This is a genomic window from Pedobacter africanus (assembly GCF_040548825.1).
Taxonomy (GTDB): Bacteria; Bacteroidota; Bacteroidia; order Sphingobacteriales; family Sphingobacteriaceae; genus Pedobacter; species Pedobacter africanus_A.
Genome location: NZ_JBEPSL010000001.1, coordinates 288,358 through 346,028, shown reverse-complemented (window position 1 = coordinate 346,028; position 57,671 = coordinate 288,358). Strand labels below are relative to the sequence as shown.

At 44.3% G+C, this 57,671-nt stretch carries 35 protein-coding genes (2 of these 35 only partly in view); 4 read left to right on the top strand and 31 right to left on the bottom strand.

Annotated elements, in window-relative coordinates:
- The 3 genes in view from ABIE26_RS01355 to ABIE26_RS01345 are tightly spaced (at most 29 nt apart) and all read right to left on the bottom strand, a layout consistent with a single transcriptional unit that may run on beyond the window.
- Window positions 1-782 carry the 5' portion of a glycoside hydrolase family 2 TIM barrel-domain containing protein gene (locus ABIE26_RS01355; RefSeq protein ID WP_310140935.1) on the bottom strand. 2,146 nt of this gene lie to the left of the window's left edge, so only the first 782 of its 2,928 coding nucleotides appear in the window; the start codon lies at window positions 780-782; its stop codon lies off the left edge, out of view.
- A gap of 29 nt (window positions 783-811) precedes the next feature.
- Entirely contained in the window at window positions 812-3,841 is a 3,030-nt protein-coding gene (locus tag ABIE26_RS01350; protein WP_310140938.1) for a discoidin domain-containing protein, read from the bottom strand.
- Between the two features lie 13 nt (window positions 3,842-3,854).
- Window positions 3,855-6,458 (bottom strand): glycoside hydrolase family 2 TIM barrel-domain containing protein, encoded by a 2,604-nt coding sequence (locus ABIE26_RS01345; protein ID WP_310140942.1) that lies wholly within the window; start codon window positions 6,456-6,458, stop codon window positions 3,855-3,857.
- Window positions 6,459-6,686: 228 nt separating this feature from the next.
- Between ABIE26_RS01345 and ABIE26_RS01340 the strand changes: the two genes are divergently transcribed.
- Window positions 6,687-8,078 (top strand): sialate O-acetylesterase, encoded by a 1,392-nt coding sequence (locus ABIE26_RS01340; protein ID WP_310140945.1) that lies wholly within the window; start codon window positions 6,687-6,689, stop codon window positions 8,076-8,078.
- Between the two features lie 57 nt (window positions 8,079-8,135).
- The gene (locus ABIE26_RS01335; protein ID WP_310140947.1) at window positions 8,136-8,948 is read left to right on the top strand and encodes an SDR family oxidoreductase; all 813 of its coding nucleotides are present in this window, start codon (window positions 8,136-8,138) and stop codon (window positions 8,946-8,948) included.
- 56 nt (window positions 8,949-9,004) lie between these two features.
- Here ABIE26_RS01335 and ABIE26_RS01330 read toward each other — a convergent pair whose 3' ends face one another.
- From ABIE26_RS01330 to ABIE26_RS01305, 6 genes are all read right to left on the bottom strand, one after another.
- Window positions 9,005-10,375, bottom strand: coding sequence for a Gfo/Idh/MocA family protein (locus ABIE26_RS01330; protein ID WP_310140950.1), 1,371 nt, complete (start codon window positions 10,373-10,375; stop codon window positions 9,005-9,007).
- A 137-nt stretch (window positions 10,376-10,512) separates the two neighbouring features.
- A complete protein-coding gene (locus tag ABIE26_RS01325; RefSeq protein ID WP_310140952.1) occupies window positions 10,513-11,475 on the bottom strand; it encodes a DUF5017 domain-containing protein in 963 nt (320 codons plus the stop codon).
- Between the two features lie 22 nt (window positions 11,476-11,497).
- On the bottom strand, window positions 11,498-13,339 hold the full coding sequence (locus ABIE26_RS01320) for a RagB/SusD family nutrient uptake outer membrane protein (protein ID WP_310140954.1): 1,842 nt from the start codon (window positions 13,337-13,339) through the stop codon (window positions 11,498-11,500).
- A gap of 22 nt (window positions 13,340-13,361) precedes the next feature.
- Window positions 13,362-16,787, bottom strand: a complete 3,426-nt coding sequence (locus ABIE26_RS01315) for a SusC/RagA family TonB-linked outer membrane protein (protein WP_310140956.1) — start codon at window positions 16,785-16,787, stop codon at window positions 13,362-13,364.
- Window positions 16,788-16,984: 197 nt separating this feature from the next.
- On the bottom strand, window positions 16,985-17,983 hold the full coding sequence (locus ABIE26_RS01310) for a FecR family protein (RefSeq protein ID WP_310140958.1): 999 nt from the start codon (window positions 17,981-17,983) through the stop codon (window positions 16,985-16,987).
- Between the two features lie 80 nt (window positions 17,984-18,063).
- Window positions 18,064-18,618, bottom strand: coding sequence for an RNA polymerase sigma-70 factor (locus ABIE26_RS01305; RefSeq protein ID WP_310140959.1), 555 nt, complete (start codon window positions 18,616-18,618; stop codon window positions 18,064-18,066).
- Between the two features lie 263 nt (window positions 18,619-18,881).
- Here ABIE26_RS01305 and ABIE26_RS01300 point away from each other — a divergent pair, with 263 nt between their 5' ends.
- Window positions 18,882-19,454 carry a hypothetical protein gene (locus ABIE26_RS01300; protein ID WP_310140961.1) on the top strand — a complete coding sequence of 191 codons (573 nt, stop codon included), beginning with the start codon at window positions 18,882-18,884 and terminating at the stop codon, window positions 19,452-19,454.
- Between the two features lie 120 nt (window positions 19,455-19,574).
- On the opposite strand, the gene ABIE26_RS01295 is transcribed toward ABIE26_RS01300, so the two are convergent.
- The 16 genes from ABIE26_RS01295 to ABIE26_RS01220 all read right to left on the bottom strand — a co-directional run bounded on the left by ABIE26_RS01295 (window position 19,575) and on the right by ABIE26_RS01220 (window position 48,272).
- On the bottom strand, window positions 19,575-21,782 hold the full coding sequence (locus ABIE26_RS01295) for a Gldg family protein (RefSeq protein WP_310140962.1): 2,208 nt from the start codon (window positions 21,780-21,782) through the stop codon (window positions 19,575-19,577).
- Between the two features lie 2 nt (window positions 21,783-21,784).
- Window positions 21,785-22,723, bottom strand: a complete 939-nt coding sequence (locus tag ABIE26_RS01290; RefSeq protein ID WP_310140963.1) for an ABC transporter ATP-binding protein — start codon at window positions 22,721-22,723, stop codon at window positions 21,785-21,787.
- Between the two features lie 24 nt (window positions 22,724-22,747).
- Window positions 22,748-24,181: a RagB/SusD family nutrient uptake outer membrane protein gene (locus ABIE26_RS01285; RefSeq protein ID WP_310140965.1), complete on the bottom strand. Its 1,434-nt coding sequence runs from the start codon at window positions 24,179-24,181 to the stop codon at window positions 22,748-22,750.
- 10 nt (window positions 24,182-24,191) lie between these two features.
- The gene (locus tag ABIE26_RS01280) at window positions 24,192-27,677 is read right to left on the bottom strand and encodes a SusC/RagA family TonB-linked outer membrane protein (RefSeq protein ID WP_310140966.1); all 3,486 of its coding nucleotides are present in this window, start codon (window positions 27,675-27,677) and stop codon (window positions 24,192-24,194) included.
- A gap of 119 nt (window positions 27,678-27,796) precedes the next feature.
- Entirely contained in the window at window positions 27,797-28,945 is a 1,149-nt protein-coding gene (locus tag ABIE26_RS01275) for a FecR family protein (RefSeq protein ID WP_310140967.1), read from the bottom strand.
- Between the two features lie 64 nt (window positions 28,946-29,009).
- On the bottom strand, window positions 29,010-29,588 hold the full coding sequence (locus ABIE26_RS01270; protein ID WP_310140968.1) for an RNA polymerase sigma factor: 579 nt from the start codon (window positions 29,586-29,588) through the stop codon (window positions 29,010-29,012).
- Window positions 29,589-29,881: 293 nt separating this feature from the next.
- Window positions 29,882-30,556 (bottom strand): type 1 glutamine amidotransferase domain-containing protein, encoded by a 675-nt coding sequence (locus ABIE26_RS01265; RefSeq protein ID WP_310140969.1) that lies wholly within the window; start codon window positions 30,554-30,556, stop codon window positions 29,882-29,884.
- A 194-nt stretch (window positions 30,557-30,750) separates the two neighbouring features.
- A complete protein-coding gene (locus ABIE26_RS01260) occupies window positions 30,751-31,317 on the bottom strand; it encodes a Crp/Fnr family transcriptional regulator (protein WP_310140971.1) in 567 nt (188 codons plus the stop codon).
- A 181-nt stretch (window positions 31,318-31,498) separates the two neighbouring features.
- Window positions 31,499-32,194 (bottom strand): response regulator transcription factor, encoded by a 696-nt coding sequence (locus ABIE26_RS01255; RefSeq protein WP_310140973.1) that lies wholly within the window; start codon window positions 32,192-32,194, stop codon window positions 31,499-31,501.
- Window positions 32,191-33,816, bottom strand: coding sequence for a sensor histidine kinase (locus ABIE26_RS01250; RefSeq protein WP_310140974.1), 1,626 nt, complete (start codon window positions 33,814-33,816; stop codon window positions 32,191-32,193). The genes ABIE26_RS01255 and ABIE26_RS01250 overlap by 4 nt, the downstream gene beginning before the upstream one ends.
- A gap of 1 nt (window position 33,817) precedes the next feature.
- Window positions 33,818-35,284, bottom strand: a complete 1,467-nt coding sequence (locus ABIE26_RS01245; RefSeq protein ID WP_310140977.1) for a TlpA family protein disulfide reductase — start codon at window positions 35,282-35,284, stop codon at window positions 33,818-33,820.
- A gap of 314 nt (window positions 35,285-35,598) precedes the next feature.
- Window positions 35,599-37,602 carry a glycosyl hydrolase family 28-related protein gene (locus ABIE26_RS01240; protein ID WP_310140979.1) on the bottom strand — a complete coding sequence of 668 codons (2,004 nt, stop codon included), beginning with the start codon at window positions 37,600-37,602 and terminating at the stop codon, window positions 35,599-35,601.
- A gap of 26 nt (window positions 37,603-37,628) precedes the next feature.
- Window positions 37,629-39,050: a RagB/SusD family nutrient uptake outer membrane protein gene (locus ABIE26_RS01235; protein WP_310140980.1), complete on the bottom strand. Its 1,422-nt coding sequence runs from the start codon at window positions 39,048-39,050 to the stop codon at window positions 37,629-37,631.
- A gap of 37 nt (window positions 39,051-39,087) precedes the next feature.
- Window positions 39,088-42,126: a SusC/RagA family TonB-linked outer membrane protein gene (locus ABIE26_RS01230; protein WP_310140982.1), complete on the bottom strand. Its 3,039-nt coding sequence runs from the start codon at window positions 42,124-42,126 to the stop codon at window positions 39,088-39,090.
- Between the two features lie 203 nt (window positions 42,127-42,329).
- The gene (locus ABIE26_RS01225) at window positions 42,330-45,932 is read right to left on the bottom strand and encodes a glycoside hydrolase family 3 C-terminal domain-containing protein (RefSeq protein WP_310140983.1); all 3,603 of its coding nucleotides are present in this window, start codon (window positions 45,930-45,932) and stop codon (window positions 42,330-42,332) included.
- A gap of 18 nt (window positions 45,933-45,950) precedes the next feature.
- The gene (locus ABIE26_RS01220; protein WP_310140984.1) at window positions 45,951-48,272 is read right to left on the bottom strand and encodes a GH92 family glycosyl hydrolase; all 2,322 of its coding nucleotides are present in this window, start codon (window positions 48,270-48,272) and stop codon (window positions 45,951-45,953) included.
- Between the two features lie 134 nt (window positions 48,273-48,406).
- On the opposite strand from ABIE26_RS01220, the gene ABIE26_RS01215 reads away from it, so the two are divergent.
- A complete protein-coding gene (locus ABIE26_RS01215; protein ID WP_310140986.1) occupies window positions 48,407-49,660 on the top strand; it encodes a hypothetical protein in 1,254 nt (417 codons plus the stop codon).
- Window positions 49,661-49,722: 62 nt separating this feature from the next.
- Here the strand turns inward: ABIE26_RS01215 and ABIE26_RS01210 are convergent, their stop codons facing one another.
- The 6 genes from ABIE26_RS01210 to ABIE26_RS01185 all read right to left on the bottom strand — a co-directional run.
- Window positions 49,723-49,854 carry a response regulator transcription factor gene (locus tag ABIE26_RS01210; RefSeq protein WP_409035662.1) on the bottom strand — a complete coding sequence of 44 codons (132 nt, stop codon included), beginning with the start codon at window positions 49,852-49,854 and terminating at the stop codon, window positions 49,723-49,725.
- 212 nt (window positions 49,855-50,066) lie between these two features.
- Window positions 50,067-50,264 carry a helix-turn-helix domain-containing protein gene (locus tag ABIE26_RS01205; protein WP_310140987.1) on the bottom strand — a complete coding sequence of 66 codons (198 nt, stop codon included), beginning with the start codon at window positions 50,262-50,264 and terminating at the stop codon, window positions 50,067-50,069.
- Window positions 50,265-50,389: 125 nt separating this feature from the next.
- Entirely contained in the window at window positions 50,390-51,670 is a 1,281-nt protein-coding gene (locus ABIE26_RS01200; protein WP_310140989.1) for a TlpA family protein disulfide reductase, read from the bottom strand.
- Between the two features lie 36 nt (window positions 51,671-51,706).
- Entirely contained in the window at window positions 51,707-53,056 is a 1,350-nt protein-coding gene (locus ABIE26_RS01195; RefSeq protein ID WP_310140991.1) for a RagB/SusD family nutrient uptake outer membrane protein, read from the bottom strand.
- Window positions 53,057-53,066: 10 nt separating this feature from the next.
- Complete coding sequence (locus tag ABIE26_RS01190; protein ID WP_310140993.1) at window positions 53,067-56,573, bottom strand: SusC/RagA family TonB-linked outer membrane protein; 3,507 nt, start codon at window positions 56,571-56,573, stop codon at window positions 53,067-53,069.
- 247 nt (window positions 56,574-56,820) lie between these two features.
- On the bottom strand, window positions 56,821-57,671 hold the 3' portion of the coding sequence (locus ABIE26_RS01185) for a FecR family protein (RefSeq protein WP_310140994.1). The gene runs 268 nt beyond the window's last position; only the last 851 of its 1,119 coding nucleotides appear in the window; its start codon lies beyond the right edge, outside the window; it ends in the stop codon at window positions 56,821-56,823.

The window sequence follows — 57,671 nt, the reverse complement described above, 5'->3', positions numbered from 1 at the left end:
TTGGTCATGGCATAAATCATCAGGCTGGGGTGATGTGCAATGGCCCCCAGCTTTTCATTTTCATACCAGGCCACACCTTTATCGTGATCCTTTGGAAACCCGCCGTCGGTTTCATCGCCAACTTTTTCCTGTTCTGTTACCTTTTCACCGCTAGCTACCTTACCACTGTAATTGCCTCCAAACACCATCATTCCCAGTTCATCGCACACATCAAACCAGGCTTCTTCATCGGGGATACGGATAATGTTTACATTGACGCTTTTCATATACCTCACATAATCCAAGGCAAATGCCCGGCTTTTTTCCAGTGCATCCGGAATTCCCCTTCCCGGTGGATTGATGGCAATGCCCCTTAAGAACAAAGGCTTCCCATTGAGATAAAGGTTACCTTTCCGGCGCTCAAAACTCCTGAACCCCGCCCGTTCCTTTAACTCGCTTTTTAAAACCCTGCCACTGTATTGCTGCAAGGTGATCTCATATAAAAAGGGGTTGTTGGGCGTCCATAAAACCGGTTTCAGGTTCCGGACTGTAAAGGCCAGGTGATTGTTACCTTCGTTTACAGCAGTTGTAGCAGTAACCGGCCCCTGCCAAAGTATCTGGCCCCCGGCGGGGGAACGGATCAAAAGTTTAAAAGTATGGCCAGGTGCGGTTTTAAAAGCTTTGTTTACTACAACCCTCACATAATCGGTACCCGTAAAGGGTGTTAGCTGATAAGCAGACTCCGCAAAAGCAAAACTGGTCCAGATGACGGATAAAAAACTAAATAACAGGGCTCTTTTCATTTTGGTTCTATTTGGTTATTTGATTACAATTATTTTAATGCCTCCTGCCAGATTTCCAGCAGCGGTTTGTTCGTTCCTTCCATAGCACTGATCAGCACTTTTCTACCTTTATCTTCATCGTCGCCCAGCTGCCTGGTTTCCCTGACCAGCACAAGGGTAAGCCCTTCCTTTACATACTTTCGGGCCATTTCTGTGATATCCAGCTGATGATATTTGTCTTTCGTGTCAAAAGCCAGCTCACCTGCCACAAAAGCTTTAGCACCCACATCATGGATCAGGGCCTCCTGCTTATCGAGCAGCGGGGCATTCAGCCAATTCAACTGCTCGGTGTCCCAGCCCGTCCCTGGGATACCGTACACATGCAGCCGGAAAGGCCGGATGCCCTGTTCGGCTTTGCCTCTGAACCCCACCAGCACTTTTTTTGCCCTGGTCATATCTTTCCCCGAAAGGTCAAAATAAACGTAGGCCACCTGATTGTTGTCCGGTACTCCGGCAGCCAGCTGAACTGTAAGCTGTTTTTCCTTACCATAGTTGAGCGCTGCGTATTTGCCCCCCCTTACACCCGCATCTGCCACGGGGGAAAAAGTATTTCTCGTCAACCGGACGGATGGTATACTCAGAAGTACTACACTTTGAGGAGCCAGTTTAAAATTAAAGCTTCCGCCCGCCGGCAAGCTGATCACATCGGTTACTTCGCCATAACAAAGCGCATTAACAGTTTCGGCAGTTACAGGTGTACCTGCAGGCAGTTGCAACGCAGAGAGGTCTATAGACAAGTTATAACTGAAATCACCACGCTGTACCAGCCACATATAGTAATTGCCGGTCTGTTCGTCAAAACTGGTGTAGGTATCCAGGTCGGCATCATCAACCGAGGCTTTGGTTTTCAGTAAATTACGTTCTTCTTTAAAACCTTTGGCAAATAAGCGCACCACTTCGCCGGTGCGCTGGATGCCGGACACATTAAAATCAGCTTTGGCTGATGGCCCATCGCCTTTGGCAAATACTTTGATTTCCCTTACTTTTAAAGGCCCCTTATCATTACTTACAAAACGGATTTTACCGGTACGCACCGGTTCTTTAAACATACTGAAGATCTGTGCATATCTGCTGTCCTTTTCTTCAGCACCTTTAATGTCCAGCCATTGTCCGTTATGTAAATATTGCAGTTTAAAGTTTTTAATGCGGTCGGGCGCAGTGTATACTCCCCCTGCAGAGCCGGTATATACCAGGGCACTGCCCACTTCCATGATACCGCCCAGATCAATCTCTATCCATTTTTCACCATCGACAGCTGAAACCCAGGCAGAGGCATCCGACTTGTCCCCATCTGTAATCAGCCCAGCAGCACTTGCAGATACACTTGTTTTCACCATCTTCTGTAAAGCCAGGTTTTTATAGGCGTCCTCTACAATACGTTTACCCTGCCAGATGTAATGATGACCAGATTTTATGCCCCTTGGATAAGGACCGCTTGCGGTATTGGCAAATTTAAAGGCCCACATCCCATACCCTCCATTCTTCATGTTATTGGAATAAATACCTGCCCATTCTGTAAACAGCGAGGGATCGTCCATGGTTTCTTCCTTATCAATCAGGTAAGCATTCATCCAGCGGCCAATTTCGGTGTAAACGATGGGGAGCGACTGCCCTGCAGGATGATGTTCGGTTATGATTTTGCGGATATTGCTGATGCGGGAAGCGTACCCAACTGCCGGGGAATTATAGGAATGGGTAGAAAAGATCTCCATCAGGTCTTTGTTTGTCTGTTTGCCTTGGTAATCGGTACGGATTGCCCCAGCTACCGCTGCCCACCAATCGGTATTTTGCCCGGCTGTTACCGGGCCTACAAATTTTGCCTGCAGTGTTTTACCATATTTCTTGTTCACATCGGCAATGGCACAGTGTATGGCATCCGATGTGATCTGCATCCCCAGGATCCAGTCATCCAGTTTCATTGGCCCCGAATTTCTATGGTTAGGCTCATTCTGCATGGCGAACATGCATACATCACCGGTCTTGGCCGAGTGGTACGCAAGTGCATAATAGCGCTGCCACTGTTTCCATTTATTTTCCCAGTTGTCCTTAAAATCTGTACTGCCCACCTGCAGGACTACGCCTATGCCCAGGCGTTTCAATTCCTTCAAAGCATAATTGTAAACCATGGCATTGGTTGAAGAAGAATCCGGCAAGTCGTACAAAATGTTCAATTCATCCCATTTCAGGTAGCTGTTCTGCTCAGGGTTTGCCCGGAGTTCATTCTTGCGCTTATCAAACTCTCCGACTGAAATTACCTGCGGATCAACCTGCACCAGTTTTTCAGGTACAAACGCGTTTAACGAGGCCCACAAACGCACGCTGTTTACATTGGCATATTCCATCCAGCCGGAAACATTGCTGCCCGGCATATAATATCCCTGGTTGTAACCTACAAACTTCATAGTCTTACCCGAAACCTGTTTTTCTACTTTAATGACAGCACTTTGCGTACCGCTGATGCGTTGTTGTTTTTTAGTTTCAGGGACTGTTGTGGGCGGGGCGGGCATGTTCGGCGCTGCAATACCAAAAGCCTCTATTTCCATAATGCTGATGGGTTCTCCATCATCACATACCAGTCGGATCTTAAAGGTAGTCACTACAGGAGAAAACGTCATGCTTACATTGGTCTGCCGGTTTTCATGGATTTCAGACCTGGGAAAATCTGTCCAGTTGGCATCATCCCAGTATTGCATTTTAAAATTCTTCACCGACCAGAAACCTGCAGCCTGGCTCATTTCATCAGGCTTCTTTTCCCCGTCCATGATCCCGCTATGTATCCGAAGCTCGCTGATGTTGTAATATTTATTGAAATTGATCTCTACCGTATGAGGTGCCTTTACAGCAGCAGCGCGCCAGACAGAATGCCGCGATATTTTGCCGTCTACTATATTGGAAGCCGGATATCCCTGGGCTTCAGAAGATACAGTAACTTCTTTATTCAGGGCAATATTTTGCTGCTGGGCCATCAAACTGCCACCCGCAAAAACACACATCGCCAATAAAAGTGTTTTAATATTCATTTCTTAATGTCGCTTATAATACCGCTTTCAATTTAATTCCACTTAAAACCGCTTTTCCCCTTATCGCTTTAAATGCTACCTGCACCCCCGCACCATTAGCACTGATCCTGTATTTCTTCTTTACGGCTACCCCAAAGCCATAACCGGCCATCAGGTCCAGATGTTCCAACAACCGTTCGCCATTTACGTTCACATCAAATACCCGCTCACCGGCCTGTATTTTATCGGGTTCAATAAAACAAAGCTCCAGGTCATATGTACCATCGGGCACATCAAAGCGGTAACCTTTAATATCGTCCTGATAGGTATAAAAAAGCGGGTTGTCGTTCGTATTTTTCTTTACTGTTTTGATATTGAGCATGGCCGGGCTTCCGCCGGTACAGCCAAAACCGCCTGAACGATAAGGCCGGTCTTCGAGCCAGATATGGTCTGAATTATCCAGGTACTGGGTATTGGAACCCACATTTACGGCCAGCTGCGTAAAAGGACGGGGCATTCTCTCCAGCTCTGCTGTGTAGACTTTATAATTCAGTACCAGATGATCGTTGAACAGCCCCGCTGCTGATTTACCTGTGGCACTGATTTCATTTAAGCCCTCCTTTAAATTTACTTTCCATACCATTTTTTTAATATGATCAGGTTTTTTCGTTCCGACAACTACACCGTTTACCCTAAGGGTAACCTCTCCAAGGTTGGAATAAACTTCAATGGTAGACGGGTTTCCTGCAAGGCCTGCCCGATGTGTCCAGTCACGTGAGGCAATATAAACCATGGGTTCGGCATTCCAGTTGGCCTTATAAAGGTAATAGGAATCTTTTGGTTTTCTGTCCCATGTCACCATCCCTTTCTGGTTCATATTGTTGCTTACCCCCCCTACATTAGGCTGCGAAAAGTCGAACTGGTTCCATATGGCCGTTCCGGCAAGGTAAGGCATCTGCCCAATCTGACTCAGATACGATTCATGGTACATGCGCTGGTATTGCCCTGTAAAATCAAAGCGCTGCGGATGCTCAGTATTTACCCGGTTGTCGGCCTCCGCACCATATTCACTGATAAAAAGTACCTGTTTAGGGTTCTGATGATGTTTTTCGTCTATAATGGATTTAAATTCCGCTGCCTTACCGCTGTACCAGCCATTGTAAATATTATAGCTCGCCAGCTGGGGAATATCAGAAAGTCCGTATTTGTCATAATCATCGCCCATGTGCATGGCCATGGTACTGTACCTGTAAGGATCTTCTGCTCTTACGGTGCTGTCCAGCTGCTTCGCATAGCGTTTCACCTTGCTCACATACTCAGCATTCTCCTGTACCTGTATACGCTCTGCCTTTTCGCTCCAGAGCAAGACCTCGTTCATGGAGCCCCAGATGATTACCGATGGGTGGTTGTAATTCTGTCTGATCATCTCCCGGATCATTATTTTTGAATTTTTCAGAAATTCGGGTACGGGGTTCATATAATTTACAAGGGGGATTTCTTCCCAGATCAGCAGGCCCAGCCTATCCGCCAGTTTCAATACTTCAGGTGCCTGCGGATAATGAGCCAGCCTGAGAAAATTACAGCCCATATCCTTGATCAGCTTCAGATCGCGGTAATGGTCTTCTGCCGAAAGCGCATCGCCATGATCTTTCATGTCCTGATGCCTGTTGGTGCCCTTCAGCACCAGTTTTTTACCATTAAGGCTAAACCCTTTATTCGCATCAAAGCTGTACCAGCGAAAGCCCAATGGATTGTTCAGTTCATCAATGATCTGTCCGTTTTCCAGGAGCTGGCTTTTTACGGTATATAAATAAGGCTTATCTGGCGACCACAGTTCAGGTTTTCTTATTTCCGGCAGATCCAATGCAAATACCATTTCCCTGCCAGCTGCAACGGTATAACTTTTATGTATGCGGGAAATTTCCTTTCCCCGTGCATCGTAGATCAGGTGCAGCATTTCAAGCTTTCTTTCTACTTCGTCGTCATTGTTCACCGTGCCCCTGATGTTCACCAGGGCCGCAGTACTGTCAACCCGGGGTGTGCTGATAAATATGCCTGAAGAACCATGGTCAAGTAATTTATAATGGAGCTTATTGGTGCTGATCAGCCAGGCATCACGATAAATGCCACCATAAGACGCATAACCAATAGACAAGGGCGGTATAAAATTGTCCTGCGCATTGTTGAGCTGAACGGCGATCAGGTTTTCTGCGGGGCTATCGCCCAGCTTCACCAGATGGGTAATATCCAAAGTAAAAGCGGTATATCCTCCTTTATGCTGACCGGCAAATACCCCGTTTACATACACATCGGCCACCTGGTAGGCACCTTCAAAATTGAGGTAGATCTTTTTATTCCTGAACCGCTGATCGAGCAAAAGTCTTTTCCTATACCAGCTGATGTCCCTTCGTGAAGTCTCATCATCGTCGAAGGGGTCTTTTGCGTTCCAGGTATGCGGAATATTTACCGATTGCCATTTGGAATCATCTGACTTTGGCCTTTGTGCAAAGTCAGCACCCTGGGGCAGGTATTTCCAGCTGTCATTTATAGACCATTGCAGCCTGGGCTGCTGCTGTGCGGATACAGACAGGTAAGTACTGCTCAGTAAAAAAAAGGATAACAAAAGCCTTCGGATCATGCGCTTCTTTAATAGATTTGGAACTGGGTTATTTGGTTGCTGCAAGGTATAGTGTTAAATCACTAATTATACAGGCTAAATGAAACATAAGTACCGTACTAAATGATCAATCCGGAGATTTTTGTATGGAACGGTGGGCATGAAGCATGTCCCCTGTACATATGACTTAAATGTCATGCATCTTAAAATACACTACAGACTATCTTAGCTTTAAATCAATTTGCCCTTATGCGTATACCCATTTTAGTTCTTCTTGTTTTGTGTGCCGGCCTGAAGGCAGTAGCTAAAGTTCAGCTACCTTCCATTTTTACCGACAATATGGTATTGCAGCAGCAATCGGCCGTAGCTATCTGGGGCCATGCAAACCCCAATGCCACTATGCACATCATCACGGGCTGGGACAAGAAAAACTATACCCTTCATGTTCCGGCCAGCGGGAAATGGACCTTAAAAATACAGACGCCAAAAGCCGGAGGCCCTTATACCCTAACCTTTAATGATGGCAGCCTGCTCAACCTCCGAAACATACTCATTGGTGAAGTCTGGTTCTGCTCTGGCCAGTCCAATATGGAAATGGCATTAAAAGGCAATTCATCACCGGTATTGAATGCCGGCGAAATCATTTTGGCGGCGGATAACCCCAGTTTGCGCCTCTACCGGGTTGGCAGGGCTGCCAATATTGCTCCGGCAGCAGACCTCAAAGGCCGTTGGGTGGAATCTACCTCAGAAACTGCCCGCGATTTCAGTGCCCTCGCTTTTCAATATGGTCAGTTCCTTCAAAAGAAATTAAAGGTTCCCATAGGTATTATTTTATCTTCCGCCGGCGGCACCATGATAGAGGCCTGGATGAGCAGGAATAGCCTGAACGATTTTCCAGAAGTTAAAATACCTGAACGCTTAGATCCCGCACAAGCCGTTCATAAGGAGCCAACGGTACTGTACAATGGCATGATTGCCCCCGTTGCAGGCTATGGGATTAAAGGCTTTTTATGGCTGCAGGGCGAATCTAACCGTCATGAACCGGAATTGTATGAAAAGCTGTTCCCGGCAATGGTGGCCGACTGGCGTAAGATCTGGAAACTAGGCGAAATTCCATTTTACTATGTGCAGATTGCCCCTTATGGAGGTACAGATAAAACCCGCAATGGCCCGGGACTGCGCGAAGCCCAGCTCAAAGCCTCAAAAATAATCCCGAACTGCGGTATGGTATGTACGCTGGATATCGGCATGGAAACCGATATCCATTTTATGGATAAGACTACACCGGCCCTGCGCGCAGCCTATTGGGCATTGGGTAAAACTTACGGCATAAAAGGCATTAATTACCATTCGCCCGAACTTAAAACCATGCAGATTGAAGGCAATGCAGCAATCCTGAACTTTGACTATGCTCCTTACCTCACCTCTTACAGGAAACCACTGACCCTGTTTGAAATTGCGGGTCAAGACAGGAAATTTTATCCGGCAAAAGCAATCATTAAGGCAAACCAGATTACACTAAGCAGTAATGACGTACCTCAACCGATAGCGGTACGGTATGCCTACAAAGAATGGGTAAAAGCCGAATTGTTTAACAACGACGGCTTACCGGCATCTTCATTCCGGACAGACAACTGGTAATGCTGCTATAAGAATATTAACTTGTAATCTTAAACATTAATATACACCAAATCAGACATGGATCCTTTCAGTTTAAAAGATAAAGTAATTGTAGTTACCGGAGGTACGGGCATATTAGGCGAAGCCTTTATTGAGGCCATTACCGCTGCCGGCGGTACGGCAGGCATCCTTGGGCGAAATATGGAGACAGCCCATAAGCGTGCCGAAAAAGTAATTGAGCGGGGTGGTAACGCCATTGCATTAATAGCAGATGTGATGAACGAAACAGAGCTGCTAGCGGCAAAGGACAAGGTATGGGATGCTTATGGCCGGATAGATGGTCTTGTGAATGCAGCAGGGGGCAATATGCCCGGAGGGGTGCTCCAGCCTGGCGCCGACATCTTTAAACTCAGCATGGCTGGTATGCGGGAGGTCGCAGATCTGAACCTTTGGGGTACCCTTAACCCTACACAGATCTTTGGCGAGGCCATTGCAAAAACAGGGAAGGGCAGCATTGTCAATATCTCTTCAATGGCAGCTGACCATGCCATCACCAGGGTACTGGGTTATAGCATGGCTAAGGCGGCAATAGACAATTATACCAAATGGTTTGCCACCGAACTGGCTATCCGTTATGGAGATGCCATCCGGATGAATGCTATTGCTCCCGGCTTTTTTATTACAGAACAGAACAGGGCCTTACTTACTCAACCAGACGGTTCTTACACGGAACGCGGCAATCTGGTGATCAAAAAAACACCTTTCAGCAGGTTCGGCAACCCCGATGAGCTTAAAGGCGCCCTGGTGTGGTTATTGAGTGAAGAATCCAGGTTCGTTTCAGGAACTATCATTAAGGTTGATGGTGGATTTTCAGCATTCAGCGGCGTTTAGTTATGAACAGAAAAACAGCGGTATACACAAGCTTCTTACTGGCCGGAACAGAATTGTTAAAGACCCATCGATGAGGGTTTGTTTAAAGCCCAATGTCCCTTTGTAAAATCAGGAATATCGATTGAATTGGAACGATTATCCACGGAATTTTCACTTAAAGGCTTAATGGCGCTCCAGCTGGCGGCATCATATACATCAATATCCAGGGGCAGGCCTTTGCGCAGACAATCTATTAAACGCCAGTCCATCATAAAATCCATACCGCCATGGCCACCTACTTTTTTGGCCAGCTCACCTATTTGTTTTACTATCGCCGGCTGATACTGTTGTTCCAATGCCTTCATTTCCTGGGGCGACAACCAGTTCAGATGGCTGGTAGCTATACGTGCAGGCAACGGGTATTTCTGAGCGATAGCTTTGGTTCCACTGATGAGGTGCAGCCTGGAATAAGGGCGTGGCGTACTTACATCGTGCTGGATCATGATGGTTTTGCCCTTGTTGGTTCTAACGGTGGTTACATTCATATTGCCCCTGAAACCCTTCCTGGTAAATTGCTGGTAAAAGCTATCCTTAGCGGCCAGATCCCGGGCCATTGCGCCCATCATAAAATCATTACCCGATACAGATACCAGGTAGTCCATTTTATCGCCCCTATTGATGTTCATTGCCTGAGCTACCGGGCCTAAGCCATGCGTAGGATAAAGATTGCCGCTAATGTAGTTTTCTTTCAGGCGCCACATGTCCTGGTATTTCTCTTTAGAAAAATTCTCTTCCAGCAGGTCGTGCAGGTAAGCGCCTTCGGCATGTACAATCTCGCCAAAGAAACCCTGCCGGGCCATATTTAATGTAAGCAACTCAAAAAAATCGTAACAGCAATTCTCCAGCATCATACAATGCTTCCTTGTTTTTTCAGAAGTTTCTACCAGCTGCCAGCATTCCTCAATGGTTTCTGCAGCAGGAACTTCAACTGCCGCATGCTTATCGTGCTCCATAGCAAATACTGCCATTGGGGTATGCAATTTCCAGGGTGTGGCAATGTAAACCAGGTCAATATCGTTGCGTTCGCACATTTTTTTCCACGCATTTTCAGCACCACTATAAAGATCTGGCCGATGTATGGTATTTGCTATGGCTTGTTTGGCGGCCTCAGCCTTTTCCGGACGCAGGTCGCAGATCGCTTTAATTTCTACCCCTTCAATTTTACTGATACGTTTTACGGCCGCGGCACCCCGGTTGCCTACCCCTATGAAGCCTATGCGAACGGTTTGCAGTGCCGGTGCGGCATAGCCACACATGTTAAACTTTTGCATTTGCCTTGGCTCCAATACAGTGCCGGAGTCTTTTGCCAGGTTTCTGGTACTACAGCCGGCCAGTAGTCCGGCCCCTGCAAGTCCCGTTAGTTTTAAAAATTCTCTTCTGTTGTTCATTTGTGTGTATTTGTTAAATAACAAGGAGGCGTCTGACAATTCAGACGCGCTCCCTCCGGCAACCTGTTACTGCTGAAACGGCACCTGCCCCTAACCACAAAGGACATCCCGGCACCTATAACGGTTGCCAATAAAAATTAATCAGTTATCGTAATATCCAGCGATCTTACCACTTCTTTTCTATCCTTTAAACTTGCATTGGCGGCCACAAAATATACTTTGTAATTGCCTGCGTTGGCAAAGGTGTAGGCATAGTTCTTTTTGTCTGCCCCGTTAGTACCACCCTGTATGGGAATAGCAAGATCGGGCCCGTAATCAATTTTATTGGTATTTGTAAATCCCTGTGTAATCACCCAGTTTTGTGTTGGTATCTCTGCTGCCCCAGGGGTAAGTGCTAAGTCTGCATGTTGCAGGGTTAACACAGTAGTTGTAGCTGCAGTCCTGGAAATGATTTCCGGATTTTTCTGTACTACGCGAAAAGCTGTTGTGGTCATACTGCCCAGTACCTGTGTGCCGGCTGTGCCGGTTGCGGTGAGGTTAAAGGCCTGAAAAGTCCATGTTCTCCAGGCACCATAAATACTTTGTTGACGGATGTTATACTTAAATGCTATAAAAAATGGTTTTCCGGCTACCCGAAGATCGGTAAGTGACATTCCTCCAGCTGGAGTAGCCGCACTTATACCAGAAGTTGTAGCCGCTTCCTGTTTGCTCATCCTGCTGGTCACATCAGTCCAGGTGGCATTTTCTACACTGGAGATGCTTGAATAATCGCCGTTAAAATCGGTAGAAACCATAAGGGTAAACATCCCGGTTTGGGGACTACCTGTTCCTCCATTCGTTACTGCACTATTAAAAGACAGGTTAAGGCTGCTTACGTCCATTACCCTTCCATCTTTGTAGGCATAGTCCTTGCCTGTTTCGCCGGTGTATACAGAAATTAGCTGAGGATTTCCTCTAAAGGTAAATACCACAGGCACACCCTTTTTAAATGTAGATGATGTTGTGCTGACCTCAAAATCAGGCATCGCAACTTCATCAGATTTTGAACAGCCCGATAGTACAATTAATACTAAAACTAGTTTTTGATATATAAACTTCATATTCGTCATTTTATGTCGATGATTACCAACCCGGATTTTGGACCAGGGCCTGATTTAGTGTGATCTCACGGGATGGGATAGGATATAAAAGATTCCTTTCTTCCACATTTGCATAGGTTAATGTATACCAGGATGCGGTCAGCGGTTGAACCGCATTGTCTGATTGCATCATGGCCAACGTTTGCTTCATTTCAGCCATGTACATTCCCCAGCGGATGAGGTCAGGTTTTCTTAGAGCTTCGTAAGCCAGCTCTCTCATTCTTTCGTCGCGAATCACTTCCAGGAAACTGTCTTTTGAAGCAGTTTGGGTATTTGTAAGATTGGCATCTTCTGCTTTGTAAACCGTTGCAACAGCGCTAGCTCCGTTGCCACCCCCACCGCTAAAGGTTATGGCGGGTGCCGATGTGTATTTACCCCTGGTGGCGCCAAGCCCATTTGCCGGATCGGGACTGAGCACAACTGCTGTTACTACACCGCCTGATATGGTAGCTGTGGCCACAGCACCGCCTGCACCAGAAATAGTAACCAAAGGTGCGGTGGTATACCCCGATCCTCCATTGGTAACCGCAATATTTTTAATACCCTGCGACCAGGCCCGTCTTCTGATCTTGTTAACAGCTTCAACAGCATCAACGGTAGCAAGCCCCTTGGATTGGGTTTCTGCTTCTGCATACATCAATAAAACATCAGAAAACCGCAGGATAGGGAAATTCTGAGGGGTATTGTAAGCTATTTTCGGCACTACTTTCTCGTATTCCCTTCTGAATTTCGCAGCATATCGGGTATAGATATTCGTATTTGCGGGGTTGTCTAAAAGCCCCTGACTAAAAAACACCTTGGCCCCGGTAGTTGCATTATAGGTAAAAGTAGAAATGTTCCAATCCCTGCGGTCATCTCCTGGTTCGTATTTCCGGTATAGCTTGGCCGTAACCTGGTGCATCCCGTAAGCACCCCCTACGGTGGCATTTGTTGTGGCAATGCCAATCAGACTGCCAATAGCACCAAAAGTATTGTTACTGTTTGAGTTGTTGCCATAAAATTCAGCTTCCCATATACTTTCACTGACATCATAAGTGTCATTGGCATAGCGGATAAAAATGTTTTTATAATCCGGGTTCAAAGTATGTGCAGCTTCGGCATCATCGATTACTTTTTTTGCCCACTTGCTTGCTTCGGCATATCGCGATACATCATTTAGGGGGTAACCCGCCATATACAGATTTACACGCGCCAGCATACCCCGCACGGCAGATCTACTGATCCTGCCTCCAAAACCTAAAGTACGTATGGGCTGTACCAGATTTTCAGATTCTTCCATGTCTTTTACAATCTGGGCATATACTTCTGCAGCAGTTGCACGGGGCTGTCCGGCGCTTTCAGGAGAGGTAGTGGGCAGCAGTACAAGGGGTACACCTCCAAAATTCTGCACCAGCATAAAATAATAATACCCCCTTAAAAACAGTACCTCCCCGCGAATGATCTGCCTTTTGCCTTCATCCATTGTGGGTTTATGAAGGTTGGCAAGCAAAGCATTTGCACGGTCTATACCGGTATACATGCCTTTCCATAACGCCTCCAGTTCCGAATCACCGGCACCGTGTGAATTGGTGCGCATGCCTATCTCCTGCCGTGCATAAAATGCTTCATCGGCACACATATTCATTTTGGCCGAATATACACTGCCATAAACCGGCCTGGAATATAATGGAACGTATACTCCATTTAAAGCCAGGTTAAGATGCTCTTCCGTCTGGTAATAATTTTCCGGGGAAATGAAATCCTGCGGATCAGTTGCCAGAAATTTCTTGCATGAACTTGCGCTTAAACAAGCTATGATCATCAGTAAATAAGTGATCTTTTTCATGATAATATCTTTAAAATACATTTTAAAAAGTTGCATTTAATCCAAAAACAATGGTCTGCGCATGTGGATAGGCCGAGTAATCGAAGCCCCGGGTTAAAGCAGAACTCTTAACCGAGACTTCGGGATCCAGTCCGGAGTAATTTGTCCAGGTAACCAGGTTTTGTGCTGAAGCCTGAACTGAAAGGCTTTTCAGATATAGTTTACTTATAAACCTTGAAGGGATCTGATAAGCCAGGGAGACCGTTTTTAACCGCAGATAAGAGCCATCCTCAATCACCCGGGAAGAACCATATGCTGTTGGCCCCTGACCACCCACCCTGAAGTTTTTATTGCTCGGGTTTTCAGGCGACCACCTGTCTGCCCAGGAAGCGAACTGGTTCAGGTGATAGGCATACTGAGAATTGCCTTCGAACACCAGTCTGTTGCCGTTAAAAATATCGTTTCCGGCCGACCACTGAAAAAACACATTCAGACTTAAGCCTTTATAAGAGAAATTATTAGAAAAGCCACCGGTATGTATGGGTTCAGCCCTGCCAATTACCATCTGGTCAAAACCGTTAACAATCCCATCACCATTCAGGTCTTTATATTTGATATCGCCGGGCTGGATAGCGGCCCGGGAATTGCCATTGGTTGGCCGATCCAACTTAAGCGAATAGAGGCCGGGCACGGGGTTATTAAAATCTTCATACTGGTATACGCCATCAAAAACATAACCGTGAAACACAGATATCGGTTGTCCTACTTTTGCTATCCATAAAGCTGGGGCAGGCGAAAAACCACCGGAAACATCCGAAAATAAAGTACTGGATTCTGTCAGTTCAAGAATTTTACTTCTGTTAAAACTGATGTTAAAATTACTTTCCCACCTGAATGAATCGGTATTGATGTTAACCGTATTCAGAGCGAATTCCAATCCTTCATTTTTTATTTTCCCGATGTTCTTGGTCGTGTTTGAATATCCGGAAATATAGGGGATCTGTGCGTCAAGCAACAGGTTATCAGTCGTTTTCCGATACAACTCCGCCGTCAGTTCAATTCTGTTTTTGAACAGGCCCAGATCGTATCCTATATTGCTGGTGATACTGGTTTCCCATTTAAGGTCCGTATTCCCTAATTCGGATAACCAGGCGGAACTTTGCTGTGGGGAATCATTAAAAGAAACACCGTTCACAATCTTGTCAAAACTGATCCGGTTGTATGTTTCATAATTACCGATCCGGTTGTTACCAGACAAACCATGGCTTAACCTCAATTTGGAATTGGATATAAACGGAACAGATTTCATGAAACTTTCGGCGGTCATGTTCCATGCAAAAGCTGCAGATGGGAAATACCCCCATTGATTTTCCGGCCTGAATTTCGAAGAACCATCTGCACGGGCAACAAGCGTAAGCAGATATTTGGATTTGTAGTTGTAATCTACCCTGCTAAAAAAAGACATCAGTTTATTGTCGCCACCACTGGCCGTGATAGCTAAAGGCGTTCCTTCATCAAGTCCAAGCATTCCCAGTTGTTCGTTAGGAACAAACTGCGAAGTAGCCCCATAGGTATTTGTAGCCACTCCTTCCAGTGAAAAGCCTGCCAATGCGGTGAGTTTATGATCTTCTTTAAAAGTTTTTTGATAGGTTAGCGTATTTTCATTTGTCCAGGTATTGTTTTCAGCAAAACTGAAATTGCCGTTTACCCCCCTGGTATTGACCGGACTGGCAGACCCTTGCGGAGTGAGAGAGTTATAAAAAGCTTCACCTCTGACGACGCGTTTTCTATAGCCTGTTCTTGAATTGAAAGCCAGCTCTTTGATGAAGTTATAAGTAAGATAAGCATTTCCAACAATTTCATTGTTGATGGTTTTCCGGTATGTATTTTCTGCAGTTATAACCGGATTTATGCGAACATTACTGGAGTTTACAGCCACATCCGGATCGAACAGTTCCTCTTCCAGGTTTACATTTTCATTAGCCGAAACGGGCCTGTAGCCATACACGTTGGCAAATATATAATTAGAGATCGATGCCGTGCCGGTACTGGAAGCTGCCCCCAGCCCAAATGAAGTGGCGCTGCTGTAATTGGCATTGAAACCAACTTTCAGCTTCTCGCTTACATCCTGGTCTAAAGAAACCCGGGCCAGCGCCCGGTTATAGCCTGAGTTGATCATCAGTCCTTCCTGGTCGTTTACCACACCCGATACCGAGTACCTGGTATGTTCACTGCCACCGCGGATGGCAAAATTATGCGTTTGCATTGTGCCCCGGCGAAAGATCAGGTCCTGCCAGTTTACCCCGGCCACATTACGATAAGATTCCAGCGTTTTGCCATTGGGAAAATAAACCTGGTTCACCAGGGCAGTGTTGATCATTTCTGACTGCATCTTAACAAATTCATAGGGGCTCATCATCTCCATTTGTTTTCTCAGTTCCTGTATACCCAACGAAGTGTTCAGCGTAATAACAGGCTTTCCGGCTTTCCCTTTTTTGGTCTGGATAACCACCACTCCATTGGCCCCTCTGGCCCCATATACAGCCGTTCCGGAAGCGTCCTTTAATACGGTGATCGATTCTATATCATCCGGATTTAAGGAGTTACTTTGGAAGCTCTCCATGGCAAAGCCATCAATCACATATAAGGGGGCTGTGCTTTGCGTAAGTGAACCCGAGCCACGGATAACAATATCCTGTGCGCTGCCCGGCTGCCCATCACTGGTGGAAACCTGTACACCCGCTACACGGCCAGCAAGTGCCTCAGTAAAAGTAAAAACAGGGGCTTTAACCAGGTCGTCCATTTTAACCTGTCCAACAGAAGCTGTCAGGTCTTTTTTAGTTGTTGTGCCATAACCGATCACCACTACTTCGTTAAGGCCTTTAGCATCGGTAACCAGGCTAACATTATAATTGCCTGCGCCCGAAAAGCTGATTTCCTGTTTAATGTAGCCAATAAAAGAGATTACCAGTGTGCCTGTATTTTGCTGTGCAGTCAGGGTAAAACTTCCGTCGCGAGCAGTTACCGTACCATTGCTGGTCCCTTTGATCAGCACATTTACCCCCGGTACAGGCAAACCTTTCTCATCTGTAACTTTTCCTTTAAGGACAACCGGGGGCGCAGGTTCTGCAGCTTGCTGCAGCTCAGCATCATGCGTTTTTTTTATGATCAACACGTTTGTACTGATCTCTTCATAGGTAAGGTTACTGCCCTTAAACAGTTCATCCAGTACCTCTACCAGCTTCTGGTTGCTTTTATGGAAGTTGATCTGCTTAAACCCGGCAATATCTTCGCTTTTGTAAGTGAAGCGTATTTTGGTATTCCGTTCAATCTGTTTAAGTGTTTCCTTTAAACTGGTATTCTTTAATTCAAGGGATACAAATACCTTGTTCAGGTCCTGACCAACCAGGGTATTTGCCTGAAGTACTCCACTAAGCGTTAAAAAGCATATCAGATAAAAAAGTTTCATAATAACATGAATAAAGCACGCCTCCCGGCACTTTGTAAAGATTAAATGCATAGTTTTGAATGGTTTTTAATAATTCTCGAAATGGGTTATTAACTAATCATACCGCTTTCCGGCTGGTACCCGGAAGCGGTCTTTTTATTTTTGTCTGGCTCCTTTCATGAATTGCTGTTTTAGTGAATAATCGATTGACTGTCTGGTTATTTTATAAGGTATTGGTTGTTTTTAAATTCGAGCTTTGCATCGGTTAGCCTGCACAGGATCTCGAGCGCCTTTTTGGCCCCGATATCCCTGTTAAATGAGGTGGTTACCAGGGTTTGCTTCAGTTGTGGGTTCATTACAATGATTTCGGTGTTATAAACCCGCTCCATGTCACTGATGATGTCGGCAAAGCTTTCGTCTTCATAAGACAGGTAACCATATTGCCAGGCCCCCGCATGGTTATTGTCTGCAGCTTTATCTGTCTGGTGGATTTCTTTTTTATCGATCTTGACTTCCTGGCCCTTAATCAAGGTAGATACCACCTTATCCGATTTCATGACCTGTACTTTGCCGCGCTTTACCGTTACAGTAATGTGTTGCTGCCCCTCATAAGCTTTTACGTTGAAAGCAGTGCCCAGGACCACGGTGGTTACATCGCCGGTATGAATGATAAATGGCACCTTATCTGCATGTTTTACATCAAAATAAGCTTCACCATTGAGGTATACCTCGCGTTTTTTCTCGTCAAAATGTTCAGGATAATTAATGGTGCTCGAAGCATTCAGCCAAACCTGTGTGCTATCGTTCAGTAACAGAAACTTATGTTCTGCCCTTTCTGTAAATTTCTGTACAATGGCAACTTCTGGCGTAGTTCTTTTGAGCCTCCACAAGCCTACTGCCCCAAAGGCGATCAGCAGTAAACATGCTGCTGCTGCTATCCATACGGGCTGCGCTCTTTTTTTTAACGGTTGCTCATGCGGATCGCCAGCCGCCTCCTGTAACCAATCCGGTTCCCTGAGCACAAGCTTTCCTCCCTCATCAATATAGGTAAGAGAAGGATTATTCTTTTTGATCTCATCGTAAGTGCTTTTTATGAGTTCATTAATTTCGCTGTCGTGCTTTGCAGTGTGGATCAACTGGAAAAATTCCTCCAATTCCTTCCGGGTACACCTGTTGGTGTAGTATTGCATAAAAAGGTAGGCGATGCGTTCTTTCATCTGAAGCTTTTCTATATAGTAGCTTCAGGTGGCAGCGCTTTCCTATCCGGATTTTAGCTGTATTTACAAAAAATACGTAATTACCTGAAAATCAAACTTAAAAAATCACGAATACTCGCAGTTGCGGAAGAGAGGTGATTCTTAACAGTATGTTGTGATATCTTCATTTCGTCGGCAATATCCTTATAGGTTTTGCCTTCGCTTGTCTTGAGCAGGTATACCTGCTTTCTTTTGAGGGGCAGCTGCGCTATGGCTGTTGCAAGCACTGCATTAAACTCCTTTTCTTCAATGCGGGCAGCGCCATCCTGTTCCAGGTCTTTCAGCGCCAGCCAGATCTTTTCTTTCAAACGGTCATCGGCAGATACCTTACGGAGATGCCCGATTACCTTAAAACGGGTAATGCGGAAAAGGTAGCCTTCAATGTTATTGATCTCGTGCAGCTTCTCGCGCATGTTCCAGAGGCTCATAAAAACTTCCTGAATGATGTCTTTGGCCACAAAATCATCTTTAGACAATCTTAGCGCAAGCGTATAAAGCGGATACTCATATGCCCTGAACAGGTCGCTGAATATCAATTCCAGGGCCTTGTCTTTGGTCAGGACATCCTTATGTTCTATTTTTTCCGGCTTTATCATTATCAGTTTATGTGTCCCCTAAGTATTGGTGTACGTACACGAATTATATCCAAGGTAGGAAATATTTTGAAAGAAAAACACAACTAAAATTAAATTTGTATGATCTTTAAGTTTAATTTGTAGCATTTAACTTGCATACGTGTTAAAGTTTATATTGTATCTTTGTTATTATTGTTAATACGTCTATCAATAGATTTACTTTCAAAATAGCATTATAAGAATCTGTAAATCAAAAAACTACTTTCAAAAGCAACTTTAACTCAATGAAAAAATTTCTTTTATGGCCCGCAGGTATTTTGGCCACATTCTCGCTTATTGGTGTTGTTAGCTGTAACACAGAAGCTAATAAGCAGAATTTGACAGATACATCTAAGGTTACGTCTGCGCCAGATACCAGCCACATTGCACCATCTACTGGCTGGACCTATTCCGAGAGTGAAGACAAAATGACATCAAAGAAAACTTATCATGCTAGTATTGATGCAAAGGAGTTGCTACATTTTGATGCTCCTTACGACGGAGGCTGCGCAGCTGTGCTTTTTGTAAGAAAAATGGCTGGAGAAACTGATGTGTTTGTCCAATTCTCAAAAGCGCAGTTAATAATCGATTCTTACGATGGATCAAACTTCAGAGTAAGATTTGACGATAAACCTTCATCTACATACACATTCGTTAGTGCATCTGACCACAGCTCAGATGTAGCTTTTTTAAAAAACACCTCTAAGTTTCTCAAAAATTTAAAGAATTCGAAGAAAGTAATTATTGAAATGGAATTTTACCAGCAAGGAACCCGTGCAATTGAGTTCGACACTGAAGGCCTTCAATGGAACCATTAATCCGATATTAAATTTCATTTATCAGGCAATAATAAGGATGCCACATGTTTGCGGGTCAAACAACAAAACGGGCTGCAATTGATTGCAGCCCGTTTTCAATAAAAGTTATCAGAAACGCAGTTACCTTCTTTTTCTGTAAATCAGCAATAAGGTTGCAGTAATAAGTAAAGAGAATGGCAGTATGCCAAAGAAAAATATCCTGATGGCCAGTACGCCATTGTCATCACTGCTGATGACATCCTGAGATTTAGGCCGGTAAGTATTGACCGGAAATTCGCCGCCGGTAAACCACCTGAATGTCTCGGTGATGAGGTCAAAGTTTCTGGTAACAGGCCTTCCCCTGGCAATTTCAACTGAACTCATAAAATCTGCATCTCCCGCAATCATGATCCGCTGTTCCTTATCAGCGATCCTGCGGGTAAGTGCAAGTACTAAAGGGTGTTTTTGCTGATCGGTTAGAATTGGTGTAATGTTAAAGGCTGATGCTGAAATGGTATTCAGGCTTACTGCCCCAGGCATGGCAACAACCCCATCAGCTTGCCAGGTACTATTGTATTTCTTAAAATACGGGCCCGCTTGTTCAGAAAACTTAGCCAGAATAAAATCAGGTGCAAAATCCCTGCTTTTCTCTATCACACTTTCTTTGTTCATTCCAATGCCTAAATGAGCCAGCAAGGGGCTCAGAAAAGCTTGCCTGCCCGGTTCAGTTGTAATCAATAAATTTCCACCACGGTCTATATAGCGCTTAATTTTATCCAGATCGGAGGTTGAGAAACTAAGTCCGGGATCTGCAATAACCAAAACCGAGGTTTTTGCAGGAATGTCCCGCGTATGCAAAGAAACAGTGTCTACATCGAAACCCTGATTAATCAACGCATACCTGAAAGTCAGCTCTGTAGTAGCAACCCTATATTCTTTATCACCTGTTTTGTAAGTACTGCGTTCATCATGCCCAGTCAGAAAAACGACCGCAGGAATTTTCGAAGGCATTACGATGCGTTTGATGGCAGCTGTAATTTCCTGCTCACTGGCATACATCATCATGTCATTAAAATAGCGCAAAAATGTTTTCTGATCACCATAACTCAGCTGCCTTACAACCCGGTTTTCTTCGCCACTCAGGTTCACTATTTTTCTGATCTGAGCTGGTGTCAGAACGGATTCAAAATTTAAGCCGTAAACATCGGCCACACTCTTTGCCAGGGCCTTCTCGTCCATCCCTGGATGACTTTTATAAAGGTTGGCATTTTTCGAAACATCATAATAATACACATAATCCATTTTCAGGTCGGGCATGAAGCGCCTGTATTGCATCAGTGTTTTTTCATCTGCGCTTTTAACTTCTGGTTTCGCCATGTAATAATTCTCATCAAGAATGTTCACATAAGTAGTAACCCTGAGCGGCTTATCCATTGTTTTGATGAGGGCCACACTATTTGCATTCAGTGTGCGCGTTTTTACGGCGGTAAGGTCCAGATAAGCGGTGAGCGAAGGCCTTGAGCTGATATACCCGGCAACAAAACATACAAAGATTAGCGCTGTATAGCGCAATAGCTTTACCCGCAGGGGTTTTGCCTCTCTTCCGGCCTGGAGTTTAATCCCGGTCAGCATTAAGAAGAAAAAAATCACGATCAGGAAATAAGCGACGTCTTCGGTACTGATTAAGCCACTGATAGCCTGCTCCGTTCTGCCAGAGATAGAAAGAAAATAAGTTACATGCCTGATGAGGTCTACGCCCTGTAACAAGCCGCCTATAAAGTTAAGCACACCCAATATACCCAGTGTACTGATGGCCGCCACCACCTGGTAAGACGTGAGGGAAGACATAAACAATCCTATAGCAGCGTAAGCACAGATCAACAGATACAGGCCAAAAGTTCCGGCAAAAACCTGTCCGTAGTCCATGTTTTTTATGGACAATCCACCAGCTACCCCAAAAAGTACGACGATGAATATCAGAATTAAACCATACGCCATCATAGCCAGATACTTACCCAATACAATATCCCTCACCTTAACCGGGGAAGACAGCAGCAGCTTAATGGAACCACTATGGGTTTCTCTACTGATGAGCCCCATGGTTAGTAATGGAATATATAAGTAAAGGGTATTTTTTACACCGGCAAAGAAACCATAATTTCCACCAAAGATCTTATCGGTGATCTCTGTAAACTCCTGCCCCATTCTTGATGCCCTTCCAATCATCTGGATAAATTTGGTGATGTCTAATCCTGCCTGAATAGGAAAGATCATTAATACCAGCCAGGCTACGGGAGAGTAAAATAAAGTGCTTAGCTCAAAACGTGCAATTTTAAAAATTGTTCTCATCTTTATGCGGTGTGGTTTGGTTTTTTATTTGACAGTTGAGCAAAAATGGTATCCAGCGCGCTCTTTTCAAGGTTAATTTCTCTGAGTTTCCAGCCCTGGGCCACACTCGTTTCTACTATATTTTCTGTGATGTCGGGTGTGGTGTTAAAATGCATCCTGATGGTTTTATCGGTTATGTATTCCACATTATTGATCCCAGGCAATGAGGCTAATTTTTCTTTTTCCGGCGGATTGCCAAAAGTGACTACCAGACTGTTCGGTTCTATATAATTATTAAAGGAATCCATTGTATCTGAAAACACGATTTTACCCCCTTCAATCATAATAATATCGTGGCAGGTTGCCTGGATTTCGGCCAGAATATGGGAAGAAAAGATGACCGACCGTTCCTCTGCTATTTCTTTAATCAGGTGCCTTACCTCCAGGATCTGGTTAGGATCAAGGCCATTTGTTGGCTCGTCCAGAACAACCAGTAAGGGCTGGTGGATGATGGCCTGGGCAATCCCTACACGCTGCCGGTATCCACCAGATAAATTCCCTAACAACCTTTTACTGAAATGGGCTACACCACATTTTTCCTTGACCTCGTCAACGGCGGCTTTGATTTTATTAGCGGGAATATGTCTGAGGTTTGCGCAGTAAGTCAGGTATTCATCTACTGTAACTTCCAGATACAAGGGCGCGTTCTGTGGTAAAAAACCAATGCGTTTTTTTGCCTCTGCAGGATGCTCTCTTGTGTCAAAGCCTTCAATCACTACCCTGCCCTCTGTCTGACTTAACACGCCGCAGAGGATATTCATGGTCGTAGATTTGCCGGCACCGTTGGAACCCAATAAACCAACAATTCCGGTTTTATTGATTTCAAAGCTAATGTCTTTAATGGCCCAGTCTTTACTATACCGGTGTGAAAGCTGCTCCAGCTTTACGATACTTTTTTTCATATGGGATTTTATTGTAAAATGCGCTTAGGGATTTAACTGCCAGTCCGGGTTCATTACAGAAGCCGCCGGCCAGATTTGCCTCAGGTAGTTCGGGCTGTTTGGCGGTAAAATGTATTCCCGGCCTTCAGCTGTGTGTTTAATCGTTTTCGCAAACCTTGTTTCTTTATTTAAACGCTTCAGGTCCATTAACCTTAGTCCGGTAAAGGCCAGCTCCCTCCTGCGTTCTTCAAGCACAAATCGCAGTACTTTTTCAGCATCGTTGTCAAAATCTGCTGGTGTAAATACTTTATAGGCTGCCGGCACGATACGGTTTTGCCTTAACAGGTTTACATCATCCAGCGCCCCTTGAAGGTTGTTGGTTCTGGCGCTACATTCTGCTCTTGTCAGGTAAACTTCAGGCGTATTCAGGGCATTATTAAAAAAATCTCCGCGAAGAAAAATCTTTACCCCATACCTGGTCATGTAATTGAAAGGCGGTGCCGGCGGCCAGCCATTGGCATAATAAAGTGTCCAGCGTTTATCGTCGTTGCTAAACAGCGCTGTTAATTCAGCTGAAGCACATACGTCTTGCCCCAAACCAAACGGACGCAGAAAGGTACGGGCAACAATTGCTTCCGGATGGTCAATCCCCCGCGGCACATCTGTCCAACCCACCGGGGTACCCGGTACAAACGGAAAAGGGCCAGGTATAATTACCTTATAATTGTTCATGTTTGCCAGGGTGCTATACAAGCTGAGTGTTTCATTTGCCTTCTCCAGGGCTTTTCCGTACTCGCCCATAAACAGATATACACGGCTCAGGAGCGCGTAGGCCCCTGCCTTCCTGCCCCTGAATCTATTGAGTTTTGCATTAAGGGGAAGGTCATTGGTTGCTGATATCAGATCTGCTATAACCTGATCATATACTTCCTTAACGGTATTTCTGCGATGTTTGGCACTGATGTCTGCTTCGAGCACCAGAGGTATGCCGGGTTCGGTTGCGGCTGTAGCCTGGTCATAATGCTGCGCATATACGTTTACCAGCAGTAAATGTTCAAGCGCACGCCCCAGCAATGCTTCGGCACGGATACTGCGCTTATTTGCTTCGCTGCCGCCCTGTGCCTCCATGATGTTGTTGATCACGGTATTGAAATAAAAGAGGCGTTTGTAGCCCTCGCTCCACAATACGTCGTTATCACCCTCGCCAAAAGCATTCTTATCGAACTGATAAATCTTCCGGTTGCTTAACCTTTGTTTGGTATACAGGTTACCAGGCTCGCCCTCAGGCAAAAAAGCATCATCCGTAATAAGGTCCTCATAGTAATCGCCGTAGGTGGTCACCGTAGCGAAATTCAGCATGTTTTCATAATCCTCAACTGTAGTTGGAATGAATTTATCTTTAGGCACAATATCAAGGAACTTCTTACAGCCCAACAGCGAAAAAAGTACCAGTGCTATATACAAATATTTTATTTTCATGATCATATCTTTAAAAAGTGACATCTATACCCAGCATATATACCGGGGTTACAGGTAATGTTCTATAAAATTCCGATGGCTGCGCAAAATAGGCTTCAGGATCAAGCCCTTTCGAGTTTCTGAACCAGCTGAACGGGTTTTGCACCTGTAAAGTAAGTCTGGCAGAAGAGACCTTTGCATTTTTTAGCAGTGTGGAAGCAAAATCATACCTCAGGGAGATATCGCGGACTTTAACATAATCAGCCTTAAAAGTGTTCATGTCGTTCATTCTCCAGACCGACTGATAATAGAAGGTAGAGGAATTGCCGAGATCAGGTGCAGGCATGATGCCCGGTATATTTTCATCGCCTGGGTTTCTCCAGAAATTGAGTGCCCGTCTGTCCATATTCCGGCTAAAATTGCTGTTCTGAATAATTTGTGGCGCAGCATCGCGGATGACATGGCCACCATTTGCAATGATCATCACATTCAGACTAAGCTGTTTATAGTTGAAACTATTGGTAAACCCAATGGTATAGGTAGGCAGCAGGGTACCACTGAAAACCAACCCGTTCACATCTGTCATGGCTTCTACATACCCCGCCTGCTGATTGTAGTTTTCAACGATGTTTCCGTCTTTATCGTAAACCCTGACGGTCCCATTGGTTGGGTTTAACCCTGCATACCGGAAATTGAATACACTCTTCATCGGGTAGCCAACCTTTTCCATACCGGTTCCGTTGGTATAATTATATACCGATTCGTCGTCTGTACTGATTTCAGTCATCTTATTGCTATTGTGGCTAAAAGACAGCCTGCTTTGCCAGGTAAAATTAGCCGAGCGGATATTGTCAGTATTCAGCGCCAGTTCGTATCCCCGATTGTGCAAACTTCCGTAGTTAATCAGTGCTGTCTGATAGGCATTGGTAGGATCGGTTCTGCGCTCACCAAGCAAATCGGTCGTTTTGCGGTTGTAAATGTCTATTGATCCTGATATCCGGTTCTTAAGGAAGCCAAAGTCGAGCCCGATATTGGCCACCGCGGTTTTTTCCCAGCGAAGTGATTTATTCGGCGGGCTTACGATTTGTGTAACAGGGGCCCCGGTATCGGAATTGAAATCTGCGCTGGCCTGCAGAAATGGCCCAACACTTTTAGCTACGTTACCACTTAAGCCATAGGTAGCACGAAGGTTCAATACATCTGCCCAGGAAACATTTTTCATGAAGCTTTCATTAGAAATCTTCCAGCTTCCACCGAGCGACCAGAGCGGCAGGTACCTGTACTTTGGATCTGTACCAAACAGGTTGGAGTTGTCTACCCGGATACTTCCGGTTATGTTGTATCTGTTGTTATAGGTATGTCCGGCATTGGCATATAACGACACGTACCTGTCTTCCGGGGCCCTAAAAAAGTTGTATTCGCTGTAATTGTATCTAAATGTACTTTGTAAAGATTCTGTTCCGGTTAAGTTACCTGCCAGGGCCTGTTCATTGATCGGTTTAAAAATAAGGTTGTTATCACTGTAACCCATCCGATGTACATTTGTTGAAGTTGAAGCTACTGCCCTTTGTTCGGCGCCGGCCAAAGCCGTAAAACGGTGCCGCGAACTGAACTGCTTGTCGTAATTCAATTGCGCACGCAAGGTATATGACCTGGATTCGCCCCTCGATTCATAAAGCTGCCCGCCATCAGGTATATTTTTGATGACCTGACCGTTCTTGATCTGTGTAGCATCATTGATCATCCTTGCCACCCTGTAGTAGTCTTTACTCTGGTAGGTTTTGCTGTAAAAACTTCCCCGTTCAGTCTGGTATTTCACGTCCAGGTTTAACCCTTCCATAAACCTGATATTGAAACCACCCTGCAGCCTGATGTAGTTATTCTTTGAACTGTTCTCCCCATTGTTCAGCTGGTCAAGCGGATTAAAGGTTTCATCGAGCAGGCCCAGCCCCTTAAGCCTGTTCATTTCAAACTGGGATTTTCCATCGCTCCAGGGTACGGTATTGCCATTTTCGTCTCTCAGTATTTCGTATGGCATATAGTAGGTATAATCCATGCCGCCCAGCAGCTTAAACTTCGAGGCAGCCAGATTTGCGGTAATACCTGCATCAAGAGTAAGCCATTTGAATACCTTTGCATGATCTCTGATGTTCAGGTTCAGATTATCGCTGTTACTCCCTTTATTATACCCTTTGTTACCAATGTAATAAAGGCCTGTACTGAACTGGTTCATTTCATTGCCACCAGTGGCCGAAAAACTATGCTGCTGTTTAAACATCCGCTGAAGCATCTGCTCTTTCACCTGCGCCGGGCCATCCAGGCTTTTCAGGCGGTCCAGCGTTGCATTCAGCTGCGCCGCAGTGATATCTCCTTGCTCAAACTGGTAAAGCGCCTCAATGGCTTTAGGCTGTGCTGCCCGATTAACACCATCATCAAAACTCGGGTGCTTCATATTAAACAATTCCTGCTGAAGACCAACCACCTCGGCAGAGTTCATCAGGTTAAGGTAAGAGAAGTCTGGCAGCGGGGTAACAAACAACGTACTGTTGTAATTTACCCGCAATTGTTTTGCAACACCCAGGCGGGTAGTAATGGAGATTACCCCGTTTGCGGCCCTGGTTCCGTATATGGAAGCTGCAGCAGCATCTTTCAAAACAGTCACATTGATCACATCGGCAGGGTTAATGTAGTTCAGGTCCCCCTCATATGGAAAGCCATCCACTACATAAAGCGGTTGCTGGTTTCCATACAAGGTTGACAAGCCCCGTATCGTTACTGATCCGTTTTGCATATAAAGTCCGGGTACAGTGCCTTCCAACCTGTCCAGGATACTGGTTTCCATTCGGGTGTTTAATTTTTTCTCGGTCACAATCCCATACGAACCGGTAGAACGCTCCAATGGTAAAGTCTGGTAACCGGTGCTGATCGTTACCTCGTCCAGCTGCCCCATTGAAGGTTCCAGCTTCAGGGGAAAAAACCTACTGTCTGCCTTAACTTCAACCGGCTTGTAACCAATAGATGAAATCAATAAAATTGCATCCTTATCCAGTCCGGAAATCTCAAAAACACCTTTGCTATTTGTAAGAACGATGAGGTTAGTTCCCTTAACCTTTATGGTTACACCTGGTAAAGGGTTGTTATTTTCATCTAATATTACCCCCCGTATATTGGATACTTTAAACAGGTCGGTAATTGTGCTGAGTGTTGAATTTAATACCCCCTTTTCTTTCTGTCTGATCACAATTGTCTTGCCATCAATAGTATAAGTAAAGGGTTGGTTGGCAAGCAATGTATTCAATGCGGCCTTTAACCCGGTGCTGTTAAAATTAACATTTACAGGCTTTGCTTTTATGACCTTATCTGGCTGCCATAACACATTGTATCCGGTTTGGATCATTATTTCCTTAAATACTTCATCCAGGGCTATATTGCTTTTGCGCAGTGTTACCTGTTGTCCGTAGCTGCTGGCACTTACCTGCAGCAAAGTGCTTAGGAGTATAAGGAAAGTTAATTTCATAATAAATAGAATTTCTTTTACATGACCGGGCAGGCCATATAAAATTCTGTTGTAAATTTTATACATTAGTTTGTGTGGTTGGTTTAGTTGATAATTTATGGGTGTCGTTGTAGTAGAATTTATTTCGTGATCAAAATCCTCCTTCCTTCGATTTTAAAGTTTACAGCACCGGTCTGGCTAAGCTTATTCAGCAACTCACCCACATTCCGGAACCTGGAAATCCTTCCGCTGAACACTTCTCTTTTTACGTTCTGATCCAGGTATACCGCTTCTACATCATACCATCTTTCTACTTTTTTCATGATGCCTTCAAGCCTGTCCTGATCAAAAATAAAGAGCTCATTTTTCCAGTCAATAACAGCGCCGGTATCGACCTTGCTTATTGTAATCCTGTTGTTTACAAAGAGTGACTGCTCTCCGGGTTTAAGGACCACAGGGTTTACATCCTGCCGGGTTGCCTCTGCTACACCTGTTACGCGAATCCTGCCCTCCAGCAAAGTGGTTCTAACCTGGGGTTCTCCGGTATACGCGCTAATGTTAAAATGCGTTCCCAACACCATTACCTCCTGCTGCCGGCTCTGTACACTGAAAGGGGCATGTTTTTTGGCAACCTCAAAATATGCTTCGCCTTCCAGAACAACTTTGCGCCCGGTCCTGTTAAATTGTGAGGGAAAGGAAATCTTTGAGTCGGCATTAAGCCAGACTTTGCTACCATCGGGCAGGGTGAACTGGTAAGTACCTCCACGAGGTGTTGATGCAGTGACCATCTGAACCCCGCTATTGTCGTCCGAAGCCGTTTCAACTGTTGTACCATCATTGTACCTGATCTTCTCCCTATCAAAAATGACCCCGGTTTTCGCCTCATTAAGGCTAAGGGTCTTTCCGTTGGAAAACATCAGCATTGCAACGTTTTTACCTGGGCCGATATGATTTGCGTCACCTAAATTGTTTTGCCTGTTGTTGATCCGGCCCGGATCTGTGAAAAAATAGATACCTAAAACAATGCCGCAAATTGCAGCCGCAGCTATTGTTATACGCGGCCAGAGTTTTGTTGTTCCGGGCCTGCTAATTTCTGCCCTGCTAAAAATTGCCTGTTTTATCCTGTTTTCCATCCCCTCCTCAGTCTCATCGGTAAACAGTTCGTGATGCCCATCATCAAAAGAGTTATACCACTGATCAAATTCTAACCGCTCTTTATCAGTAATTTTCCCTGCCAGCCATTTTTTGGCCAATATTAATAAAGTATGATTTGGTTTGTCTGCCGGCATATGTGATCCCTTTTATTACATAACCGTTTCAGAAATGAAAATCCCTTAGTTGGCCAATTTTTTTTTAAAAACAAAGAAACAATACCAGCTCAAGCAGACCGCCCATCTTGCCTCTAAGCTGTTTCTTAGCTTTGGCCAGATGCGCTTCTACAGTCTTCTCTGAAATGTTCATTTCTTCTGCAATCTGTTTTTGAGAATAGCCCTGTTCATGCTTGAGCCTGAACACCAGCTGGCATTTTTCGGGAAGTGCGCTAATAGTCAGCTGGATTTTTTGCCTCAGCTCTTCAAGATCAGCAGCTCGCAACATGCTTTCATCAGCCTCGGTGTAAGTAAAAGAAAGTTCATTTTCATATTTGCTTACATTGGCCCATTTCCGCATCACATCAAGAATTTCGAATTTCAGGGCAATTGCAAAGTAATTTTGAAATCCGGTTGTTAACTGAAAGCTTTCTCTTTTGCGCCAGAGGTTTAAAAATAAATCCTGAACAATTCCCTCAGCTTCTTCCTGATCGCCCAGGCGCTTATGCGCAACAACAAAGATCTTACGCCAATACCTGTTATAAATTTCTGTAAAAGCGGCATGATCGCCCTGCTGTAACAAACTGCTAAGTTCCTGGTCAGTATATTCGGTGTAGGCAACCATGGCATAAGTGAGTTAAAAAGGGCTACAGAATACCTATAACCCTTTTATTAATTTTTTCTGAAAACTTTAACACAGGGCTATACCAGTATTGAAAAAGTGTTCCTCGATGAACCAAAGTTAAAAAAGTTTTATGATGATTTGAAGAAAATAGCACTAATTACCTAAACATAGTGTAGCATACCAGTTGTACCGTTCCCTTCGTTTCAATCACTAACGGAGAAATTTAACAAAACTCCAATCTGATCCGGGATTTAATGCAAAATCTCAAATGGCGGATGCAAGGCCCGCCAATATCAGTTCTCAAGCAAGGCCAAAAGTGCTTTTCCCACAGCACGGGCCGACTGCGGATTTTGTCCGGTAACCAATCGTTGGTCTGTTACCACATGCTCTTTCCATGGGGCAGATTTTTCGTAAACCCCGCCGCGTTCAATCAGCTTATCTTCCAATAAAAACGGCACAACCTTATCCAGTTTAACCGCAGCCTCCTCTTCATTGGTAAAACCGTTTACTTTCTTACCTTCAACAAGATACTTGCCATTGTTTAATCTGATGTTGACTATACCGGCCGGACCATGACAAACAGCTGCTACAATCCCCTTATTTTCATATATTTTACCTGCAATAGCAGCAATAGCGGTGTTATCAGGGAGGTCCCATACAGCACCGTGTCCGCCGGCATAATAAATGGCCGCATAGTCTTCAGGTTTGACATCAGCAGGCTTTAAACTGTTGTTAATTTTGTTCTGATAATATTTATCTTCCCAAAACTCCTTATTCTCGCTATCGGTTAAATCAAAACCATCTACAGGGGGTTTTCCTCCTTTTGGACTGACAAAGTCAATTTCATAGCCCGCTTCCTTTAATACTTTCCAGGCATGGCTCACTTCCGCCAGGTAATAACCGGTAGGTTCACCTGTACTTCCTTTTTTATCGTGGCTGGTTACCACAAACAAGATTTTCTTTTTCATCGTATTTGCTTTTTTTGATTGTGCTGCAGCAACAGAGCATAAAAAGATACTGCATCCCATCATTATTGATTTAATTAAATTCATTAGCATAACAGTTTTGTGTTTTATTTGTTAAATCTGATTTCACAAAATTGAGATAAAGCTTGCTGCACAAAAAGGGAACTGATCACAAAATTAGTGTGATTACAATCACATTAAGGGTGATTCAAACGGCTTAAGGTTTCTCTTGATACACCCAAATAGGATGCAAGCAAGGTTTTAGGCAGGCGTTGAACTAAGATAGGCTGGAGTTTAAAAAGACGATTGTACCTTTCCTGAGGGTTTTTATTGAGCAACAGCAAAATCCGCTGTTGTAGCGCTACGTAGCCGGCGCTGGATTTTTTCCGAAAGAAATCGGAAATACTATGAAGCTCATTGCAAAGCTTTTCTTTATTATCTCTGGATAAAACCAGCAGTTCACAATCCTCGATGCAATCTATGGCAATAGTAGCAGGAGTATGGTTGTTAAGTGCCTGGTAGTCTGAAATCCACCAATCTTCCATAGCAAACTGGAGGATATGTATTTTCCCGTCATCATCCGTATGGTAGGCTTTTAGTAATCCGCTAACTACCCAATAATCATTCAACACTTCACTATCTTCCTGTATCAGGAATTGATGCTTCCTCAACCTTTTCCTTGTGAACATCGATTCAACATATTCAAATTCAGCATCTGTTAATGATGTGATCTTTTCTATATGCTGTCGTAAAGCTATATTCATTTGGAAAGCCTTTTCTTTTTATGTGTGGTCAGGGGTAAATTTACGAAACATATTGATGCAGCGTATCCTTTATACCTTGAATGCTTTGGCGGCAGGCATCTCCCATTTCTATTTTCGCTTTTTTCATGCGTATTACGATGTGGTAGTAAGCGCCTGAATTAGCTCCGTTCCTGGTGTAAAACTAGCATATCAATTTGTAGCCAAATCCACGATGATTGATGATCTGCACCAGCGGATCGGGTTTAAGATATCTACGTAAACGCGATATGTAAACATCCAAACTTCTTGAGCTAAAGAAATCATCATCCCCCCATACCTGAACCAATAAATCTTTGCGGGTCAGCAATCTGTTACGGGATTGATACAGTACTTTCAGTACTTCCCCTTCCCTCGCCGAAAGTTGCCGGGATAATCCCTGATGTAAGAGTATCGAACGTTTAACGTCATACTGATATTCCCCGATTTCCACAACACCATTCAGTATTCCATGCTGTTCCAGTAAGCGGTTCCTGGTAAGCAAAACTCTAATTCTTACCAGCAGTTCGTCCATATCAAATGGCTTTTTTAGGTAATCATTTCCCCCCGACTCGAACCCGTTTAATACATCCTGTGGCATTGACCTTGCAGTCAGGAAAATAATCGGGGTTGAATCGTCTTCAATTCTTATTTTCTTTGCAACTGCAAGTCCGCTTTCACCAGGTAGCATTACATCCAAAATCAAAAGGTCTGGTTTAACTGCTAAATAGTTGAAATAAGCCTCATTGCCATCAGCAACACTGCTTACCTTAAAACCCTGGTTTTCCAAAACATCTTTAATGATCCCGGCAAGATTTAACTCATCTTCTACTAATAAAATATGACGGTTTTCATTATTCATTGTGGTAATATAATCAGAAAAGTGCTACCAGATGCATCTGACTTTTTTAGTGAGATGCTTCCGCCATGCTTTTCAATAATGCTTTTAACATAATTCAGGCCTAAACCATGTCCTTTAATTTTATGCCCTCCGGTTTGTGGCACCCTGAAAAACTTATCAAAAATATATCTTTGATATTGCAGTGGAATGCCAGGGCCATTGTCTTGTATACTAATTTCTATCCCATGTGCCACCTCTCTGCAGCTAATCAATATATTTGGTGTGTCAATGGCGTACTTAACTGCATTATCTACCAGATTGCTAATACTTTGATACAGGCAGCTTTTGTCGGCAAATATTTTTCGCTCTATTTTGTAATCCAGATTAATGAGGCATTGTTCTGATTGCGCAAGGCCAACGTTTGCAATAATACTGCTGATCATCTCCTTCAAATCGAAACTCACCGGATTGATCTCAAACTTGCCATTCCCAAAAACAGTAATGCTTAGCATTTTGTCAACCATATCTGAAAGCCTCCTTAGTTCATTAGCGGCAACCGTCAGGTATTTGGTTCTTTTCCCGGCTTCTGTTTCCGCATCATAATACCCCATTCCCTGTATTGCGGCAAGTGTTGTGGCAATTGGTGTTTTCAATTCATGAGAAATATTACTGATAAAATCATTCTTCATATCAGCAAGTTTTCGTTGTTTAAGAATCAAAAAGAGCATGAACACCATACAGAACCCCAGGAATAGCATTAGCAACAGAGAGCCCACAATGCTTACTGCCATTTTTTTAAGCACATAAGCCGATTGCGTCTTCACAGCAATAAATAAAAGCGGACTATTTCCCAAAAGGATATCATTTGGATTATAAAGAAGCAATTGGCTGACACAAGCGCTATCCATCGACTCATTTATTTCTTTTTCATATTTGTTGAGGGCCTGTACCTTTAAAGTTAAAGGCGCATCTGGAGGTACTATTGGCACCCGGTTGCGCGCCCCTCCTTTTAGATTCGGATCTGGGTTCTCTTTCCTAATATCGCTCACATCGTTAAAATGGCGAATGTTGTCATTAAACTGAATCCCATTACGAATAAATACCTCTTTTGAAATCCGGTTTAAAACATAGGTATCTGCATACAGATTTTGATAAAGGGTCATCAATTTTGTCTGCAATTCTTCATTTCCCGACTGGGCAGGATAATCCTTAACCCCAATCAAAGTAGAATACAACCGGTTTAGCTCTTCCAAAGAGAGAACATGTATTTTTTTTTGCAGGTAAGCAATTGGATCTTTTTTGATGGATACGGTGTCTTCCGGCCTAATCGGATAAATAATATATGCGTTATTCCCATTCCTGTAACCAATGGTCAGCCCTTTACTGTATCTAAAAATCCGATAATTGAAATCTTTATCTGACAAGAGTAGATTTCCTAAAAGGCTTCTTACAGTGTCTGTTTTTAGCAATTTATAATTAGCTATAGTTTCATCAAACGCTTTTCGCAGATTAATGTTAAACTGTTGCTTGCTCACATGATAGCTATTACGCAGCCACATTACCTGGAATACAAGTATTCCCGCTATGGCCAGGCCCACAAGTACTGTTAGTGCACGGATATTCTTTTTTATAGGCTGTTCCAACTTAAAACTTTTTTAAATGCATAAAATTTTCAATGGCTTTTACCACAGCCCCCAGGTTCTCCTGGTTCCTTATTCCCCCGATAGAATTGCTCATCACATTTCCCAAGGGGTTAATCAGAAAATGCGACGGATAGCTTTTAAAATTAAATGCGTTATTCAGTATTGCCACTTCATCTTTGGTCAGGTTAATAAACTCAGCATCAATATGGTATTTGTTTTTTACATCCATCATAACCTGTTGTGGCGTATAAACAGTCATAAATATAAATTTAATTGGTTTGCCCTCAAAAGCACTAATCATTTTAGGGTAATTTGGCATCTCTTTCATACAGGGGCCACACCATTCTCCCCAAAAGTCAAGATAAAGGTAATGCCCCCTTTCCGCTCCAAACAAGTTTATTAAGCGTTCTTTTAATTCATAGCTTACATTAATATCTTTTAACCGATCCAGGATATTATAACTTACAAAGCCCTTCATGGCCGAACGGTTTTTTTCATCGATTAATGTTTTAATAAAGGAATCAGTTGCAATTGTTTTATACCGATGTTCAACCGATATAAAGTTACTGACATTCTTAAATTGGGGCTGATACACCTGGTAGTACATAATTTGTTGTACAATACCATTTGATAAACTGTCGATTTTATTTAAAAGTACTGGTGTAAGGTTGTAGCCATTCTGTTGTTTAATCCTTTCATATATTGGATTAATATTGAGGATAATCCGCTGGCTGGTGTTGAGCACATCAAGAAAGCTGTAATAGGCAGAATTTGAGAGTGCAGCGTTGTTATCAACAGGTATTTGCTTTATGAAATTAAATAGCTGATTGACTGTAATGGATTTATTTTGTTTGCCGAAGAAGGGGAACAGCATCAGTTCCCTGGCGGCTATATAGGTAAGATGGTTGCGTTGCCAATTTGCGAACAGGTTATGTTTAACATTATTTTCTTTCAAAAAAGACGATAAAAATGTTAGTTCTTCATTTAATCGCTTCAATCTGTTTTCTGCAAAAATGCTGTCAGGCTGTGTAGGATCACCTATATTAGCTGAAAAAATAAATTTATGCTGATTGAACGCTTTTTGAAAATCGAACATCAATTGGTTCATATCTGCCATATGGCCATCTGTACTTATTTTATCGTCATTGATATTAACGATTAAACGCTTCCCCGATTCAACAAACAAATTAAGATAGGTATCCTTGAAATTCAGTTCTACATCACCCGGAAAAGGTTGATAAAGCTTAACATCATAGGAGCCGTCTGACTTTAATTGAAATGCCTGTTTGTGCGACACACCATTCAGGTTGTAAGTGGAAAATGTGATAAAATTATCGGTTCCACCCGACTGGAACCCTAAAACTTTTCCGGAAATGAGTATACTGTCCTGTTGAAAATAAGGTTGTGCTATAACATCAACCTGAAATTGCAATATTCCTCCAATAATTAAAGCCTTAAATAATTTCATAATCCTTGTTTACAGGATTAAACTTAATGACTATGGCGCCTAAATAAAAGTGTGTTTAGGAACGTTAACATTCAGCAGGCATTACTACATTCTCTTCGCCAATGCCCAGTACAGCACCCAGTAAAAACTTTTTTCCTCTTTCATCTTTTGTATTTAATAGCGATGGACTATACCTGTCCCTCTGGAGAAAAAATGAAAACGCATGCTGGATGGTTGAACAGAGGGAACTATAGATCTAAAATAGGTCGAGTTATCGAACGGAGCGACTTACTACAGGTTTTAATCCAAATACAATAAAAGTGGTCGGGAAAAGGTTAAGGCGCGTAACTTACATACAGTGGAATCACAATATTTGTTCCCCAGCCACGAAAAGGGAACTGCGTCATCAGCCAGGATTTGGTCGTGCTGCCCTGAATATCTTTGATCATCGGATTCCAGTGGCGGTCGGGTCCATTGGTAGCAGCAATTACTGAAACAGAAGAATTATCATTCAGGATGCCTACAGGATCCGGCTCTACATCGGTACTGTAGCGGTTCAACAAACCACCTAAAATCTCCATTTTTGCACCATCCCTGGCTTTCATTACCGTAAAGGTCTTTTCTGTTTTAAAGCCAAGCACCCATAGGGTACTGTTGAGGCCCGCATTGATTTGAAAATGGTCTGCCTTTTCGTTATTTAAAAAGCGGACATAAGCTTTTACATTTTTAATAGTGCCTTCCAGGCGTGCAAAACCATGGCTGTTATTGGCGAATACACAGGCGCCTGAGTCTGGCAAAAAGCTGGAATAAGCATTACCTGCAGATGAAGTGCTTTCTAAAAACAGGTTCCGCTTTACGGAGTGTTTAATTGATCCGGTAACCAGCTCTATATCCCGCAGCAGCAATGTATCAGCAGACATCTGATTGACATCAAATTTTACACCTCCGCCATCAATCCAAACCCCGGCACCCTGCAGTTCTTTCACGGTAGCGGGCAAATTTACCGTGCCACTGATTTTATATTTATTGTTGGGAAAATACACTACTTTTTTACCGGAATTCATGGCCAGCTGTATGGCTGCCATATCATCAGTAAGCCCATCTCCTATTGCTCCGTAATCATTTACGTTTGCCCAGTTGCTGAAGTTAGCTTCCCAGGTCAGCAGCGGATAATCTGCAACGGGCAGGTTCATGGATTTCACAGCCCCGCTCCTCACCCTGGATTCGCTGAAAGCAATATAGGAACCACTGGAATATTCAGCAATGCCGCCACTATCAGCAACAGTGCTATCGCCTTTTTTAATCCCCGTACCATAACCTGTCAGTTCCACATTCCTCACAAACAGAAAACCATCGTTGATGCGGATGCCCGTATTTGGGGCCGAACCATGCTCAAACTTACTGTCCACAAGAACGGCATGGGGGAAACGGTTGCCTTTCTTTTGTAAAATCATCCCGGTCTGGGCATTGGTACTCTTAACTTTCCTTAAGGAAGTAGAGATCCCCGAAAGCAGGATTCCGCTAACACTTTGGTTACTCAGGCTAACATATTCAATTGATGGGTGTGATTCTGCGTCACCATCCAGGTAGATGCCATACTTAAATCCATCGATCACCAGGTTGCTGTAATATCCATGTGCAGAACCTATCCGCACATGCAAACCGGTTTCTCCACCGCCCGTTATTTTAACATTGTCGAGCCTGGCAGTATTGGCCCCATAAAAATCAAGACCTACGGCACCAGGATTGCCCGAGCCGGTATTTATCGTGATGTTACGGAAATGAAACCCAGCGGGTGCATTGTTAAAAATAGTGCCCTTATCAAATTTCGAAAAAGAAACCACTGGCTTTTTCATTCCGGGTCCAAAACCGGTAGCATTGTCGTTCAGTTTGAGGACAACCGAGTCCCGGTTTTGCCCCACCAGCTTTAGTCCGGCTGTCCCCTCACGGGTAGCCGAAACCTGGGCAGGCACACAATCCGGAACCTGATCACCGGAATAGACCAGCGGTTTGGAAACTCTATAAGTACCATTCGGGAAATAAATGTACCAGCTTTCCCGCCAGCCACAGGGCTGGCCTGAAGCCCTTAAACGATTCATGACCCAATCCATTGCGGCAATGATGGCATCACTGTCGTCCGTAACACCATTACCACTGGCATTGGAGGTATACACCCCACTTTCCACCAGCTTCTTAACATTAATAAAACGTCCGCCGTTTTCTTTAAACATAGCTGGAGGATATACCTCATTCACGCCTATATTCCGATCCTGTGCTGTAGAAATCACAGTGATCAGCATGAAGCTGGCCACCATGACTACACGATTAAATTTTACCATTTTTAACTGTAGTTTAAAATATAAGACTAATTGTATCCCTCGTTTTGGTTCAGCCTTGGGTTTCTGTCGCGTTCCCGCTGAGGGATCGGCCACAAAGTTTTTTTCGTGTTGATACCCAGCACGGCGACTGCCCTGCCGGTTCTCACCAGGTCATGCCAGCGCTGTCCTTCAAAGGCCAGTTCCAGGAAGCGTTCGTTCTCGATCGCCAGTTCCAGTGTATAACCTTTGGCCAGATCGGAAGCATTTGGAAAATCACGTACGGAAGGCACATTCAGGTCCAGGCCGAATGCCCTTCTCCTGATCATATTCAGCAGCGCCGTAGCATCCCCTGGTTTCTGGTCCTGCATCAGGGCTTCTGCTTTCAAAAGGATCACATCAGCCAGGCGCAGGGCAAAAACATTGCCATCCAGGTTGGCCATTGTCCTTACATATTTATTAACAAAGGGTTGGCCTACATTTCTGAAAGGTGGGTTGGTACTGATGGCTACCGCAGCGTCTTTCCGGAAATCACCGCTCTCGTAGGCATTAATAATTTTTGCCGTTGGTACCATGATATATTCCCCCCCGATCTGGTTGGCATTGGCAACCGGCATAAAATACCGGTGCAGCCCATGTCCTTCCGTAGCAGAACTGATAAACTGGATCTCAAAAATCCCTTCACGGGTATTCCGGCCATTCGGTGTAAACATATTCAGGTAATTGGTACGGCCTGTTGTAAGTGCATAATTAGGATTGGCGATTACTTTGCCAGCTTCGACAATGGCATTTGGATAGTCTTTCTTTGTGAGAAATACTTTTGCCAGCAGTGCATTGGCAGCACCTGTAGTAGCCCTGCCCCTGGTTTGCATTTCATCCGTAAATTTTACCTGCAGCTTGCCCTCTGCCAGTCGCAGATCATCAATGATCAGTTTATACACCTCATCTACCGTTGAACGTGGGATAGTAAAGTCTGCGTTGAATGACTCATAAGGTACCGTTACAATGGGTACACCTCCATAAGCCCTGAGCAGGTTAAAGTAAAAGTATGCCCTTAAAAAATAGGCCTCCCCCAATAAATTATCGCGTTGCAAAGTGGTAAAAGCGGCATCATTAATTCCGGGAATGTGTTTGATCACGTCATTTGCACGGTGTATACCGGCATAATTGTTTTCCCAGTAATCTTTCACCCTCGGGTTGTCTACAGTAATATTGTGCTGGTTGATCGCCAGGTAATCATCAGTTACCTGTAACACACTGATGGCATCTGATCCTACGTCAAAAGCTACCGGGTCCTGTTTCACCATCGCCTGTACTTTGTCATAAATTCCGATCACTGCAGCTTCGGCATCGGCCCTGGTTTTCCAGAAATTAGCATCCACAATACGATCTTCCGGGCTCAGCCCGTCTACACTGCATCCATAAAGTAGGTTTATCGCAGCAAAAAGGATTATATAGCTTATTGTTTTCATCTTTATATCTTTAAAACAGTAATAATTCATCATATGCCTAAAATCCCAGGCTAAAGCCACACATCAATGTTCTTGGCTGGGGCTGTGAGGCCCAGTCAATACCCAGCTGCGAGTTTTTAAACTGCTGGTTCTGCACCTCCGGATCATAACCCGAATAATTGGTGATGGTAAACAGGTTCTGTGCACTTACATAGAAACGGGCATTGCTCAGCTTCATGCGTTTCTGGAAAGCTGAAGGAAGCGCATAGCCAAGTGTCACGTTTTTCAGCCTCAGGAAAGAACCGTCTTCAATAAAACGCTGTGATACCTCGGCATTGGTCAGTCCGTCTGCATTTGCCGGATCTCCCCATATGGCTTTCGGCACATCAGTAACGGTATACTGTGGGGTCCAGCGGCGCAGGGTATTTTTATTTCCGTTGTTTAAACTGCTCATCCTTTCCAGCACATTCCTGGTCTGGTTATACACATCGTTGCCGTAAGACCAGTAAAAAAATACGCTCAGGTCGAAACCTTTATACCCGAGAGTATTCGTAATACCACCAGTATGGACCGGTAAAGCATTGCCTACAATCTGACGGTCTGCCGTGCTCACTACCCCATCCCCGGTAATGTCCTCATAAATAAAATTACCAGTGGCCGGGTTTATACCCAGGTTGCGATAGCCGAAAAAGGAACCTACGGACTCCCCTACCCGGAAAATGCTGGTCGGGTTGGTAGTATTGAAAGCATTTGGAAGCCCTTCGGTAAAGTCTGCGCTTCTCGGGTCACCCTCTACCGTTAAAGGGAGGTAGGTGATCTTGTTCCGGTTAAATGAAATGTTGAAATCGGTTGACCAGGTAAATTTACCCACCAGGTTGCGGCTGTTCAGCTGAAACTCCAGTCCGTCATTTTTCATCTGGCCGATATTGGCACCAAAAGTACGGTTGAAACCAGAGGTATAAGGCAGTTCCAGTTTAAAGATCAGGTCGTTGGTTACTTTTTTATAAGCATCTACCACAATATTGATGCGGTCTTTAAATAAACCCAGGTCTAGTCCAAGGTTGGTCTGTGTAGTAGATTCCCAGCTAAGGTCAACATTAGATAAACTGCTGGGTGCAATCCCGGCAAGTGATCCATAATTGGCTCCGACATTGTAGGTAGCCAGGGATGGAAAATCGTTACCAAGTCCTTCATTGTTACCAGTTACCCCGATACTGGCACGCAGCTTCAGGTTACTAATGGTATGTTGTTTCTTCATAAAAGCCTCGTTGCTCATTTTCCATCCCCCGGATACCGAAGGGAAATAACCGAACTGCTTATTTTTACCAAACCTGGAAGAACCATCAATCCTCAAAGCACTTTCTACCAGGAACCTGTCTTTGTACGCATAGCCCGCGCGGCCGAAATAAGATACAATTGCCCATCTGGAGCGGTAATCGGAGGCTTCAGTCCGGTTGGTGAAACCTGTAATGGCCTCAATGATATCGGTAGAGTTGGTATTACCTGCCGCACCAATCCGGCGTGTAGCCGATTCCTGGTAACTCTGGCCCAGTAAAGCCGTCAGTTTATGATTTTTATTGAAGGTTTTATTGTACGACAGAGTATTCTCATTTACCCATAACATCACTGAATATACACTTAGAGCACCACTGGCATTTCCTCCGTTATTCACTTCCCTGGAAAGGTAGCGGTCATCGGTGATCGACAAACGGTCGAAACCTACACTGGATTTAAACTGCAGGCCTTTAGCAATGGTATAATTGGCATACGTATTTCCTACATAACGGTCAGTTTCGGCAATAAAACGCAGTTTATTGGCCAGCATCACCGGATTTAACCGGCCTTTGGAATCTCTAAAATAAGTACCATCAGGATTGTATACTGGGTTGTTCGGGTTTTGTACCAGGGCAAGTGTCAGGATAGACTGGCCGGAAAAACCACCGTCCCTGCGGTTGTTCAAAGAATGGCTGCCATTGATATTGGCACCGATCTTCAGGTTGTCGGTTGCTTTGGCATCGAAATTTACACGACCATTCAGGCGGTTAAATTTCTGGCCGATGATGGTTCCTTTCTGATCAAAATAGCTTCCGGAAACATAGTAGGTAGCTTTGTCTGTACCACCGGCTACGGATAAAGCATAGTTGGATACCGGTGCGGTACGGAAAACCGCATCCTGCCAGTTGGTATTAATCCCCGTATTGATGATGTCGTTGTCTACAGGCTGGTTGCCATTTGCCCTTGACTCTTTGATCAGCTGTGCATATTCTTCACCATTCAGCAGATCTAGCCTCCTGGTTACCGATGCCGCTCCCGTATACATGTTAAGGTTAAACTTAGCCTTACCCATGGCTCCTTTTTTAGTGGTGATGAGGATTACGCCATTGCCCCCGCGCGAGCCATAAATTGCGGCTGCAGCTGCATCTTTTAACACCTCAACAGATTCGATGTCATTCGGGTTGATGTCGTTCTGAGCAGAAACCCTTTGTCCGTCAGTACTCTGTGGCCCTGCTCCCGCAGCAATATTGTTCATCGGTACACCGTCAATGACATATAAGGGCCTGTTCTCTCCGAACAAAGAACCACTTCCCCGGATTCGCAGGTAGGCCTCATCACCTGGTGCACCTGAATTCTGTACCACCTGTACACCGGCGGCCTTACCCTGCATCACAGCATCAAAATTGGTAACGGGAATGTTCTGTAATTCACTACCCTTTACAGAAGTAATAGCAGAGATCACATCCCCTCGTTTCTGGGTACCATAGCCCACCACAACCACCTCATTCAGTCCTTTGAGGTCTTCGGCAAGCGCAACATCAATGATCCTGTTTTTTCCAACAGTTCTGCGCTGACTAACATATCCGGTATAGGAAAACACCAACACAGCCTGTTCGTTTGCTACCTGGATGGTATAATTACCTTTGGCATCGGTAGACACGCCCTGCTTGGTCCCCTGGACATACACACTTACACTTGGCATGACAATGCCAGCGTTGTCTTTCACATTTCCAGAAACCTTTATTGCTACAGTTTGCCGGGCGCTGACATGAAAGCCCAGGAAAATGAGAAAAAAGAAGATCGAGTAAATTCTATTGATCATACGCGTAATTTGGTTTATTTGGTTTATAAAGTTATTTAATAATCGGTCTAAGGCAGGGCCATAAATCCCGAATAATACATCTTATCCCGGAAAGGGCATATGATGCGGATTTCGAAAACTAAATTAGGGACATAATTAAAAAAAACGCCGGACAAAGACAGGCAAACACACGCGGAATACCCCTTATCCGGTGTTTTTTATCACTAAAGCACTATTTTTTGTTCCAGACGGATGTCGGCCGATGAACTACCGATCATGACCTGCACCAATCCCGGTTCCAGTTCCCAGTAGCCTTTGCTTTCATTGTAATAACGGAGCTCAGCCAGCGGGATGCTGAGTACAATTTCCCTGGACTCGCCCGGGTTCAGCAATACTTTCTTAAAAGCTTTCAGCTCCTTTAGGGGCCTGGTCACTTTCGGGTGCTGATAACTGGTATACACCTGGGCCACTTCTGCCCCGGCTGTTTTGCCGGTATTGCGCAAGGTAAATTTCAGCAGCAGTTCCTCCGCTTTTCTGGATAAGCTGGCATTACTATAGGCAAAGTTGGTATAAGATAAGCCATGACCAAAAGCAAACTGTGGCGCAACCTTGTAGGTATCGTTGTACCTGTACCCCACAAAAAGGTCATCATGGTAAACCAGATTAAATGTTTTTGAGTCGCCCGGATAATCGCCCAGTGCATGTGCAGCCACATCTTCCAGCTTTTTAGGGAAAGTGACCGGTAGTTTCCCGGAAGGATTGACCTTGCCAAACAGGATATTGGCAATTGCCCGCCCGCCTTCCGTGCCAGGATACCAAGCCTCGAGCATGGCATTGGCCTGCGGCTCCCATTTACGCATGTCCATAGCACCACCGCCAACCAGTACAATTGCAGCGTTAGGGTTCGCTTTTAAAACTTCCACAATCAGTTCATCCTGTCCGAAAGGTAAGATGAGATCTTGCTTGTCTTTTCCTTCGGCATCATATGCGGGGTTCTTTTCCTGCTCCATGCCTTCGCCATAACCATGAATCCAACCGGCAACCAGCACAACCGCATCGGCTTGTTTAGCGGCTTTTACGGCATCGGCAATTCTCAAAGCGTTGGCACGATAATCCTTCTGGATCAGGTATCCGGGTTCGTATTGGACCCGAACGTTATTGCCCAGCAACTTTTTTAATCCTTGAAGTGGTGTTACTTCGTACCTTGCCGGCACTCTTGAACTGCCGCCACCGCCGTGATGGGTATAATCGGCAAGTGCGCCGATCACCGCTACTGAACGGATTTGCTCTGCTTTAAAAGGTAGCACCTTATTGTTGTTTTTGAGGAGAACGATACCTTCTTCCGCAATCTTTAACGCCATAGCCTGGTTTTTTTCCACTTCGATGCTGCCTTTATCCCTGTTGTCGAACATCCCAGTCTTGAACATAATGCCCAGGATGCGCTCCACCTTATTGTCAATAACCGCAAGTGGCACTTTACCGGATTTTACCAGCTGCACCACTGTATCGCCCATAAAATATTTTTTTGGTGTCCCCATTTCAATGTCCGTGCCGTTCATCAGGGCTTCCATCGTATCGTGTACCGCTCCCCAATCGCTGATCTGTATTCCTTTAAATGCCCATTCACCTTTCAATATTTTATTGATCAGATAATCGTTATGCGTACAATATTGCCCCCTTAGCTTGTTGTAAGCACCCATAATGGTGTGCACGCCACCTTCCTCTACCGCAACCCGGAATGCCGGCAGGTAAATTTCACGCAGGGCACGTTCAGAAACCTGTACATCTACAAAGTTTCGCTTGAATTCCTGGTTGTTTACAGCCAAATGTTTTACACAAGCCGAAATGCCCTGGTCCTGGATACCTTTTACGTAACCCAGTCCCATTTTCGATACCAGGAAAGGGTCTTCTCCCAGGTATTCAAAATTACGGCCATTTAAGGGTGTACGGATGATGTTGACACCCGGCCCGAGCAAGATATCTTTTCCCCAGTATCGGGCTTCCTGGCCCAGTACTTTTCCGTAAGCATAGCCCAGCTCCGTGTTCCAGGTAGCACCCAGGGCATTGCCTACCGGAAGATAAGTAACCGAACCTTCAATTTCTTTTTTGCCAGGCAAAGGACGCAGCCGCACCCCGTGCGGTCCATCAGACATGTTGATGGGCGGAATGCCCAGCCTGGCTACCCCACCTGAGGTAAAAGTAGAACTGCCGTGAATGGTGGCCACCTTTTCTTCCAGGCTCAGCAGGCTCAGCAGGTTTTTGACCCGGCTGTTGATGGATTCGTTCGGATCTTCGTAAGCATCTTTTTTCTGGTTGCCGTTCAGATCTTTCCATCCGGTAAAAACGGGTAATTTCCCAGTTTTACTTTTCAGCTCCGCATCAAATGAGCAGAAGCCTCCGGTCGGTGTGTGAATATGGATACCGTTCAGGCTGCTGTTTTTCACATCGTCAAAAAAGAACAGGGGGCGCTCGTCTTTTGTAAGGCTGTGGAAGCTAACGTTCTTCAGGCTTACCTGACTGGCATGACGTACATAAAAACCGCTGGCCGGCAAGCTAAAGCCGAACATTCTGTTTTCCGGATAGTCTTTTTCATTTTCAGGCACAATCCTTTCGGCATCCTTTCTGGTACCCCCTCCGGGGGTTTTAAAACTCAGATTCTCTAGTCTGATCTGGCTAACCTCATGCCCCGGCATACCTGTAATCGAACTGCTCATCAAACTATTACTTTTAGCCTGGATGTTACGGATCGATATATTTTTTAAACTGCCCGGAACCGGGTTCCCGTTCTTGTCTTTTCCAGGCCTCCTGTTACCCAACTTGATAAAAATGGGCGTCTGTACCCCCATCATATTGATGTCCGAAATGCTGATCCCATCCATCGCACCGCCATCTACAATTTCCAGCGCGATACCCGAGAGCGTGGAAATGGCTGAACTGATGCCCGTAATTTTTGTGCTCCAGTTGCGAAATTTGTCTTCTGAAGGCAGCTTGATCTCGCAATTGCTGATGCTGATGTTTTTAAAACCACCGAAAGAAGCCGTTCCCATTTTGATAGCATTACAGTTACTGGATAATACACAATTGGTCACTTTTACATTTTCACAGGGGAAGCGCGTATCACTTTTAAAACAAAGCGCATCATCATCGGTATCAATGATACAATCAGATATGGTCACGTTTTTACTGTCTATGTCAATCCCGTCATTATTGAAATTGGCATGACTGTATACTTTTATACCATTGATGTTCACTTGGTCGCAGCCCAGGTAATGCTGTACCCAGAAGGCTGAATTTCTGAGCGTAATATCGCTTACCGATACATTTTTGCAGCCCAGGAAGAGCAGGATTTTCGGACGTCTGGGATTGTTGTCGAAACGTGCGAACACTGCGTGCCAGCCATTGCCGTCAATCTCGCCTGTACCGGAAATGGATACGTTGTTTGCATTTTCTGCAAAAATGAGGCTGAGGTTCTTGTTTTCACCCTCAAATATTTTAGAAGGGTTTACCGGGTAATCCTTTAAATCGGTACTTCCGGAAAGGGTCGCTCCCTTTTCCAGGTGCAGGTTCACCTTACTTTTCAGGTACAACGTACCCGTTACAAATTTTCCGGCAGGTACGACTACACTTCCCCCCTTGTTTCTGGCACATTCGTCTATGGCTTGTTGAATGTTTCTGGTATTCACCTGTTGCCCGTCTGGCCTTGCCCCATAAGAGAGGATGTTGTAGACTTTCCCGGGCCCGGCATGACCAGACTTCCCCGAAAGGGAGCAAGGAAAGCAAAAAAGCAGCAAGCAACAAGCTTTCCATAATAAATAGCTGACTCTCATAATTTGATAAATATTTAATTAATTCATTTGTGTTGGCAATACATTTTTAGCCCATTGCAGGTTCGGTTTGCTGCTCATGTAAAGCTGTAATGTACCTCCCCTCAACAGTTCTGCATGAGTTAAATAAGCCCGGTTTAGCGGTTTTCCGTTCAGCACCGCTTTCCGGATGTAAAAATTGCGGTCCGACAGCCCTTGGGCAATGATGTTAAAAGTTTTATTATTGTCCAGAGACAGGCTCATTTTGGAAAAGGAAGGAGTACCGATGATGTATTCCGTGTTTCCCGGGCAAACAGGATAAAAACCCATCATACCAAAGGCCAGCCAGGCCGACATTTGTCCCGCATCTTCGTTTCCGCTAAGCCCGCCCGGCCCGATACTGTATTCTTCTTTGATGATATTTCTGATCCTTTGCTGGGTTTTCCAAGGTGCGCCGGCATATACATACAGGTAAGCACTCTGGTGCCCGGGCTCATTGCCATGCCAATAATGCCTTTTATCGAACAATAGGTCCAGCTGCTTTATAAACTGCTGCCTGCCCCCCATCAGTTCCATTAAACCTGGTACATCCTGTGGTACATACCAGGTATACTGAAATGCAGAGCCTTCGGTAATAAAGCTGGAACGGAGGGCAAAAGGGTCAAAAGATGCTATCCATCTGCCATCGGCATAACGCCCCCGCACATACCCCGTACTGGTATCAAACACACGTTTATAGTTCATCGCACGGTTCATCAGGAGCCGATGGTCTTCTTTTTTACCCAGCATACCGGCCACACGGCCCAGCACATAATCGTCATAGGCATATTCCAGTGTTCTGGATACTTGTTCCATGGTGTGAAAAGCATCCGGCACCGCATCTTCCAGCGGGACATAACCATATTTCAAGTAAGAAGCCAGGCCACGGCGGCCACGGCCATCTTTATAGCTCAGGGAATCTTCATTCACGTGAAAAGCATTTTTGCGCATCACCTGGTAAAGCTTTTCGGCATCTTTCAGGCTAATCCCTTTCAATAGTGCATCTCCAATCATGGCAATGGCATGATCTCCGATCATGGCCGAGGTATAACTGTTCCAACAGGGAAAAACAGGGAGCCATCCACCTTGTTCGGCTTTTTTCAACAGAGAAGTAACCATGTCAGTTGTACGCCCGGGTTCCAGCAACAACTGGAGGGGATGCAGAGCGCGGTAGGTATCCCATAAAGAATAATCGTCGTAATATTTAAACCCTTCTGCCTTTTGTATACCTCCGGAACGGGCAAATGAATTGTAACTGCCATCCACATCACTCACTTCCCTTGGCAACAGTTTGCTGTGGTAAAGCGCGGTGTAAAAATTCACTTTATCTTTTGCGGAACCTTCTACTTTAATTTTGGAAAGTTCTTTGTTCCAGGCTGCAGCTGCCTGTTGCTCCAGAGCCACAAAATCCCAGCCTTGTATCTCGGCAGACAGGTTTTTCCGGGCCTGTTCCATGCTGGTAAAAGACGTACCTATTTTTACTTTAACCAGGTTGCCCCTGGTTAAAGACAGCCTAACAAAAGCACCCACAGCATTGCCGGTACTTTTTTCCTGTGCAACGCCCTTTTTAATGGTCCCACCGTTCCAGGTGCCCTGTGCAGCAAAACTTCGGTCGAATACCATTACAAAGTAGCCACTAAAGCCTGCCGGTTTGCCCTGGCCCTGGTAAATCCGGTATACAGGATTGTAACCGCTGATCTCCCTTTTTGCCGCATCAATCTGTACAAAACCCAGCCCCTCATCACTATTGGGCTCTACAACAATCCAGGCTTCCTGCTTTCCATCAAAGGTAAAATTAAGCAGGGCCGAATGGCTGAGCCCGGTCATCGCTGCATGGATGTTGTAATCTTCCAGTTTTACCCGGTAGCTGTAAGGTCTGGCCTGTTCCCCGCTATGGTTGAATCGCGAAGCCCGCTTTACAGGATCGGTTTCCAGCTGCCCCGCCATGGGCATAATGGTAAAACTACCATAATCCTGGGTACAGGAACCGCTGAGCCAATGACTGCCCCTGAAACCCTGCAACTGCTGGTCTTCATAATAGTAAGGTGCCACACATTTTCTTTCCGTAGCACGGGTTTGAGGGGTCCAGCTGGTCATCCCGTTTGGCACACCTACCGCAGGAAAGGTCTGCCCCCTCAGTTCCGACCCGTCCTGACTGTGCAACCTGGCACTTTCTGTAGTACTGATGGCAGTACCGATCAAAGGGTTTACATATCTGGTAAATTCCTGTGCTTTTAAATTGCTGAACTGGATGGCAAAAAAGGAGTAACATAAAAATGTTGCCTTTATGTAATACCTAAACTTAAAAAATTCTGGTTTCTGCATTAAGATTTATAACTTGGTTTTTACTTTGATTTTTTAAATTTACACTGCAATGCTGTTGCCTGTTACGGACAAAATGAGGCATAGACATGCAGAACAAAAACCACCTCTGTACGAGCTAATTAACTAGAGACAAATTGGATAACAGATCATACATTTTAAGGTGCATTGCCCTTATAGAACAGAAAGTAGATTGGGGAAAAACCCAGGATTGGGTAGATTATGACTTCAAAAATCTGAGTGACCAGATCTTTGAGAGTACAAAAGTGTCTATCAGCATAAGAACTTTAAAACGAATTATCCGCCAGGTTCCGGATGCTGAGGGTTATTATGAACCTCAGATGGCCACAAAAAATGCCCTGGCCCTTTACCTGGGTTTCCGCACCTGGGCAGATTTTAAACGGAGTGATGCCATTGAAAATAGGGAACAGCCTGAAGTGCTTAGTACCGGAAACAAGTCGGAGCCTGCCAGGCGGTTCAGTTTCCTGAACTGGCTACTCCCGGTAATAATCGTTCTGTTGTGTATCACTGCCTACCTGGTCTGGAAATCACAGCGAGCCTCAGCCGAGCTGACCATTAAAACAATCGTTCCTAATAATATTGCCATCAGATACGACTTAAAAGCAACCAGGTACAACAGTGCGGCAATTGATCTTGATTACGGTCTTTTTCGTCCGTTGGTTACCAGAAAAGGAGAATTTACCTATTTCTTTAAGCTTCCGGATAACTACCGCTTAAAGCTACTTGCAGATGGCATTGTGCTGGCTGCTCAGAATGTTCAGGTGGTGTCTAATGGCTGGAAATGTGTGGTACAGCAGGGACAAAAAGAAGTACTGGTTGGTGATACCAGCCTATTCCACTACAAGGGAGCTTTATCCTTCCGTTCAGACCGGTTAAGCAACATTGGCCTGGACCCCGTTGAAGATTACTGGACAGATTACCGGAACATCAAAGACTTTAATATAGACGGCGATAATCTGATCATCGAATTGGACATCAGGAATGATCCTGAAAATGGCGGCATTGATTGTTTTGACAGCAGTGTGGAATACCTTGGCGAATTTAAAACAGGCCGCGTTAAATTAGTGAAACCCAAATGTGCACAGTTTGCCTCTTTCGATTTCGGAGAAATCCATTACAATGGGAATTTTCACGACCTTAGCCCCCTGAGTATCGATCTTTCCAAATGGAAAAAAGTACGTATCGAGGTGATCAATAAAAGGGTCAATGTATTTATTGACGGCAAATCGGTTTATAAAAACAGGTACCATGAACCCATAGGAAATGTAAAAGGGATCAAATGCAAATTCAAGGGCGCAGGAGAAATTGACAATTTCAGGCTATTGAATATGAATCGGGAAGTGGTTTATGAGACTTCATTTGATGAATAATTTCTACACGGGCGCGTGGCGACAGGCTAAATTAAGCCCTGTAAGATGCAGGTTTTAACCAGCTACACGGTATTTTTACATTCAGCCTTCGCTAAAATATTTTTCCTGTGCTGTTTCACCGTTGATTCGGCAATAAATAATTTATCAGCTATTTCCCCGCTACTCAGCCCCTCGGCAATATTTTTAATCGGCAATTTTTCTTGCGGTTGCAGTAATCACATATTCTCTTTCGATCTTAGTGATGAGAAAAAGGAACATAAGTAATACGCCTACTAACATGGTAAACTTGGGAGACAAAAGTTCAAAGGGTAAAAAACGGTCTGGCAAAAGGAGTACCCCGCCAGACCGTTAAAGTACTTTTGCAGCTTAAGCCCATAGTCTGAAAGGAAAGCCGCCAATATCTATTTTATACGCTTTCCAGTAAAAAATCACCGCTGATTCCCAGTTTCGAGTGAACTGCTTTTAGAAATGGAACATCTGGCTCTCTTTTGCCGGTAAGTATTTGAGATAACTTAGAGGTTCCAATACCCAGTAAATCAGCAAGCTTTGCCTGTGTAATGTTCAATTCCTTTATTTTATGATGAATAACGGCATTTAACGGCATCTTTGGTGCTATAAGTGGTAAAATAGGCAATATTGAAGGTTACATCAGAAAAGGCCAGCCTTTAATAGGCTTAAAAAACGAAAAACAAGAAGCAATTTATTTTACGATGAATATGCTAAAAAGATTTATTTCTTTGAGACCACAAGCACTTCAATCGCACGCCTGCCTTTACTGATGACAAGCCCATACGTTGCCAACTGCTGGTTCAGCTCTTCCAGCGTTCTAAACTGTCCTATTTCCATTTTAATATCCGTTTTTGCTAGATCAATACAAGGAGGATATTTTTTTGCCATATCCACTACAAAAGCCAACACATCAGTTCCCTCCACTGGTAATTTATCCTCACTTTTCATGTTATTCTTATCGGAGATTGTTATTTGTCTCTTTACTTTATTAGCCGGCAGTTTTTTTAGCTCCAGACAATCCTTTATCCTTTCATCCCAATACACGTCCAGTCCCAGCAATTGATTCAGATCCTCCAGTGCGCTTTTCGAAAATTCCGCGTCATCCACATTACGCATGATTTTGCGTTCGTAGCATATACCATGCTCCAATAGCCATTCACGGGAAGATAGTTTATCCGAAAGATAACTGTATTTACTAGAGTCCGCTACCTCCCATGCTATCCGCTCTTTATTTAACAAAAACTTAGGCTTTCTAATCTTGGTATAAATAGAGATATAAGCAGCTAGTATAGGCGTATTTTTTATCGTGCCGTAGGTTCCATACCCCATTGTATCCCGATAGATTGTAAATCCGCGCTCCGGCACACCATCGCTATAACCCGTTAATACCGATCCACCCTTATCTGCAATAGCCCCGTTCCATCCCAAGGCAGTCTTAGGCTCATTGCTTTCAAAGTCATTTTTCAGTGGCAGCTGGATTTTCCCTTCCTGATAGAGACGCTCTACGTGCTCAGCCTTAGAGAAGTCTGCAAAGGTGATTGCCGCTACTTTATTTTTATATAACCAGGCCACATGCGGTAGGCCCTTATGGACAATCAGCTTTGACAATAACGTATCCGAGACGATAATGGGCAGCTTGACCTTGTTTTCCTTCAAATATTGGTTTGTACGAAAAAATTTGGTTATCGTAGCACTATCCTGCCAGGTGACGACAATGATCTGCAACTTATCCCCCAGTTTATCCTGCAATTTCTGAAGCTTTGGCATCGCTGCAATGCAATTACTACAGTATGTATCAAAAAAATCAAGTATAACGACCTTATCCTGTAGTTCATCAAGATTTACCTTTGCACTTTTATAGTTTAAGAGGCGATGCTCCATTCCAGCAGGAACTCTGTCCCCCACCTTCAACGCTCTGATTTGTCCATTTGCCTGAAAGGCCGTCAGGAGGAATAAGATTATCCCCGTTAAAATAGCAGTGTATATTCTTAGTTTGTTCATGATACTTTTTTCTCAATGTCTTTAATTAATTATTTATTAGCGTTTATTCTGTTCCATGCCAGTCAGGTCAATCACTTTCTGTGGAATCAGTACCGCATAGTTTAAACTACCAGGCTTCAAGGTAAAGGTCTTACCATTTACACGACGAGTCAGCTCCCTTGCAAATCTGCTATCCATATTGAGCCGTTTGAGATCAGCCCATCTTCGTCCTCTTGCGACCAGCTCCTTCCGGCGTTCCAGCAGTATAATCCGTAGCAGTGCAAGAGGGTCATCCGCAGTGACCGCCTGAAAGGCAGCCGTTTCCATCCTGTTTTTCAATAACGTATTCAGGTCATCCAGCGCAACAGTATTTCGCCCCAAGCGTGCAGCAGCTTCTGCCCGGATCAGATAGGCCTCGCTGGTGGTCAGCCCTATAAAAATCCCTGATGGATAATTGTCATAGGACGCCGTAATACTATAAGTGCTCACATCGGTATAACTGGGCTCAAAAAAGATGGTCTTTCGAAGATCAGCATCGGCATAACTTTCATACAACTCAGGGCTGACGCGTGCATAATAATACTGCATCAGATCAGAATAGCCTGTCGTGGCCGGAAAGAGCACTTCTGTATTGAACCGCTGGATCGGAAATTCGTCACTGGCATTCAATGTATTGAAATCTATCAGTCGAGCCTGGAGCCGCAAACACGAATCCGCATATTTATATGCCTCTTCGTAATGTTGCATGCCTAGATATACCCTTGCTAGAGCAGCATAAGCCGCTGCCCTTGCAGGTCTACCTTTTTTATTTTCGGCCACAGGTAGATTTGCAGCTGCTATCTTATAATCAGCTATAATCTGCTCATAAGAAGTCTTAAGATCTGACCGCAGCGAATTACCTTCCAGTGATGGCCTAGTGCGTATAGGAATACCCGAAGCAGCTGAAGCCTTTGACTCTTCATATGGCAAGCAAAAAACTTCGGCGATCTGGTGAAAAGCAAAAGCCCTGTAAAAATGCGCAGCCCCGAATACTTTTTTATAGTCATTGCCAGATTTCTGTGGCAGAGTTTCCAATACGGCTAAGATCTGATTACTGACAAAGACCACCTTATAAGTGCTCTGCCATTGGAAGTCACTTAACACAGGCTCGTTTGACCAGATATAGGCATTCTTTTCGTCCATATCTGTAAGCGCTTCGTAGTTTCCCGGCTCTATAAAAAAATCATCCGTACCACTCTCCCCGAGCGAGGGAAATCCGGTATTCATGGTGCTGTAATCATTCAGTAGCAATTCGCAGTCGGCGAGTGTCTGTGGTACAGCCATTCTGTTGTCGGGCTTTAGATCCAAATATTTTGAACAACCGACGAATAGTAGGACAAGCGGAAAAATTAGCTTTATTGGTTTCATCTATCTATCATTAAAGGTTAAAACTAGCTCCCAATGCAAGGGATAATGGTTCGGGCGTATAACGGCCATATTCGGGGTCTATTCCCCATTTATTGGCTTTCCAGAGCATCCCAATATTTTGCAAGTAGCCGTATATACGCAGGTTTTTTATCGGCGTACGGCCAAGTTTGCGAAACTGATAAGACAACTGAATATCACGTAGTTTTATAAAATCCGCTTTGGCAACTAATGCCGAAGAGTTTGCATAAAAACGGCTTTCGCTCATGGCTATTGGATATCGGAAAGCCGGCACGTCTGTTCTAGCCTCATCACCTGGCTTTTGCCAGCGCAGCGTATAGTCATTGTGGCCCATTCCTTCCAGGATAAAACTTTCATTCTGAAAACTTATCCGCTGAAAGGTATGTCCGAGCTGAAAGACGACATTAAATGACAGCTCCAGATTATTATAAGCGAAGGTATTGCGCAGTGAACCGAAAGAAACCGGTTTGAGTGAACCATGATTTTCCAAGGCATCCACTGTTGTGTTGTAGACAATATTGCTATAGTCCTCCGATATTACACCATTTACATAACCCCTCGCAGCCCCCGTCTCGGGATTCAGACCCGCCCATTTGTAGGTCAACAGGCTATACAGGTCAGCACCTTCAATAGGCGTGACTAACATACCATAAGGGCCAGTAACATAATCGACTCCACGTGCATTGTCGATATACGACTTTTTCACCCGTGTGCGGTTGTAGGAGAAAACAACGTTTGTCCGCCATGAAAACTGTTTCGATCGGATATTTTCTGTCACCAGATTGATATCCAACCCTTTTCCGAGCAGATCCGCACCATTGACATTCAAAAGCCCAAAGCCAGTGGTCGCATCTACCTGTGTCGTTGTGATGAGATCCTTTGGATATTTCTGATAGTATTCAAAAGATCCAGAAATCCTGTTATTCAATATTCCAAATTCTAGTCCAAGATTAACCATCCCTACCCGCTCCCAGCGCAGGTTTGGATTTGGCGGACTTTGCATGGTCGCATAGTTGAGCCCAGTGATATAATGCGGAGCATTCTCTTTGTATATAATCGGGTAGGCTGAGGTGCTATTGTTGACATTTCCATTATAGCCGTAAGTAGCCTTCAGGCGCAACAACTGAATAAGCTCGGCATCTACAAATGACTCCTTATGCAGATTCCATGCGGCGCCGACAGACCAAAAAGGTTGGCCACGATCATTACTCTTCACACCAAATAGGTTGGAGGCATCTTTCCGTACACTCGAGCTTACTGTATAACGATTGTCATAGGTATAAGAGGCATTAGCAAAATAAGAGATATACCGGTAATTGGTCGCCTCCATGGTTGAAAAGTCCACCAGTGTTTTCGTACCATCCTTACCATTCAAAGCCTTAATAGGTATCCCGTAGGGCATGGTCTGAAAAGACAAAGTAGTTGGATCTACACCCCAGAGGATTTTCATGCTCATATCACTTTTTACCTGACGGACCTCGTAGCCCGCTATTGCCGAAACAAGGTGTTTGTCGCCCCATTGCTTATCAAATTCAAGTTGCAACCGCCCTTGAAGTGTCTGGTTTTGGCGATCCATTTTATTCATATAATCGCCATAGGGTACGACCCAGGTCACATTATCCTGATCATAGGTAGCATGGTAGTTTAGCGTACTGCGCTGTTCATAGCTGCCTATACCCCGCCATACATCGTTGGGTTCAAACTGATATTGATAAGACAACAATCCATTCACTTTCCAATTGTCGGTGAGTCTATAATTCGCACCGAAGGTCAAGAAAGTTTCCTTCACACGGAGGATGTCGGCGGTCTCATTGATTTCCGCCAATGGTCTATACTTCCAGTCGAGCAACTTCCCGCCGCCGACAGTATCCCTAAAAATTGGGTTGAAGGGTACCGCATCCACCACAAGAGGATTCCCCTGCTCATCGGCAAGATCCAGGTACGGATAATTTCCAAAACCTCGCCCTACCCCTTCATAACCTGAGGAATTCAACATCGCTTGCTTTCGCTTTGACTCCGTATAGGTAAGGGCAAGCGAAAGATTTAAATTTTTGACCGGGTTAAATTCAGTCCGGTTCCGTAAGGTCATCCGTTCGTAATCAGAAGTAATGAGGCTACTCTTATTTTTATCCCACCCTACCGAAAAGAGCGTATTTATCTTTTGGTTGCCGCCTGTCAATTGCAGGTTATACTGCTGATTGAACGAAGGACGATAATAGTATTTGGTAAAATCATCGCGCATATCGATGCCTTTTAACTTTACCAGTTCAGCATCCAGCTCCTGCTGGTTGATAAGACCATCCCGGATCTTTTTCATCAACTGGATCACAGGCGTCTGCGCGATGCTATACTGATCTAGACGATTGGTCCAGTATCCCTGATCATACAGGTACTTTTCTAGATCGACATAATCCGAGGAGCGCATTTGCGGATAATAGTATAAATCGGGTTTCCGCCCTACAGTCATATTGGTATTAAAAGAAAGCTGGAATGGCTGGTTAAATGCACCTTTCTTTGTCGTGATAACAATCACCCCATTGCCCGACTGTGCTCCCCAGATCGAAGAAGCAGCTGCATCTTTTAGAATGGAGACATTTTCAATATCATTGGGATTGATATTCATAAAGTTTCCGTTAAAGATGTCGTAGTTGTTGGGATAGGGAACACCATCAATGACGACCAAAGGCCATACATTGGAGTTCATCGTGCTCATCCCCCGCACATTGATCCCCAGCAGTACACCCTTATTTTCAGGAAATACTTTCATTGAAGAAATGCTGGGTACCACATCCTCCAGCCTGCTTACAAAATCGGTGGATACTTTGCGATTGAGTAATTTATTATCCACAAATTCAAAACTCCCCGTCGCTCGTTCCTTCGGAATCTTTTGATATCCTGTGGAGACCACTTCTACCTCTTCCAGCTTATCTGTACTTAAAACCAGCTTAATCGCGCCGATCTCCTTTGCTGCAAGTATCTCCCTATTCTGATACCCCATGAAACTAATGATCAGTACAGCGTTCTCCTCTACATTCTGCAAATAGAACTCACCTTTAGCATTAGTTACGGCTCGCTGATTTGCTCCCTTTACTTTAATTGTTGCTCCAGGTAACGGCTCTCCTCTCTCATCCACAACGGTACCCCGCACGTCAATCGCCCGAAACAGATTCTGAACTGAATTCAGGATTTCATTCACCACCGATGGCTTCTTTTCCCTAACCGTTACAATTTTATTTTCTATCGTATAACTTAACGGCTGGTTTTTAAAGCAAATTTCAAGGGCTTTTTCAATACTCACCTGATTTAGATTGACGGTTACTGGATTGGAATTTTCCATCATGCCCTGGCTATAAAAAAAATCGTAGCCAGTTTGTTTTCTAATTTCGTCCAGCACCTTTGCTAGCCTAACATTAGTCTCTTTTATGCTCACATTCTGGCCATAGGAACTGGCACTGACCTGTAAAATAGCGGTTGTTAATAGTACTACAATTAGCCTCATTACCAACAAAATTTTAGCCATGCCAGCTCGAGGCCGGCATTGGTCTATATTGTAAAAAATCATTATGTTTGAATTGTTTGGGTTCTACTTGTTTTATAAGTCACATTGTTAACCAGGTTAACCTGAACATTTAGCCGGAAGTGTAGCAAGCACTTTCGGCTTCGTTCTTGTCAAAGCATCTGCTATGGGCCGTTTTTGTAAAATATTTCCATGTTTATAGTTTAGTTTGAATTGATATTTCTATTGATTATTTCCCTACGGTTACGTTTTTCCCTTCTATTTTAAATACAACTTTACCAGTTGATTGCATACTCCTCAAAACTGCAGAAATTGGCTTGTTCCGTAACACCTTTCCTCCAAAAGTCTGCGCAGTATTTACCCCAGATTCATACACAATGTCAACATCGTACCACCTGGCTATTTTTTGCATGATGCTGTGTAGACTTTCATTATCAAAAATAAATTCTCCGTTTTTCCAGGCGATAGCTGCCTGGGTATCCACTTTATGAATTTCTATGTTTGCACCTGTGTTTACAGCCTCATACCCAGGCTTCAGGATTTTTCTTCCGCCTGTTCCTGATACCCTCACACTCCCTTCTAAAAGGGTGGTTTTAGTACCACCACCATCTGCATAACTGTTGATGTTAAAATGAGTACCCAGCACTCTAACTTCCTGCTGATCGCTACTCACTATGAAAGGATGTTTTTTATCTTTTGCTACTTCGAAATACGCCTCACCCTGTAGAACCACTTTCCGCTCTCCACCAGCATTTAAGACAGTAGCATAAGTTAACCTTGAATCTGCATTGAGCCATACTTTAGTCCCATCAGATAGGGTAATTTGATAGGTACCACCTCGTGGTGTGCTGATGGTTTGAGCAGATTGCTTTGTTTCACCTTCTTGCGATGAAGGGGTTAGAACAGCACTACCATCATTGTACATCAAACTCGAAGCACCTATAATCAGTCCTGTTTTTGTATCATTAAGTGCAATTGTTTTACCATTAGCTAAAGTAATGGTCGCCTTATTCTTTCCTGGTTCCACATCATTTGCATAGTGGTAAGCGCCGGGAGACTCACCAGCTGGGCTAACAGGAT

Bases quoted from the DNA above. Each gene is read 5' to 3' on its own strand.
- ABIE26_RS01190 (WP_310140993.1), bottom strand. From the start codon at position 56,573: ATGAGGCTAATTGTAGTACTATTAACAACCGCTATTTTACAGGTCAGT.
- ABIE26_RS01300 (WP_310140961.1), top strand. From the start codon at position 18,882: ATGAAAAAATTTCTTTTATGGCCCGCAGGTATTTTGGCCACATTCTCG.
- ABIE26_RS01290 (WP_310140963.1), bottom strand. From the start codon at position 22,723: ATGAAAAAAAGTATCGTAAAGCTGGAGCAGCTTTCACACCGGTATAGT.
- ABIE26_RS01320 (WP_310140954.1), bottom strand. From the start codon at position 13,339: ATGAAAAAGATCACTTATTTACTGATGATCATAGCTTGTTTAAGCGCA.
- ABIE26_RS01350 (WP_310140938.1), bottom strand. From the start codon at position 3,841: ATGAATATTAAAACACTTTTATTGGCGATGTGTGTTTTTGCGGGTGGC.
- ABIE26_RS01275 (WP_310140967.1), bottom strand. From the start codon at position 28,945: ATGCCGGCAGACAAACCAAATCATACTTTATTAATATTGGCCAAAAAA.
- ABIE26_RS01205 (WP_310140987.1), bottom strand. From the start codon at position 50,264: ATGCCGTTAAATGCCGTTATTCATCATAAAATAAAGGAATTGAACATT.
- ABIE26_RS01295 (WP_310140962.1), bottom strand. From the start codon at position 21,782: ATGAGAACAATTTTTAAAATTGCACGTTTTGAGCTAAGCACTTTATTT.
- ABIE26_RS01260 (WP_310140971.1), bottom strand. From the start codon at position 31,317: ATGAATATAGCTTTACGACAGCATATAGAAAAGATCACATCATTAACA.
- ABIE26_RS01255 (WP_310140973.1), bottom strand. From the start codon at position 32,194: ATGAATAATGAAAACCGTCATATTTTATTAGTAGAAGATGAGTTAAAT.
- ABIE26_RS01200 (WP_310140989.1), bottom strand. From the start codon at position 51,670: ATGAACAAACTAAGAATATACACTGCTATTTTAACGGGGATAATCTTA.
- ABIE26_RS01335 (WP_310140947.1), top strand. From the start codon at position 8,136: ATGGATCCTTTCAGTTTAAAAGATAAAGTAATTGTAGTTACCGGAGGT.
- ABIE26_RS01225 (WP_310140983.1), bottom strand. From the start codon at position 45,932: ATGAGAGTCAGCTATTTATTATGGAAAGCTTGTTGCTTGCTGCTTTTT.
- ABIE26_RS01310 (WP_310140958.1), bottom strand. From the start codon at position 17,983: ATGAAAGAACGCATCGCCTACCTTTTTATGCAATACTACACCAACAGG.
- ABIE26_RS01345 (WP_310140942.1), bottom strand. From the start codon at position 6,458: ATGATCCGAAGGCTTTTGTTATCCTTTTTTTTACTGAGCAGTACTTAC.
- ABIE26_RS01280 (WP_310140966.1), bottom strand. From the start codon at position 27,677: ATGAAATTAACTTTCCTTATACTCCTAAGCACTTTGCTGCAGGTAAGT.
- ABIE26_RS01270 (WP_310140968.1), bottom strand. From the start codon at position 29,588: ATGGTTGCCTACACCGAATATACTGACCAGGAACTTAGCAGTTTGTTA.
- ABIE26_RS01220 (WP_310140984.1), bottom strand. From the start codon at position 48,272: ATGCAGAAACCAGAATTTTTTAAGTTTAGGTATTACATAAAGGCAACA.
- ABIE26_RS01315 (WP_310140956.1), bottom strand. From the start codon at position 16,787: ATGAAACTTTTTTATCTGATATGCTTTTTAACGCTTAGTGGAGTACTT.
- ABIE26_RS01285 (WP_310140965.1), bottom strand. From the start codon at position 24,181: ATGAAAATAAAATATTTGTATATAGCACTGGTACTTTTTTCGCTGTTG.
- ABIE26_RS01325 (WP_310140952.1), bottom strand. From the start codon at position 11,475: ATGAAGTTTATATATCAAAAACTAGTTTTAGTATTAATTGTACTATCG.
- ABIE26_RS01230 (WP_310140982.1), bottom strand. From the start codon at position 42,126: ATGATCAATAGAATTTACTCGATCTTCTTTTTTCTCATTTTCCTGGGC.
- ABIE26_RS01235 (WP_310140980.1), bottom strand. From the start codon at position 39,050: ATGAAAACAATAAGCTATATAATCCTTTTTGCTGCGATAAACCTACTT.
- ABIE26_RS01330 (WP_310140950.1), bottom strand. From the start codon at position 10,375: ATGAACAACAGAAGAGAATTTTTAAAACTAACGGGACTTGCAGGGGCC.
- ABIE26_RS01265 (WP_310140969.1), bottom strand. From the start codon at position 30,556: ATGAAAAAGAAAATCTTGTTTGTGGTAACCAGCCACGATAAAAAAGGA.
- ABIE26_RS01305 (WP_310140959.1), bottom strand. From the start codon at position 18,618: ATGATAAAGCCGGAAAAAATAGAACATAAGGATGTCCTGACCAAAGAC.
- ABIE26_RS01245 (WP_310140977.1), bottom strand. From the start codon at position 35,284: ATGAAATTATTTAAGGCTTTAATTATTGGAGGAATATTGCAATTTCAG.
- ABIE26_RS01340 (WP_310140945.1), top strand. From the start codon at position 6,687: ATGCGTATACCCATTTTAGTTCTTCTTGTTTTGTGTGCCGGCCTGAAG.
- ABIE26_RS01195 (WP_310140991.1), bottom strand. From the start codon at position 53,056: ATGAAACCAATAAAGCTAATTTTTCCGCTTGTCCTACTATTCGTCGGT.
- ABIE26_RS01240 (WP_310140979.1), bottom strand. From the start codon at position 37,602: ATGGTAAAATTTAATCGTGTAGTCATGGTGGCCAGCTTCATGCTGATC.